51 protein-coding genes (1 of these 51 running past the window's edge) are annotated in these 57,439 nt (G+C 63.7%); 22 read left to right on the top strand and 29 right to left on the bottom strand.

Annotation, left to right across the window (positions count from 1 at the left end; translation table 11 throughout):
- Positions 1-338: the 3' portion of a glutathione S-transferase family protein gene (locus B9Z01_RS22960; protein WP_085487260.1), read on the top strand. It extends 313 nt beyond the left edge of the window; only the last 338 of its 651 coding nucleotides appear in the window; its start codon lies beyond the left edge, outside the window; the stop codon is at positions 336-338.
- Between the two features lie 2 nt (positions 339-340).
- Here B9Z01_RS22960 and B9Z01_RS22955 read toward each other — a convergent pair whose 3' ends face one another.
- Positions 341-1,552 (bottom strand): GGDEF domain-containing protein, encoded by a 1,212-nt coding sequence (locus tag B9Z01_RS22955; protein WP_085487258.1) that lies wholly within the window; start codon positions 1,550-1,552, stop codon positions 341-343.
- Positions 1,509-2,495 carry a hypothetical protein gene (locus tag B9Z01_RS22950; RefSeq protein WP_085487256.1) on the bottom strand — a complete coding sequence of 329 codons (987 nt, stop codon included), beginning with the start codon at positions 2,493-2,495 and terminating at the stop codon, positions 1,509-1,511. The genes B9Z01_RS22955 and B9Z01_RS22950 overlap by 44 nt, the downstream gene beginning before the upstream one ends.
- Positions 2,496-3,034: 539 nt before the next feature.
- On the opposite strand from B9Z01_RS22950, the gene B9Z01_RS36940 reads away from it, so the two are divergent.
- The 5 genes from B9Z01_RS36940 to B9Z01_RS22930 all read left to right on the top strand — a co-directional run bounded on the left by B9Z01_RS36940 (position 3,035) and on the right by B9Z01_RS22930 (position 8,139).
- Positions 3,035-3,226 carry a hypothetical protein gene (locus B9Z01_RS36940; RefSeq protein WP_420814712.1) on the top strand — a complete coding sequence of 64 codons (192 nt, stop codon included), beginning with the start codon at positions 3,035-3,037 and terminating at the stop codon, positions 3,224-3,226.
- A gap of 419 nt (positions 3,227-3,645) precedes the next feature.
- On the top strand, positions 3,646-4,929 hold the full coding sequence (locus tag B9Z01_RS22945; protein WP_085487255.1) for an aromatic ring-hydroxylating oxygenase subunit alpha: 1,284 nt from the start codon (positions 3,646-3,648) through the stop codon (positions 4,927-4,929).
- Positions 4,930-5,424, top strand: a complete 495-nt coding sequence (locus B9Z01_RS22940) for an aromatic-ring-hydroxylating dioxygenase subunit beta (RefSeq protein WP_085487254.1) — start codon at positions 4,930-4,932, stop codon at positions 5,422-5,424.
- 89 nt (positions 5,425-5,513) lie between these two features.
- Positions 5,514-6,680, top strand: coding sequence for an amidase (locus B9Z01_RS22935; protein ID WP_085487253.1), 1,167 nt, complete (start codon positions 5,514-5,516; stop codon positions 6,678-6,680).
- A gap of 148 nt (positions 6,681-6,828) precedes the next feature.
- Entirely contained in the window at positions 6,829-8,139 is a 1,311-nt protein-coding gene (locus tag B9Z01_RS22930; RefSeq protein ID WP_085487252.1) for an MFS transporter, read from the top strand.
- A gap of 115 nt (positions 8,140-8,254) precedes the next feature.
- Here the strand turns inward: B9Z01_RS22930 and B9Z01_RS22925 are convergent, their stop codons facing one another.
- On the bottom strand, positions 8,255-9,169 hold the full coding sequence (locus tag B9Z01_RS22925; protein ID WP_085487251.1) for a LysR family transcriptional regulator: 915 nt from the start codon (positions 9,167-9,169) through the stop codon (positions 8,255-8,257).
- Between the two features lie 35 nt (positions 9,170-9,204).
- Positions 9,205-10,137, bottom strand: a complete 933-nt coding sequence (locus B9Z01_RS22920; protein ID WP_085487250.1) for a LysR family transcriptional regulator — start codon at positions 10,135-10,137, stop codon at positions 9,205-9,207.
- A 672-nt stretch (positions 10,138-10,809) separates the two neighbouring features.
- On the opposite strand from B9Z01_RS22920, the gene B9Z01_RS22910 reads away from it, so the two are divergent.
- Both B9Z01_RS22910 and B9Z01_RS22905 read left to right on the top strand, forming a co-directional pair.
- Positions 10,810-11,421 carry a nuclear transport factor 2 family protein gene (locus B9Z01_RS22910; RefSeq protein ID WP_338047403.1) on the top strand — a complete coding sequence of 204 codons (612 nt, stop codon included), beginning with the start codon at positions 10,810-10,812 and terminating at the stop codon, positions 11,419-11,421.
- 261 nt (positions 11,422-11,682) lie between these two features.
- On the top strand, positions 11,683-12,750 hold the full coding sequence (locus B9Z01_RS22905; protein WP_085487247.1) for an aromatic acid exporter family protein: 1,068 nt from the start codon (positions 11,683-11,685) through the stop codon (positions 12,748-12,750).
- Between the two features lie 24 nt (positions 12,751-12,774).
- Here B9Z01_RS22905 and B9Z01_RS22900 read toward each other — a convergent pair whose 3' ends face one another.
- The 7 genes from B9Z01_RS22900 to B9Z01_RS22870 form a co-directional block, all read right to left on the bottom strand.
- The gene (locus B9Z01_RS22900; RefSeq protein ID WP_167387556.1) at positions 12,775-13,185 is read right to left on the bottom strand and encodes a cupredoxin domain-containing protein; all 411 of its coding nucleotides are present in this window, start codon (positions 13,183-13,185) and stop codon (positions 12,775-12,777) included.
- A gap of 31 nt (positions 13,186-13,216) precedes the next feature.
- On the bottom strand, positions 13,217-14,161 hold the full coding sequence (locus tag B9Z01_RS22895; RefSeq protein WP_085487246.1) for a metallophosphoesterase family protein: 945 nt from the start codon (positions 14,159-14,161) through the stop codon (positions 13,217-13,219).
- Between the two features lie 311 nt (positions 14,162-14,472).
- Complete coding sequence (locus B9Z01_RS22890; RefSeq protein WP_085487245.1) at positions 14,473-14,700, bottom strand: hypothetical protein; 228 nt, start codon at positions 14,698-14,700, stop codon at positions 14,473-14,475.
- Positions 14,701-14,710: 10 nt separating this feature from the next.
- On the bottom strand, positions 14,711-15,349 hold the full coding sequence (locus tag B9Z01_RS22885) for a glutathione S-transferase family protein (protein ID WP_085487244.1): 639 nt from the start codon (positions 15,347-15,349) through the stop codon (positions 14,711-14,713).
- Positions 15,350-15,515: 166 nt separating this feature from the next.
- Positions 15,516-15,965: an SRPBCC family protein gene (locus tag B9Z01_RS22880; RefSeq protein ID WP_085487243.1), complete on the bottom strand. Its 450-nt coding sequence runs from the start codon at positions 15,963-15,965 to the stop codon at positions 15,516-15,518.
- A complete protein-coding gene (locus B9Z01_RS22875) occupies positions 15,965-16,300 on the bottom strand; it encodes an ArsR/SmtB family transcription factor (protein WP_085487242.1) in 336 nt (111 codons plus the stop codon). Before B9Z01_RS22875 ends, B9Z01_RS22880 begins: the two co-directional genes overlap by 1 nt.
- Positions 16,301-16,373: 73 nt before the next feature.
- Entirely contained in the window at positions 16,374-17,582 is a 1,209-nt protein-coding gene (locus B9Z01_RS22870) for an epoxide hydrolase family protein (protein ID WP_085487241.1), read from the bottom strand.
- A 202-nt stretch (positions 17,583-17,784) separates the two neighbouring features.
- On the opposite strand from B9Z01_RS22870, the gene surE reads away from it, so the two are divergent.
- Positions 17,785-18,564, top strand: coding sequence for a 5'/3'-nucleotidase SurE (gene surE / locus B9Z01_RS22865; RefSeq protein WP_085487240.1), 780 nt, complete (start codon positions 17,785-17,787; stop codon positions 18,562-18,564).
- 110 nt (positions 18,565-18,674) lie between these two features.
- Here surE and B9Z01_RS22860 read toward each other — a convergent pair whose 3' ends face one another.
- Positions 18,675-19,577, bottom strand: a complete 903-nt coding sequence (locus tag B9Z01_RS22860) for a DMT family transporter (RefSeq protein WP_085487239.1) — start codon at positions 19,575-19,577, stop codon at positions 18,675-18,677.
- 404 nt (positions 19,578-19,981) lie between these two features.
- On the opposite strand from B9Z01_RS22860, the gene B9Z01_RS22855 reads away from it, so the two are divergent.
- Positions 19,982-22,306 (top strand): PA14 domain-containing protein, encoded by a 2,325-nt coding sequence (locus tag B9Z01_RS22855; protein WP_244196131.1) that lies wholly within the window; start codon positions 19,982-19,984, stop codon positions 22,304-22,306.
- A gap of 230 nt (positions 22,307-22,536) precedes the next feature.
- On the opposite strand, the gene B9Z01_RS22850 is transcribed toward B9Z01_RS22855, so the two are convergent.
- Together B9Z01_RS22850 and B9Z01_RS22845 are read right to left on the bottom strand one after the other, a co-directional pair.
- Entirely contained in the window at positions 22,537-23,172 is a 636-nt protein-coding gene (locus B9Z01_RS22850) for a carbonic anhydrase (protein ID WP_085487238.1), read from the bottom strand.
- Positions 23,173-23,365: 193 nt separating this feature from the next.
- Complete coding sequence (locus tag B9Z01_RS22845; RefSeq protein WP_085487237.1) at positions 23,366-23,632, bottom strand: DUF1488 family protein; 267 nt, start codon at positions 23,630-23,632, stop codon at positions 23,366-23,368.
- Between the two features lie 255 nt (positions 23,633-23,887).
- Between B9Z01_RS22845 and B9Z01_RS22840 the strand changes: the two genes are divergently transcribed.
- A complete protein-coding gene (locus tag B9Z01_RS22840; protein WP_085487236.1) occupies positions 23,888-25,381 on the top strand; it encodes an MDR family MFS transporter in 1,494 nt (497 codons plus the stop codon).
- A gap of 62 nt (positions 25,382-25,443) precedes the next feature.
- Here B9Z01_RS22840 and B9Z01_RS22835 read toward each other — a convergent pair whose 3' ends face one another.
- A complete protein-coding gene (locus B9Z01_RS22835; protein WP_085487235.1) occupies positions 25,444-26,373 on the bottom strand; it encodes a LysR family transcriptional regulator in 930 nt (309 codons plus the stop codon).
- A gap of 132 nt (positions 26,374-26,505) precedes the next feature.
- Here B9Z01_RS22835 and metE point away from each other — a divergent pair, with 132 nt between their 5' ends.
- Complete coding sequence (metE, locus tag B9Z01_RS22830) at positions 26,506-28,869, top strand: 5-methyltetrahydropteroyltriglutamate--homocysteine S-methyltransferase (RefSeq protein WP_085487234.1); 2,364 nt, start codon at positions 26,506-26,508, stop codon at positions 28,867-28,869.
- On the opposite strand, the gene B9Z01_RS22825 is transcribed toward metE, so the two are convergent.
- Both B9Z01_RS22825 and B9Z01_RS22820 read right to left on the bottom strand, forming a co-directional pair.
- Entirely contained in the window at positions 28,803-31,424 is a 2,622-nt protein-coding gene (locus tag B9Z01_RS22825; RefSeq protein ID WP_085487233.1) for an AAA family ATPase, read from the bottom strand. The genes metE and B9Z01_RS22825 overlap by 67 nt on opposite strands.
- Positions 31,421-32,647 carry a metallophosphoesterase family protein gene (locus B9Z01_RS22820; protein ID WP_244196130.1) on the bottom strand — a complete coding sequence of 409 codons (1,227 nt, stop codon included), beginning with the start codon at positions 32,645-32,647 and terminating at the stop codon, positions 31,421-31,423. Before B9Z01_RS22820 ends, B9Z01_RS22825 begins: the two co-directional genes overlap by 4 nt.
- A 217-nt stretch (positions 32,648-32,864) precedes the next feature.
- Between B9Z01_RS22820 and B9Z01_RS22815 the strand changes: the two genes are divergently transcribed.
- The 4 genes from B9Z01_RS22815 (at position 32,865) to B9Z01_RS22800 (ending at position 38,600) form a co-directional block, all read left to right on the top strand.
- Entirely contained in the window at positions 32,865-34,145 is a 1,281-nt protein-coding gene (locus B9Z01_RS22815) for a DUF445 domain-containing protein (protein ID WP_085487232.1), read from the top strand.
- Positions 34,146-34,355: 210 nt separating this feature from the next.
- Positions 34,356-36,326: an AI-2E family transporter gene (locus tag B9Z01_RS22810; protein ID WP_085487231.1), complete on the top strand. Its 1,971-nt coding sequence runs from the start codon at positions 34,356-34,358 to the stop codon at positions 36,324-36,326.
- Positions 36,327-36,602: 276 nt separating this feature from the next.
- Entirely contained in the window at positions 36,603-38,387 is a 1,785-nt protein-coding gene (locus tag B9Z01_RS22805; RefSeq protein ID WP_085487230.1) for an FAD-dependent oxidoreductase, read from the top strand.
- Positions 38,388-38,405: 18 nt separating this feature from the next.
- On the top strand, positions 38,406-38,600 hold the full coding sequence (locus B9Z01_RS22800; protein WP_085487229.1) for a hypothetical protein: 195 nt from the start codon (positions 38,406-38,408) through the stop codon (positions 38,598-38,600).
- Between the two features lie 86 nt (positions 38,601-38,686).
- Here the strand turns inward: B9Z01_RS22800 and B9Z01_RS22795 are convergent, their stop codons facing one another.
- From B9Z01_RS22795 to B9Z01_RS22785, 3 genes are all read right to left on the bottom strand, one after another.
- Positions 38,687-39,670 carry a 2-dehydropantoate 2-reductase gene (locus B9Z01_RS22795; protein WP_085487228.1) on the bottom strand — a complete coding sequence of 328 codons (984 nt, stop codon included), beginning with the start codon at positions 39,668-39,670 and terminating at the stop codon, positions 38,687-38,689.
- 76 nt (positions 39,671-39,746) lie between these two features.
- Positions 39,747-40,538: a class II aldolase/adducin family protein gene (locus B9Z01_RS22790; protein ID WP_085487227.1), complete on the bottom strand. Its 792-nt coding sequence runs from the start codon at positions 40,536-40,538 to the stop codon at positions 39,747-39,749.
- Between the two features lie 120 nt (positions 40,539-40,658).
- Positions 40,659-41,858 (bottom strand): amino acid aminotransferase, encoded by a 1,200-nt coding sequence (locus B9Z01_RS22785; RefSeq protein ID WP_085487226.1) that lies wholly within the window; start codon positions 41,856-41,858, stop codon positions 40,659-40,661.
- A 206-nt stretch (positions 41,859-42,064) separates the two neighbouring features.
- Here B9Z01_RS22785 and B9Z01_RS22780 point away from each other — a divergent pair, with 206 nt between their 5' ends.
- Positions 42,065-43,006 carry a LysR family transcriptional regulator gene (locus B9Z01_RS22780; protein ID WP_085487225.1) on the top strand — a complete coding sequence of 314 codons (942 nt, stop codon included), beginning with the start codon at positions 42,065-42,067 and terminating at the stop codon, positions 43,004-43,006.
- Between the two features lie 18 nt (positions 43,007-43,024).
- Here the strand turns inward: B9Z01_RS22780 and B9Z01_RS22775 are convergent, their stop codons facing one another.
- From B9Z01_RS22775 to B9Z01_RS22765, 3 genes are all read right to left on the bottom strand, one after another.
- Positions 43,025-43,864, bottom strand: a complete 840-nt coding sequence (locus tag B9Z01_RS22775; RefSeq protein WP_085487224.1) for a helix-turn-helix transcriptional regulator — start codon at positions 43,862-43,864, stop codon at positions 43,025-43,027.
- 129 nt (positions 43,865-43,993) lie between these two features.
- Positions 43,994-44,893, bottom strand: coding sequence for a MipA/OmpV family protein (locus tag B9Z01_RS22770; RefSeq protein ID WP_085487223.1), 900 nt, complete (start codon positions 44,891-44,893; stop codon positions 43,994-43,996).
- 333 nt (positions 44,894-45,226) lie between these two features.
- The gene (locus B9Z01_RS22765) at positions 45,227-46,117 is read right to left on the bottom strand and encodes a LysR family transcriptional regulator (RefSeq protein ID WP_085487222.1); all 891 of its coding nucleotides are present in this window, start codon (positions 46,115-46,117) and stop codon (positions 45,227-45,229) included.
- Between the two features lie 147 nt (positions 46,118-46,264).
- Between B9Z01_RS22765 and B9Z01_RS22760 the strand changes: the two genes are divergently transcribed.
- Together B9Z01_RS22760 and B9Z01_RS35905 are read left to right on the top strand one after the other, a co-directional pair.
- On the top strand, positions 46,265-46,990 hold the full coding sequence (locus tag B9Z01_RS22760) for a pirin family protein (protein ID WP_085487221.1): 726 nt from the start codon (positions 46,265-46,267) through the stop codon (positions 46,988-46,990).
- A gap of 505 nt (positions 46,991-47,495) precedes the next feature.
- Positions 47,496-47,744: a hypothetical protein gene (locus B9Z01_RS35905; protein ID WP_208626144.1), complete on the top strand. Its 249-nt coding sequence runs from the start codon at positions 47,496-47,498 to the stop codon at positions 47,742-47,744.
- Positions 47,745-47,756: 12 nt separating this feature from the next.
- Here B9Z01_RS35905 and ahpF read toward each other — a convergent pair whose 3' ends face one another.
- From ahpF to prpR, 3 genes are all read right to left on the bottom strand, one after another.
- On the bottom strand, positions 47,757-49,355 hold the full coding sequence (gene ahpF / locus B9Z01_RS22745) for an alkyl hydroperoxide reductase subunit F (RefSeq protein WP_085487220.1): 1,599 nt from the start codon (positions 49,353-49,355) through the stop codon (positions 47,757-47,759).
- A 172-nt stretch (positions 49,356-49,527) separates the two neighbouring features.
- Positions 49,528-50,091: an alkyl hydroperoxide reductase subunit C gene (ahpC, locus tag B9Z01_RS22740; protein WP_085487219.1), complete on the bottom strand. Its 564-nt coding sequence runs from the start codon at positions 50,089-50,091 to the stop codon at positions 49,528-49,530.
- 159 nt (positions 50,092-50,250) lie between these two features.
- On the bottom strand, positions 50,251-52,317 hold the full coding sequence (gene prpR / locus B9Z01_RS22735; protein WP_085487218.1) for a propionate catabolism operon regulatory protein PrpR: 2,067 nt from the start codon (positions 52,315-52,317) through the stop codon (positions 50,251-50,253).
- Between the two features lie 313 nt (positions 52,318-52,630).
- On the opposite strand from prpR, the gene B9Z01_RS22730 reads away from it, so the two are divergent.
- Together B9Z01_RS22730 and B9Z01_RS35660 are read left to right on the top strand one after the other, a co-directional pair.
- A complete protein-coding gene (locus B9Z01_RS22730) occupies positions 52,631-53,515 on the top strand; it encodes an isocitrate lyase/PEP mutase family protein (RefSeq protein WP_085487217.1) in 885 nt (294 codons plus the stop codon).
- Positions 53,516-53,519: 4 nt separating this feature from the next.
- Positions 53,520-53,687, top strand: a complete 168-nt coding sequence (locus B9Z01_RS35660) for a phage integrase central domain-containing protein (protein WP_167387555.1) — start codon at positions 53,520-53,522, stop codon at positions 53,685-53,687.
- A 76-nt stretch (positions 53,688-53,763) separates the two neighbouring features.
- Here B9Z01_RS35660 and B9Z01_RS22725 read toward each other — a convergent pair whose 3' ends face one another.
- From B9Z01_RS22725 to B9Z01_RS22720, 3 genes are all read right to left on the bottom strand, one after another.
- Complete coding sequence (locus B9Z01_RS22725) at positions 53,764-54,252, bottom strand: lysozyme inhibitor LprI family protein (protein ID WP_085487216.1); 489 nt, start codon at positions 54,250-54,252, stop codon at positions 53,764-53,766.
- Positions 54,236-54,715 (bottom strand): glycoside hydrolase family protein, encoded by a 480-nt coding sequence (locus B9Z01_RS35055; protein ID WP_143809036.1) that lies wholly within the window; start codon positions 54,713-54,715, stop codon positions 54,236-54,238. Before B9Z01_RS35055 ends, B9Z01_RS22725 begins: the two co-directional genes overlap by 17 nt.
- A 113-nt stretch (positions 54,716-54,828) precedes the next feature.
- Positions 54,829-55,215, bottom strand: a complete 387-nt coding sequence (locus tag B9Z01_RS22720) for a hypothetical protein (protein ID WP_085487215.1) — start codon at positions 55,213-55,215, stop codon at positions 54,829-54,831.
- 675 nt (positions 55,216-55,890) lie between these two features.
- On the opposite strand from B9Z01_RS22720, the gene B9Z01_RS22715 reads away from it, so the two are divergent.
- A complete protein-coding gene (locus tag B9Z01_RS22715; RefSeq protein ID WP_085487214.1) occupies positions 55,891-57,324 on the top strand; it encodes an MFS transporter in 1,434 nt (477 codons plus the stop codon).
- The last annotated feature ends 115 nt before the right edge of the window (positions 57,325-57,439 follow it).

Raw genomic sequence — 57,439 nt, 5'->3', positions numbered from 1 at the left:
TGCTGCCCGCGATGCGTGACTGGTTCTACGCGGACAGCGACGGCGATGCCGCAGGCGCGGACGCGGTGCGCGCGCTTGCGCGGCGGCGCATCGAGCAGGCCTGCGAGCGGCTCGATGCGCACTGCTCCGAAGGGCATGCCTATCTCGTGGGCGGCAAGCTCAGCACCGCCGACCTGCTTGCGGTCATGCTGATGCGCTGGACGCGCAACATGCCGCGTCCAGCGACGAACGGCTGGCCGCATCTCGCAAGCTATATACGCAGGCTGCGCGCGCTGCCGTCGTTCATCGAGTTGAATGCGCGCGAAAAGTTGACGGAGTGGGTCAACGAGAAAGAATGAATTCAGGCGGTCCGTTTCGCCGCCGCCCGCTCCATCTGCGTGGCGAACGCAAACCCGTTCTTCCCACTGCGCTTGACCCGATACATCGCCTCATCGGCCACGGCAACAAGGCGGCTGTGATCGTCGACATCATCGGGAAAGCTTGCAATGCCGATGCTCGCGCGCACGAGGCCGATGGCCATCTGCTCGTCGGTGTGCGTGACGCAGCCGATCAGGCGGCGCGCGATGTCGGCCAGCTCCGGTTCGCTCGAGAACGAGCGCACCAGCACCGCGAACTCGTCGCCGCCGATCCGCGCGACGAGATCGGTCCTGCGCACCGACGCGCGAAAGCGTGCCGATACCGCCACAAGGAATTCATCGCCGGTGCGATGCCCGAACGAATCGTTGACCTGCTTGAAGCCGTCGAGATCGATATACAGCACGGCGATCCGATGCGCCACCGACTCGGCGTTCGCACCGAGCGCGGCTTCATCGAGCGCGGCCAGCAGCTTGCGGCGGTTCGGCAGCCCCGTCAGCGAATCGTGCAGCGAAGCGTGCTCGAACTCGTGCGACTGGCCGGCCAGTTGCCGGTCGCGTTTCGCGTACATGCCGAGCGCCGTTATCAGCATGCAGAACAGCAGCGCCGCCAACGCAATCAGCGTGTAGGCGACGCGCGTCACGCGCAGCCGCACGTCGGCGCTATACGCATCGCGCTGCGCGCGCCAATACGCGGAGACGTTGTCGAGCAGCGCGGCGGCTGAGGCTGAGGCTGATGCGGCTGGATGCGCATCCGCACTGGGCGACGCGGCATCAGGAATGTGCGGCGCGGGCGACGGACTCGCGTTCACGAGCGCCGCGAACGACGCGAAGCGCCGCGCGAATTCGGCGCGTGCGGCGTTATAGCCCGCTGTGAGCGCGGCATCGTTCGCCGCCGCGCGAGGCATGCTCTGCCAGACGCCCAGTTGTTCGCGCGCGCTTTCGGCGTGCTCAGCGGCTTCGAGCACGAGGCCCGCATATTCCTGCTTGAGTTGATCGGAAAAGACCGTACGGATCTGCAGCGCCAGATACAGCAGGCCGATCAGCAGACACAGTAGCGCGGCCACGGCGATGGTCGCGGGACCGGGCCTGAAGGGCCGCGCCGGCACGCGCGCGCGAGCGGAGCCGCGAGCCCGTGACCACCCCTCGACGTGCTCAGGGATGGGAATAGGTGTCTTGTTGCTGGCGTCTGCTGCCATGTTGACGATAGCTCACACGTCGAAAGAACGCCCCCACACGCGCAAACAGATTGCCCCTGTGTTTCGCATTCGACGACGAAGCGCGCCGCTCCGGCGGCACGGGCCGCGCGTCTCTCATATCTCTCGCGGGGCTGCCGGCGGCGGACTGCGTTGCGGAATCGGTGGAGTTGGTGGAATCGGCTGAGTCCGCGACGTACTGCGTGGAGCGAGGCGATGAGGCGGGTGCGATGGAAGCGGCCGGAGTGTCGGGTAAGGTGTTGGGTGAGATTTCAGGCGAGGCGTCGGCAAGTCTGGCGGGCGGAGTCACGGGGGCCGGCGGATTGGCGCCGGCCAGCTTCTGTCGAACCTGCCCGGACCATACGGCGTCCTTACTGCCCTCCTCGCCTTGCGCTTCGAGTGTGGCTGACGGGGCAACGGGCGTTGCCGCGGCGGCTAGTGTCGCAGCCGCTGGCGCCGTGCCAGGCGCCGCGACGGTGGGTGGCCTCGCTGACACCACCTGGGTCGCCGTGTTCGTTGCATTCGTTGCGTTCGACGTCGCGGGCGCGGCGGCCGTCACGGCGACAGACTTACCGCCTTGCCGCCCCTGCACAGGCCCCGCCGACGTTGTAGTCCCTGCCAACGCGGCGGGTTGCCCGTGCGAGCGCGCTGCCTGCACCGGCACCACCACCCCGCTTGCTCCTGACACTCCCGGCCCGCCCAGCGCCTTGCGGGCGCCCGCGATCGCCTCCGTATACGTCTGCTGATCGTGGTTGAACCAGACGCCATACGCGACGGTGCCCATCACGCCGAAGGCCAACGCCCCCGCCGCCGCGACGCACAGCGCCAGACGGCCGAAGCGCGGCGGCGCGGCGGCCGTCGCGGGTGGGCCATCCGCGTCGAAACCGCTATCCGGGCCTTCCGCCGCGGATTGACTTAGGTCGGTATCGTCGGAATCGGTAGCCATCGCAATACGCTCCGGAATACGTGCTACTTCTGGCTGACGCGCCGCACGCGCTGCTCGATGAATGTAATCCTCTTGCAGGCGGACGGCAACACGGCGGCGGCGTGTGTCAAACGTCACATGCGGTCACTGCGGTCACCGCTGCCGCCGCTGGCCGTGATGCCAGACTACAAAAAAATCGCGGAAAACAGGTAAAAGCTGCAACGCGGCTCGCCACCGCGAGCCGTGCTGTCCGCCTCTACGCGCGCTGCGACACGGGTTCCGCAAAACGCGCCATATAGGACCGCCGTTTTGCATGCAACAACCGCGCCTACGGATCAGTTTTCGCCCGACTTCAAGGTTGCTGTTTCAAACCCCGCGCGGCACGCGAAACGTCTGACGAAACGGCAATCGTTCCGGTCAATGACCGCTCGCGGGACGAATGCCTTGTCAGATCCTGAACTGAGGCGACGGATCCAGGAAAAACAGCGTCCCGCAAAGGCTGACGGTGAGGCTCGACCTTCACGCGCTCTGCTACAGGCACAGCGTCCTGGATACTCCGTTTGCGGCCAAGCGGAAAACACGAGGAATCGACGCTCGGCCTCTACGCTGATTTGACGCTGTCCGCAGCACGCAAGCTCGCCGTCGAGAAGCACGTCGAAGTCCACAAGAGCAACCACCCGGCGACCGGGAAGCACAAGCATAACGCCCCGGCCAAACTGGACGCTCCGCCGAATCGTTGCCGATTACCGTGAAAAGGTGCTCGCGAATCTGGCAACGAGTACGCAGTGCAGCGACGATCGAAACCTGAAGCGAGCCGGGAATGTACTCGGTGCGATGCATGAATATGCCCTAACCCCACGGGGCTTCGTAGAGTTGGCAGGCTGACGTGAGGTGCTGGTCTTATGTGTAGTTATCCTGACGTGTTGGCGCACCGGGAAAATCCCGCGCTGAGCTTGTCACATCAGAGCCGCGAGCAATCAGCCCCTGCGGAATTCAACCGCTTGATCGTTCACGTCAACGGATCATCTTCTTCGCTTTATAAGTTCAGTTTGGTTTTCGATCAAATTAAGATCGATTTGACTCAGGGAATCGACGACCGGATCATGTTTTCAAGCATCTGATCTCAACCAGCACACAACGGTTTCACTTTCCACAGAGAGAGTTTTCCCCTATGAGTACCTCTGCAACGCAGGTCATCGACTGCAGCGCACTGTATCAGCGCGCCGAAGCCGATCGCATCGCACCATCGATGTACTACGATCCCGCCTTGTTCGAAGCCGAACTCCAGAAAATCTTTTACAAGACATGGGTTTGCATTGCTCACGAAAGCGAGTTGCCGAATCCCGGCGACTTCGTCACGGCCATGATCGGCCGGCAGCCCGTCATCGTCGCACGCGACAAGGATCGCATCGTGCATGTGATGGAAAACCGTTGCCGTCATCGCGGTGCGACAGTATGCGAAGAACACAGGGGCAACGCGAAGGGCTTTGTCTGCCCTTATCACAGTTGGAGTTACGGGCTGGACGGTTCGTTACGCGCGCTGCCGTATGGCGACGGTTATGAGGGCATCGTCGAAAAAAGCGATTTACCACTGGTCAATCTGAAAACCTCGAGCTACCAGGGGCTGATCTTCGCGAGTTTCAATCACGACGTGGAGCCGCTCGAAGACTTCCTGGGGGGAGCCAAGCCGTGGATCGATCTGTTCATGAAACAGGGAGCGGGCTTTCCGATCAAGACGACGGGCGCGCACAAGTTCAGGTTCAAGGGCAACTGGAAGATTCAGGTCGAGAATACGACGGACCTGTATCACTTCCCGGTCGTCCATAAGTCGTGGCTAAAATCGATCGACGAAGAAACGCACAAGATCGTGACGAGTTTCATGGACAACGACAAGGCATTCGTTCGTGGCCTCGGCAACGGCCACAGCATCGCCGTACTGATGCCCGAGTTGATCGATCTCGATCAGGACAACGGTGATCCTCTGCCTACGCGCTTTAACGCACTCATCGAGGAGTTGTTGAAAACGTATAGCCCGGAGCAAACGCGCCGTATCGTACGTTCGCTATTCGGTGTCGGGTTCAATGTGAATCTGTTTCCCAATCTTGCACTCTCGATGGCCTTCATCCGTGTGCTACGTCCTGTCTCCGTCGAGGAGACAGAGGTCAGCCAGATATCCATCGGCATGGACGGCGGTCCCGAAGCCGCGAACCGTGAGCGCATGCGTATTCATGAGCACTTCCAGGGTCCGTTCGGCTTCGGCAGTCCGGACGATACCGAAGCCTGGGAACGCGTGCAGCGCGGCTCGCATGCGGGCCCCGACATACCGATCCTGGTCAACCGCGGCATGAATCGCGAACGCACTTCGGACAATGGAGAAAAGACCGCGCATTCGACTGACGAAACCGGTATGCGTGAACTTTATGCGATGTGGCGAAAAATGATGGAGCAAGAATAAATGACAACGCTCGAAACGACTCCGACCACACATCTGCTGGCCGCTGCGGCGGAACTGATCTGGCGCGAGGCGCGCCTGCTGGACGACAAGGCATACACGGAGTGGCTGACACTGTGGGGCAACGAAGGGTTCTACACCGTGCCGATCGATCCCAAAACGACCGATTTTGCCGCAACGCTCAACTATATCTACGACAACGCCAAGATGCGGCGACTTCGCGTCGAGCGGATGAGTGGCGGGCACTCCGCAGCGGCAAGCGTTGCGGCGCGTACCGTGCGCACGGTATCGCGCTTCACGCTCGAGGCAGTGGAAGAGACAGTCGTCACCGTGCGCTCCGCGCAGGTGATCGTGGCGTGCAAGCGTGGAGTCAATACCGTCTTTGCCACCGATCTCACGCATCGGCTCGACCTCGGTGCGCAACCGCGCATCCTCGACAAGACTGCGCGCCTGGTCAATTCGGTCGATGTACTGGACGCAATAGGCTTTCTACTCTGACACTCAGTTCTCCATGCCCATACTGCAAATCGTTCGTGAACCGCGTGCGGACGCCTGTGTTGAGCAATCCCACGCTCGGAGTACATGACATGAATGAGTTCATCACACGATTCGTACTAGGAGAACCCGGTCGCACGATTGCCATCAAGGATTCCATCGACATTGCCGGCTTTCCGACCACGGCTGCAAGTCACGCATTCGCGAACGCTCCGCCCGCCGGCAAGCATGCGGAAATCGTCGCGCGCCTGCTTTCGGCAGGCTGGCAAATCGTCGGCAAAGCCAACATGCACGAACTCGCCTATGGCATGACGGGGATCAACGACTACACCGGCACGCCGACCAATCCGCAAGCGGCTGAACGCGTGCCCGGCGGGTCGTCGAGCGGATCCGCCGCGCTGGTCGGAGCGGGTTTGGCCGATGCGGCTTTGGGTACGGATACGGGCGGCTCGATTCGAGCGCCCGCGGCATGCTGCGGCGTAATCGGCTTGAAGCCCACCTTCGGACGCGTGAGCCGTGCCGGCGTCTGGCCCACGCAATCCACGCTGGATTGCGTGGGTCCACTCGCCGACAGGATGAGCGTGCTTGTCGAGGTGATGAGCGCAATCGCCCCCGATTTCGATATTGCAGGCTCGCATTCAGGCAATGAAACCGGGAAGCATCGGCCGTATCGAATAGGCCGGCTCAAGGGGCTTGCCGAACCCGCGATCGAAGCTGCAATCACCGAGGCCGTCTCGCGAGCCGGCATTCAATGCGTGGACGTCGAGTTGCCGATGATGCGCGACGCGTTCGACGCCGGCCTGACGATAATCGACCACGAGATGTTCACCTCGTGCAGACACTTGCTAGGACGCGGCGTGCTCGGCACGAATATCGAAACGCGTCTGGTACGAGGCGGCGAAATCACCGGCGAGGCACTTGAACGAGCGGAATCGGTACGTGAGCGCTTCACCTCGCAAGTGGACATGCTGCTCGCTCCTGACGATGGTCTGGACGTGCTCGTCTTGCCGACGATGCCGACGTTTCCGCCTACGATCAGCGCGGTGCGCGCCGGCGCTCCCGCCATCGGCATCACCTCGCTTATTCGACCGTTCAACCTGTCAGGCCATCCCGCCTTGTCCTTGCCGATTCCAGTGGATGATTGGCCGCTGCGCGCCGGACTGCAGATCGTCGGCCGCCGCTACGACGATGAAACCGTCTGCGCCGTTGCCATGCTACTCGAACGTGCCGCGGATTCCTGCCACGCCAGGCTAAGTTGAAGAAGCACCTGAATCAGAAAAACTCGATCATTCAAAGCCATTTTTTCGGATTTGACGTACTCGAACGATACATAGCCACTCGGTATCATGCGCGGCTCTCGGACTCAAGCCCGAGGTCACAATACTTCTCACTTTTGCGATCAATCATATGGCATCCGTGCAACCTTCGGCCGCAGAAAACGCCCCGTCCATGGTCAAAGACAAGACACTCACCCGAATCGTCGTTGCCTCGGTCGTGGGCAACGCAATGGAATGGTACGATTTTTTTGTCTACGGCACGGCAGCCGCATTGGTTTTTGGTCAACTCTTTTTTCCTCCTAATGCCGATCCCCTGGTGGGAACACTCAGTTCATTCGGAGCGTTTGCAATAGGCTTCGTCGCGAGACCACTTGGCGGCGCGCTATTCGGACACATTGGCGACCGCTTCAGTCGCAAGACGTCGCTGGTCTGGACCCTCCTAATCATGGGCATGGCGACATTCGCCATCGGCCTGTTGCCGACTTACGCGCAAGTGGGACTATGGTCACCCGTTCTGCTCGTCGCGTTGCGGTTGCTGCAAGGCATCGCGTCGGGAGGCGAATGGGGCGGCGGCGTACTGATGCTCAGCGAAAACGCTCCCGAGGAAAAACGCGGTTACTACGCGGCATGGAGTCAATTGGGCGTTGGCGGCGGCTTCGTGTTGTCGTCCGGCGCATTCCTCGCGGCGCAAACGATCCCCCATGAACAATTCCTCGCTTGGGGCTGGCGGCTGCCCTTCCTTGCGAGCCTGATCATCTTCGCAGTGGGCGTCTATATCCGTACTCATCTGCCGGAAAGCCGCGAGTTCAAACACATGGAACAACAGGGCAAGACGTCGCATATGCCCGTTCTGGACGCGATCAAACGGCATCCGAAAGAAATCCTGATTTCGATAGGCCTGCGTATCGCCGAAAGCGGCGGAGCCTATATCTTCCTGGCGTTTTCTCTCGTCTACGGCAAGCACATCGGCATTCCCGCCTCGACGATGCTCTTTGGCGTCACGATCGCCATGTTGGTCGAAATGCCGGCAATGCTCATGTGGGGCCGTCTTTCGGACCATTTCGGCCGCCGCCGGATTTATATGATCGGCGCGACCTCTCTTCTTTTACTGGCATTCCCGATCTTCTGGGCAATCAACACACAGTCGACGCCGCTCATCTATCTCGCGCTGGTGTTTGGCACTGCGATAAGCCACGCCGCCATGATCGGAACGCAGCCCGCTCTTGTCAGTGAGTTGTTCAGTACTGAAGTGCGTTATTCGGGCGTAGCTCTCGGGCACGAAATCTCGTCGATATTCGCGGGCGGAATGTCGCCGTTGATCGCCACTGCGCTGCTCATGCATTTCAGTGCATATTGGCCGGTGTCCGTATTTCTTATTCTGATGGCGTTGATTACCCTCATTACGCTGCAGTTCACACGCGAGACTCGCGTGCGCACCTGAATACCCGTGGACCGAAACGGCTGAACCGGGTTCCGGTCCTGTGGTGGCTCACGTTGTTGCGGTTCACGTGAGCCTCACGTGAGCTTTCTGCCGAACCGGCTGAGTCGACAACGGACTAGCCGAACGAATTCACCGTTTCAGCGAGTAGATTTCGCATCCACACCATGCCGTCCTCACCGTCGAAGTGTTCGTGCCAGTGTATGGCGACCGAGGCCAACGGCAACTGTACCGGCAACTCGTAGATCTGGAATGTGTCGGCCTTGTTCAGGATGTACGCAAGACGCTTGGGTACAGTCGCATATAGATCGGTCACCATCAGGACGTTGGGCAACGCAAAGAAGTACGGCACTTCAAGCGCGATATCGCGGCCCACACCGTGTACACGTAGCGCGTCATCCAGCGCGTAATGGCTGTGTTCGAGCGAGTGCACCTTGACGTGCGATGCCTCGACGAACTGCTTCAGGCTTATCTTGCTGCCGGCGGGCAACCCGGGCCGGCGACGAGTCATGCAGACATAATCTTCCTCGAGCAAGACCTGATGCCGCGTGCGTGACATCAGCTCCGGTAGATTGCCGATCGCGAAGTCGAGCGTGCTGGAGCGCAACGCGTCCGCAATTTCGTTGACCGGCAGCGGCTGCACACGCAACTTGATGCGCGGTGCCCGCTCGCTCAGTGCCTTGCAAATAGCCGGCAGAAACGCCACCACACCCGCGTCGGACAACGATAGTCGGAATGTACGTGTACTCACCAGCGGATCGAATGATTCGGCATAATGCAACGCCTCGCGCATGGTATCGAGCGCGCGGCCCACGATCGCCGCGAGTTCGAGTGCGATCGGTGTCGGTTGCATGCCGGCGTGTGTGCGAATGAACAGTTGATCGTCGAACAGCGTTCGCAACCTGCTGAGCGAATAGCTCACCGCAGGCTGCGACAGCGCGAGACGCTCGCTGGCTCGCGTCAGGCTGCGCTCCTCGACGATGGCATGAAAGACTCTCAGAAGATTGAGATCGATATGATCGAGCGAAACCATTTTCTTACCTCTAACTTGTATGCTGATTGACAAGCCTATCCCGGGTTCAATTGCGTATCGCGCTCGATGAGGCCGCACAGCAACGACGATATCCAGGCAATGCCCGGATCAGAGGCGAAACGTTTATGGGTATATACGCCTACATCGATCGACGGCATCTCGATCGGCAGAGGCATCAGCTTGAACGTTCTGTTCCGGTTCATCGCCTGCGCGACAGTACGCGGAATGATGAGCGCGAGATCGGTGCGCAACACGACATGCGGAGCGGCGGTGAAATGCGGCAGCTTGAGCGTTACGTTGCGCCGCACGCCGGCCCTGCGCAGTGCCGCTTCGGCAAGATTGTGCCCGGTCGCGTCGGTTTCCGCGTAGATATACTGAAGCGCGTTCAGATCCGCCACCGTGAGTTCGTTCCCACCGAACGGATGTTCCTCGCGGAGCATGCAGACAAACTCGTCTTCCATGAGCATCGAGCTCACGCACTCGTCGCTCAGTCCCGGGAGATAACCGAACCCGATATCCACTTCGCCGCCTCGCATCGCCGCACCGAGATCGGCGATCGGCATCTGGCGGATTTCGATGCGCACATGGGGTGCGAGACACGTGAGCTTCTCCATCAGGACAGGCAGCACATACTGCTCAGCCACGTCCGACATGGAGAGGTAAAACGTCCTTGTTGCGGCCGAAGGGTCGAAATTGGAGTGCTGTTGCAACGCATCGTGAATCACGCCGAGTGCGTGGTCGATCGGGCCGTGAAGCCGCGCCGCCGCTTCCGTCGGCACCATTTCGATCGATGTGCGCACAAACAGCGGGTCGTCGAAAATCTCGCGCAGGCGTCGCAGCGCATGACTGACGGCGGGTTGGCTCAGGTGCAGCCGGTCAGCCGCTGCGGTCAGGCTGCGCAACTCCCAGATCGCCAGAAACGTCTTGAGGAGATTGAGGTCGACGCTCGCCATGTTGACATGCTTCATGAGCCTCGATACCTCAGGTTCTCGAAGGGGTTCATCGAGTCGTTCCTTTGCCGCTTGTCGAGAAAGCCTCCACCGATTGCGCCAGCATGGATCTTCAATACCGCAAGCGTGCTCGCGACGGCCGCCAGGCTAGTCATTGAACACTCAACCGTTTCACACCGATAACCACGGCGCTGCAATCGAAAAAGTTTCCTTCTCCCTATTAGTGCCATTTATAGTGAGCCGAGCTTTTTTTTCTGATCGACATTCTTCGCATTTATCCGTGCGAAGCGCTTAACGTATTCGGAGCAGAACCTGACGAAAGCGGTGCATCCTGGGTCTCCTTTGCACTCGCCACCCTCTATGGAAATTTGATGGATCTTCTGGCTACGAGTGTAGCATGGGTCGGTCTGACGGCGAGCGTGCCCGCTAATGATTTCGTATTCGGCCTGCTGGAGTTCTCCCGCTTTCTCCATTGCCGCGCGACCATAAGCGCGACGAATACGGCACATTTCATAAATGAATTGGATCGGCTTTGACGACGGTCTTAAAATGAGTACGAACATTCCGCTTTCGGAACAACAACGCCTTCGCAGTACTAGAACCCATTTTAAATGCAGCGCGTGCAGGGTTCGAATAAGGTCTGCTCACTTTAATGAGGCATTTCCGCACGCGGTTCAGTACACCAACTCGATGTTGCCAACCCTTTCAATCGGGTTCGACCCAATAGGGAGCTACCACTTAATGGAAAACGAATCGTTGCTCAAGGAACTGCAGGCACTGAAGGAATCCGTGCGCGAGTTGCGGGCCGAAGCGGATATCCGCCGCATCATGGCGCGTTACATGTTGCTTTGCGACATACCGTTGCCGGAACAGGGACTCGATATGGCCGGCCGGATTAGCGAGATCGTCGGCCTGTTCAGCAAGGATGCGTGCTGGGAAGGCGTGGGTGTGTATTACGACAATCAATTCGGCGCAAGTTTCGGGCACGAGCAGATCGCCCGTCATTTCGAGCGCTTCTTCCAGCCGAAAGATCCGGCCATGATCTTCAATTGCCACTATCTGACGTGTGAACAGATTCACGTGCATGGCGATACCGCTGATGGGCAATGGGTGCATTTCCAGCCGTGGATTTTCGACGATGGCTCGTCGGTGCTCCGCTCCAGCCGGCTCAACAACATGTTCCGGTGCGTGGACGAGGTGTGGAAGATAGCGCGATACCGTTCGGAAAATCTGTTCGCCGCACCTCTGCCGAGCAACTGGGCAACCAACGTTCCCGCGACGTCCGTGCTAATGAAGCCGTAGCGCCGCCACGGCCTTTGATGGAAACCGTCTCGGGAACGCGGACGCACAGCACGGCGGGGCCACACGCGATCAATGCCCAGAACGCGACGTTCATGACGGCCGCCCTTCAGTCGTGGGTCCGGAATTGCCCATACTGACATGCCCTCCAGCGGCTACTATTCAGATTCCTGAAACAGTGCGCGCGTAGTGGTATGGTCATGTCCGCGCATTCGCGAGATGCGGGGCGCACCTGGCTTAACGTCATCGGTCAGTCTGGAAATCATGTCCAACGCGTATCAGCACAAACCACTCACGCCTTTTCGCCGCGCGCTCGCGCGTTTTTCTCTTTCTGAAACCGCCAAGTACACGAAGCTGACGCTCGGTCTGTGGATCGGTTTCGGCATCCCCTATCTGCTCGGTTATCCAGACGCGGCCGTGCCGCTCGCCGGGTCGACGATGCTGACCCTGGCGCTTGGAAGCTCGATTTCAGCGGCCAGAAGCTACTTCTACAAGCGCGTTCTCTCCAACGTGGTGGCAATGCCGATCGGCACGCTCCTGATCTGGCTCACCGCGCCGCATCTGTGGCTCGGCGCGGCGCTGCTGCCGCTCGTGATCTTCAGCATCGTCGCGCTACGGCCGTCGCTGTTCCAGATGACGAGCATCACCGTGCCGATCACGCTCGTGCTCTATACCGGCGAACATATTCCGCTGCTCGAACAACGCCTGATCGGCGTCGTGCTCGGCATGCTCCTCGGCTTCCTGATCCAGCAGATCGCTTTTCCGCCCGATCACGGCTACTGGGCGAACACGCTCGTCAACGACGGCAACGAGCAGGCGAGCGGAATCGTCGCGCAACTGGCTGCGGGCAAGCTGGAAAAGTCGCAGATCAAGCCTGCCACTACGCAGTTGCGCACGGTGAGCACGAACCTCAAGCAGGCGCACCAGTTGCTGAAAGTCGACCTCGAGCAGGCATGGGTCTCGCCTCATCTGAAGCGCAACCAGGCGCGGCTGCCGGTATTCGCGTGCTATCAGGAGACCTTCGATACGCTCGTCAATTTTCTGGAGACCATGGACACGTTCCATGACCAGTTCGCCGCACTCGATGCCGCGTGGCGCGAGGCGTTTCTCGCACGGCTCGGCAAGCTCGCCGCCGTGCACCGGCAACTGGCCGAAGCGGCGGACCTGCGGGTCGAACGTCCGCCACTGGCCGCGCCGCCGCTGCAGATGGAAGATCTGCGTCAGTTGATCGAGGATCTGCCCGCGTTCAGCGTGTTTACGAGCGTGTACCTCGGGCATCTGACCGGCTACGGCATTCTGCTGTGCCGGCTGAGCGAACTGCATACCGCGTGAGCAAAGCGCCGCTCGTTGAGCGGCTCATTGCACGGTGATCGTCTCCCTCATATTCGGATGGATACCGCAAAACACCTTGTACACGCCCGGTTTGTCGAATTTGAACTGATACGTATCGTTCTGATCGAGCGCTGCGGAGCGGAACATGCCGGCGTCGTTGACGACGGTATGCGGCTCGCCGTCGAGGTTCTTCCACGTCACCGTCGAGCCGACCTTGATGGTCAGCGCCATCGGCGTGAACATGAAGTTCTTGATGACCACGGCGTTGGGGGCTTGCGATTGCGCGTGCTCCGGTGCGTGCATCGGCATTTGAGCTTGAACCTGAGCTTGCTCCCGCGCCGGCGTTTGCGCCGCGCTCAGCCCCACCGCTGCCGCGAAAATCACGAGGCCGCCGGGCAGAGTGAGAAGCGCACGAACCACTGAATTCGTTTGCATGATTGATCTCCTGAGCGTGAAAAGGCGGGCGTCACGCCAGCGTCGCGTCGTCGAGCGTCGCCTTGAGCGGATGGCGCGCGATGCTGACGCTCGTGACGCCAAGCATCTTCGGCAACTGGTCGCTCGCGACCTTCAGCGGCCCCGGGCCGTCGCCGTTGCCGGCGCTTGGCTGCGGATACGCGGTCGAGCGCGCGGTGTGGAACGTGACATTGCCCTCGACCTTCGACACGATCTGATGGATGTGCCCGTTGAGCACCGTCACCGAGCCGAAGCGCTTCAGGTAGCTCATGGCCTGCCCCGCATCCCCGGTGCCCCAACCCCAGGGCGCGTAGATCGTCCACATCGGCATGTGCGCGAACACGACGACCGGCGTGCTCGACGAGCGTCCCTTGAGATCGTTTTCGAGCCACTCGAGCTGCTCGTCGCCAAAACCGCCGAGGCCGTTCGGCTTGAAATGCATCACGTTGACGAGGCCGACGAAATGCACGCCCTGATGATCGAAGCTGTAATAGCCGCGGTTGTCCGATGCCTTGCCGAAGCGGTTGAAGTATTCAGCGCCTGGGCCGTCCGTCACGTCGTGTTCGCCCGGCACCGTGTGCAGCTCGGTAATGCTGAGCCCCGACAGCAGTTGCGCCGCGAGATCGAACTCCGCGGGTTTGGACAGATGGGTGATGTCGCCGGTGTGAATCGCGAGCGCGGGCTTCGCGGGCATCGCGTTGACGAAGTCGATCGTCTGCTTCAGCGTGCCCGCGACATCGGGATTGGCCTCCTTGTTGAAGCCGATATGCGTGTCGCTGATCTGCAGAAACAGCGGCACGCCGGCCGTGGATGACGCGGTTTTCGTGCCCGCGGCAAGCGCGAGTTCGACCGGCGTGAGCACGCCGCCCGACAGCATGAAAACGGTGCCGAGTCCGCCGAACGCAAGACACTTCAGCGCGCCGCGACGCGCCGGATCGAATGAAGGATGTGACGACATGATGACCTCACGATAAGGGCTCGCAGCAGCGGCCGCGGGAGCGTCCCGCGGCTCTTGCGGCCCGGTTCATGAGGCATGACTGGCGTTGTGCGGGTTTTATTCCCGCGTTGGGTCGTGTATGTCGCCGTGGCGGGTATATCTCGTCGTGGGGATGGCGACGCCGGGCGCAATGTGTATGCGAATCGAAAGGCGCGTGATTGGCCCGTGTGTCATGGCGTGAGGCGTCGCGCGCGTACGCGATTCACCTGCAGCCCGGAGACTTCGTGCCATGCTGCAGTGCGAATACGATAATCCCCGCGACACACCACGCGCTACCGCAGCAGATGCGCGCAGATCGGCACGCCGCTCAGGCGCGCGGCCCACGACGCGGACCCGGCGTTGGCCTCGGCGAACTGGTCGGCCGCCATCGCGGACGCCCCGGCCGCGCCGATCGCGACAGCCACGAACGCCAAGCGGCGCAGCCGTCCCGCGAACGTCGTCGAGAGGCCGCGCCAGGCGGCCAGCAGGGTCATCGTCAGCACAACGATGGTGCAGCACATGATCCGCTCCTCACGCGTGCGCCGCGGCCGGTTCCAGGCGCGCGGGAAACGGTTCGCGCCACGCCTCGAAAGCGTTCAACTGATCGTGCCAGCGCCGTACCTCCGGGAATTCGTCGAGCGGCATCGCCGAGCTTTGCGCGTACGGCAACGTGACGCCGACCGAGAAATCCGCAACCGACAGATCGTTGCCGAGCAGCCATTTGCGCCCCTTCAGATGCTGATCGAGCACGGCCGCATGCTTGCGGAAGAACCCCTGGGCCTCGGCAACCTTCGCTTGGTCGGGAGCGCCGAGACCGATCCACGGCTTGATCAGGTGTTCGAAGTAAAGCGAGGCCGCGTGCCGGTACAGATGCTGGCTATTCCAGCTCATCCAGCGCACGACCTCGACCTGCCGCTGCGCATCGCGCGGCCAGAGCCCCGATTCCGCGCGCTGCGCGAGATGGCAGACGATCGCGTCGGCCTCCCAGAGCTTGCGCTCGCCGTCGACGAGGCTCGGCACCTTGCCGTTCGGATTGATCGCGAGATAGTCGGGCTTCATCTGCTCGCCTTGACTTAGATCGACGAACACGTAGTCGATCGGCAAATCCAGGTAGCCAGCCACCGCGCACGCTTTGCGGGGAGCGAGGGTTTCAGCGTAATAGAGCTTCATGTTCGACCTTGGTGTGAGTTGATAGGATTCCGAAGTAATGCAGCAGCGATTCCGTTCCGGCTTCGATGACCCGCTCCAGTGCGCCGCTTCAGTGGCCGGGTTCAGTGAGTCACTCCGGTGGCCCACTCCAGTGGGCCACTTCAGTGAGCCACCTCAATGACCTGCTTCAGCGAACCTCGTTCGCCAGCTCGTCCATCAGCCGTTCGAGCTTCTCGAACGAGCCGGTCCAGCCGATCTGGTGGCCGTCGCGTGCGGCTTCGTCGAAGAACTGCGAGTGAGTGAAATTCAGCTCGGTGCCCTCCTCGATCTCCCGCAGCACGATCGTGACGAGCGAGCGCCTCTCGGGCATCGTGACCCACTGCCACGTGAACACCAGCTTGCGATCGGGTTCGACCTCCTGATATTCGCCACGGCAGTCGTGCGTCTCGCCGTTCAACGTCTGGAATACCACGCGAAAGCGCCCGCCCACGCGCGGATCGGCCTCGGCGCTGAGTACCGGGCCGCCGTCGGGCCCCCACCAACGCACCATCAGGTCGGGACGCGTCCATGCCGCGTATACCCTCGCCGGCGGCGCCTTCAGGCGCCGCACGATCGTCAGGCTGGGCTTCTCTTTCATCATTCGGTTTCCCCTTCGACAAAATCGGCAAACCGGTCGAGACTCGCGGACCAGAAACGCTCATAGCGCCTGAGCCACGCCATCGCCTCTTCCATCGGACCGGCAACGAGTTCGACCGACACGGTTCGCCCGCTCTTCGCGCGGGAGATCAGGCCGGCATCGCTGAGCACGTCGAGATGCTTCATGACCGCCGGCAGCTTCAGCGGCAGCGGACGCGCGATTTCCGTGATCGACAGGCCGGGCTCGCGTTCGAGACGTGCGAGGATGGCCCGCCGCGTGGGATCCACGAGCGCGGCAAACGTACGATCGAGTTGACTGACTGGACACTTCACCATGTGGTGAACTATAGACGCTCACGGCGCGGCGTCAAGGTTTTTGTCGAACAGGTTCGCAATGCCGTTCGATCCGTTACCGTCCCGAAGGCCGCGCGGCGAAGGTCTTCTCACGCAACGGCCTGAAAAACCGGCGAATCTCGGCCGCGAGCAAAGCGGGTTTCTCCATCGCCGCGAAATGGCCGCCGCTGGGCATCTCGCTCCATTGCACGACGTTGCATGTCCGCTCGAGCCAGCTACGCGGCGGATGATTGATCTCCTTCGGAAACACCGCAAAACCAACCGGCGGCGTGAGGCGCTGGCCGCCGGAAAAATTCATCGGCTGCAGGCGGTTTTCCCAGTACATCTGCATGGCCGGGCCGATGCACTGCGTGAACCAGTAGAGCGAGATATTGGTGAGCAGCTCGTCTTTCGAAAACACGTTCTCGATGTCGCCGCCGCAATCGCTCCATGCGCGAAACTTTTCGCCGATCCACGCGGCGAGGCCCATCGGTGAATCGTTGAGCGACGCGGCCACGGTCAGCGGCTTCGTGGCGTGTAAATGCGCGTAACCGCCTTCGAGCGCGCCCCATTCGTTCTTCTCGCGCAGATAGTTTTCCTCGGCCTGCGTGAGCGGTTGCGCAGCCGCGCCGATCGCCGGTTCGTATGAACTCGGCAGAAAGTTGAGATGAACGCCGTCGACCGCCTGCGAATGATGCGCGGCCAGCGCGAGCGACACACCCGCGCCGAGATCGCCGCCCTGCGCGCCGAACCGCTCGTAGCCGAGCCCGCGCATCAGCGAGGCCCATAGATCGGCCACCTGAAACGCCGAGGTGCCCGGTTGCGTGGGCGCCGGAGAAAACGCGAAACCGGGCAGCGACGGCGCCACCACATCGAACGCATCGGCGGGATCCGCGCCGAACGCGGCCGGGTCGCACAACTGGTCGATGAGTGCGCGGAACTCGAAGAACGAGCCGGGCCAGCCATGCGTGATGACAAGCGGATAAGGCCGCGGCGCGTGCTCGGACCCGCGCTCGAAACCCACCCCACGCCGATGCACGAAGTGCACGGTCTGTCCGTTCACCTCGGCGAGAAATTGCGGCATCTGGTTCAGCTTGCGTTCGGCCGCGCGCCAGTCGAAGTGTTCGGCCCAATACGTCGCGAGTTCGCGCAGCCATGCCGGGTCGGCGCCCTGCCGCCAAGCAGGCGCGGGCGTGGCCGGCGCCCAGCGGGTCGCGCGGATGCGGCCGCGTAAATCGTCGATGTCCTCGTCAGCAATCGCAATCTCAAACGGTTCTATCTGCATGGCGGTTGTCCTGCATCGGTATGGTGGAAACGCATGCCGCGTGCGCGGCGACGCGCGGGTGATCGTTGGGGTGATAGTCAAGGTAATAGACATCGCCATCGTACGCGCGCCGGACGAAAGCCGGATAATGAGCGTCTTCATCTAACCCAATCACACACGAATCCCACACGATTCATCCACCGATCCAGAGGAGATTGACCCGATGTCCGCTTACGAATCCAAAGTGCCGCGAGTGCTGCTGACGAACGACGACGGTATCGACGCGCCCGGCCTCGCCGTGCTCGAAGCCGTGGCCGCCGAGCTCGCACACGAAGTCTGGGTGGTCGCGCCCGAGCACGATCAAAGCGGTACGTCGCATTCGATCAGCCTGCATTCGCCGTTGCGCGTGAGCCGCCAGGGCGAGCGCCGTTTCGGCGTGACGGGCACGCCCGGCGATTGCGTCGTGATGGGCGTGCGTCATCTGATGCGCGAGGCGCCGCCCACGCTCGTGCTCTCGGGCGTCAATCGCGGCGGCAATCTCGGCGTCGAAACGATGTTCTCGGGCACGGTCGGCGCGGCGATGACCGGCCTGCTGCTCGGGTTGCCGTCGTTCGCGTTGAGCCAGACCTTCCGCGATCGCGAACGCGTGCGCTGGGATACGGCGCGTACGCTCGCGCCCGGCGTGATCCGCCAGTTGCTCGCCATCGAACACAGCACCCCGACCTGCCTGAACATCAATTTCCCCGATGTCGATGCGGCCGATGCCGGTCCGCTCACGCCGACCCGGCAGGGCGTCGGGCTCGTCGAAGATATCGACGTGCTGCCGCAGGTCGACCCGCGCGGCATGGCGTATCACTGGCTGCGCTTTCAGCGCGGCGCGCGCGCGAACGATCCGGACAGCGAAACGGCGGTGGTCGCGGCAGGCCGTGTGTCGGTCACGCCGCTCGCTTTCGATCGCACCGACGAAGCCACGTTCGCACGGCTCGCCGTATCGTTGCGCTGAATTTTTTCAGGGACGCGGCGTGATAGTGAGAGACCGCACGCCGCGCGGCCGATCAACTCACCGGCGAAAGTGCTAACGCAGCGGATGCAATCCGCGAACGACGGCGCCCGCTACACGAGCGGCCCTTCTTCCGGCTTGCGCCGCCGCATCGCGACCACAATCGAGCTGCCGACGATCAACGCGATGCCGAGCAGCGATATCGCGCCGATCGTCTCGCCCCACACGACATAGCCGAACAACGCGGCCCAGACGATGCTCGTGTAGTTGTACGGCGCGAGCGCGCCGGCATCGGCCTCGCGGAACGCCATCGTCATCAGCAGTTGCCCCGCGGTTGCAAACGCGCCGAGCAGCGCCATGATCGCGAGTGCGTCGAACGACGGCGTGCGCCACGCGAAAAGCAGCGAAGCGCCCATCACGATCGTGCCGACCATCGTGAAGTACAGCACGGTCGTGCCCGAATCGTCGCTCGCGCGAATGCGCTTGATCTGGATGATCGAGAGCGCGCCGCACAATGCGCTCGATATCAGCAGCACGGGGCCGATCCAGCTCGAATGCGTGCCATCCGGGCGCACCACGAAAAGCACGCCGGCAAAGCCGACCGCCGCGGCCAACGCATCGCGCGGCTTGAGCGTTTCCTTCAGCAGCAACGGCGCAAGCACGATGACGAGCAAGGTCTCCGAATAGACGATCGCCACCGCTTCGCTGAGCGGCATATACGGCAGACCCGCGAAGAACAGCCCCGACGCGCCGAGCAGCGTAAGCGCGCGCAGCGTCTGCCCGCGCACGTCGAGTTGCCGCAAACGCGCGGCGAGCGGCTTGCCGCGCATGCACATCGCCACCGCCGGAAACAGCCCGAACAGCATGCGGAAAAACGTCACTTCGTTGGCCGGATAAGCGAGCGCGAGCGATTTCGCCAATGCGTCGACGAGCGCAAAGCAGAACATCGAAACGAGGATCAGCGCAACGCTGCGTAGCGGCACGGCGCCCGGACGGACGGCGACAACAGGCGGCATGGGTTTTCCTGTGAGCGGCACGGCAATGCGCCGAGTCGTGTGTCGAGCCATCGCGCGCGAACCTGCCGCGCGCCTGCGACGGAAACCCGATTATGCCCGCCGCCTCCGCAGACACGGTGGCCTCTGTCGCGATAAACCCGATAAGCGACCCGATAAGCAACCTGATACGCAACCCAGTGCGCAATTCAAAGCGCATTGCCGCTTTGCCGCGTCCCCTCGCGCGCTTAACCCGTTGACCCCTAATCTGACAATTAAGGGTATTCACTGATACTAGGTGTCTCAACTAATAATATTATTCATACCTATTTCTGCATCCTTACGGCATCGCTTACAGAGCGATCAACCGTATGCATATTTAATAATAATTATGACCATCAATTAAGCGGGGACCTCAGGAGATAAAGGTGCGCAATTACTTTGTGCTGGCGACGACACTCGCCATGCTGAGCGCGTGCGGTGGCAACGACGGTTCGCCGAGTGCCTCCGCTTCCGCGAACAAACAAGCCGCCGCGGTCAATGCGGTCGACGCCACCGCGGCGTCCTCGGCTTCGGCGGCCGCCGCAGCTTCGGCCGACGCGGCCGATGTGCAAAAAGAATTCAAGGCAGCTAAAACGATTCCGCTCGGGATGAAGACGACCACGCCCCCGCTCGTGATCGCCGACCCGACCCTCAACCTCGTGTCCTACACGCCGCCCGCACCGCCCGCGCCGGTCTCGACGACCACGCTCTCATTCGGCGATTTCACGAGCTACCTCGCGCCGGGATCGACCGACACGTGGCGCGCGGGCGCGAGTCCATCGACGATCACGATCGACGCGCCGCCCACCAACGGCACCGGCGCCGGCGACAAGACCGTCGCGCTCGCCAGCACCTACGCCACGGCCTCGTACGAAGCGGACGTGACGGTCACCGCGCCGGTCGGCACGGGCGCGGCGAACGCGGGCTTCATCGTGCGCACGACGAACCCGAGCGCGGGCGGCCCGGACAGCCTGACCGGCTACTTCATCGGCCTCGACACGGGCAGCCACTCGCTCGTGGTAGGCCGACAGAACAACAGCTGGACCAATTTCATCCAGTATCCGGTCGCCTCGGTCGTCGGCGGCAGCACGCATCACCTGAAGGTCACGACGAGCGGCACCGCGATCACGGTCGACCTCGACGGCCAGCGCATCGTCAGTGTGAACGATGCGACCAACGCGCTGCCCACGGTGTTCCAGTCGGGCAGCTTCGGGCTGCGGCGCTTCGGTGTCGGCGCGACGTTCAGCAACATCACGATCCACACTTATCCGACCGTGACCTCGCCGAGCTACGATTTCTCGAAAGTGGTCGGCGCGGTCTACACCCCGTCGAATGCGGTCAACGCGATCGACTTCTGGGAGAACTACGATCCCGAGATCGTCAACCGCGAATTGACCTACGCGCAAACGTACGGCATGAACACGATCGCGGTGTACCTGCACTACCTCGTGTGGGCCAACGATCGTGTGGCATTCCTGAGCAAGTTCGAGAACCTGCTGAAGATCGCCGCGCGCCACGGCATCAAGGTCTCGCCGATCTTCTACGACGACTGCTGGAACGCGAACCCGCAATACGGCCCGCAGGCCGCGCCGATCTGGGGCGTGCATAACAGCCGGTGGGTGCAGTCGCCGGGCACGCCCGTCGAGCAGGCGTACTTCCAGCCGAGCGCGTCGAACGCCGCGGTCACCTACAAGCAGAACCTCGCGAGCTACATCACCGACTTCGTCGCGCCGCATCGCAACGACCCGCGCATCATCTTCTGGGAGACGATGAACGAGCCCGGCTGTAGCGGCAACGGCGCGCTGCAGAACACGCGCGCGGTGCTGATGAACGACGCGCGCATCGCGATCCTCAACGCGGGCGCGACGCAGCCGATCAACGCGCCGCAGGTGCAGGAAGACGAAGGCAGCTATTTTTCGGACTTCTACGCGTTCCATCCGTACGGCAATCCGTACACGGGCCCGGTCAACGGCAGCAACATCAGCGCGCTCAATTCGGAGACGCTGCAACGCGGCTTCCCGGGTACGACGGGACAGACGATGCCGGGCATCGTCGCGAACTACGGCGGCACGACGGGCTTTATCGTCTGGGAACTGATGATCGGCCGCACCAATACCCGCTTCCACTGGGGGCAGGTGCCCGATGCGCCCGCGACGGTCGAACCGGCGACGCCGTTCCAGGGGACGATCTACCCGGACGGCCATCCGTGGCAGACCTCGGAAACGCAGGCGCTGACAGGAGGCTTCGACGTGAAACTGCCGGTGCTGCAGGTCGCGTACTACAACGACCCGACGTTCGCGAGCGCGCCCGTCAAGACCTCGATCACACCGCTGATCGACTTCGATCTGAACACCGAGCGCGGCACCGATTCACCTGACGCCTCCGCCGGCGTCAACGCAACGAACTACGGCGTGCGCTGGAGCGGTGCGATCAAGGCGACCCAGGACGGCACCTACACGTTCTCGATCGACAGCGACAACGTCGCGCGCCTGTGGATCAACGGCGTGAAGGTGATCGACAAGAAGAGCGCGACGCAGGGCACCGCAAGCGGCAAGATCTGGCTCGCCGCGAAGCAGCGCGCGTCGATCAAGGTCGAGTATGTGCACGGCACGGGGGCGGCGAGCATGCATCTGCTGTGGTCGAACCCGAGTGCGAGCAACCCGGGCGTGCTGAAGATCGTGCCGTCGGATTCGCTCGTGACGTCGAGCTGAGGGGATGTGATGGCAACCGGCCGGTTGCGGTGAGATTGAACTCGCTGCACCGGCACAAAAAAACGCGGCGCACGGAAAATCCGCTGCGCCGCGTTTTTCATGCGGGGCTTCGTGCCACCGCGTCAATCGCCCGTATTACCTGACTTACCTGACCGTGAGAATCGACGCATCAAGAAACAACGCTAAAAGGCACGCAAAAAAATCCACTCAAGACCACATCCAAAGTCGCATTAACTCGCATAAATTTCCGGGTTATCCGCAAGCGACAGAAACTCACCGCTCTTGCCGTCGAGCGCGAGCATTTCCGCGCTTTCGATGTTGAAGATCCAGCCGTGCAGCCGCAGCGTTTTATTCGCGAGTCCGACCGCCACCGGCGGATGCGTGCGGATGTTGGCAAGCTGCGCGATCACGTTGTCCTTGACGAGCGCCTCGAGGCGCTCGGTGTCCGAGCAGTAATGGCGCGAGGCATTGATCGCCTTGGCCGCATCCGCGTGACGCAGCCAGTTCGCGACCGCCGGCATATGTTCGAGGTTCGTGCAGGTCGAGATCGCCGTCATCGCGCCGCAGTTCGAGTGCCCGCAGATCACGATGTCGCGCACGCCGAGCACCGCCACCGCATACTCGACCGTGGCCGATACGCCGCCCGGCTCCGGGCCGTACGACGGCACGATATTGCCTGCGTTGCGGATCACGAAGAGCGAGCCCGGTTCGGTCTGCGTGAGCAGTTCCGGCACGACGCGGCTATCCGAACAGGTCACGAAAAGCGTGCTGGGATTCTGCGCTGTCGACAAACGCTTGAACAGCGCACTCTGCTGCGGAAAGACCTCGCGTTGAAAGCGGATCAAACCTTCGATGATTTCCTGCACGATTTTCTCCAGAGTCTCGAAGAGACAGATGACTGATTGCCGCGACCGCGACTATACCGCAGCCGCCCGTCAGCCGCGCGAACCGCCGTGCTAATCGGCGCGCTACCGGCGTACCTTCACGCGGCCCTGAGCGGCACACGCGATGCGCCTCGATGCGTCATTCGCCGTCGCGGCTCCGGTTAAAACCGGCGTTTCAAACCTTGTCGAAATCTCCGCTCTCGAGTTCCACGGACCGGCCGCCGTTCCTTTCGAGCACGCGCCGCGTGGCATTTTCGATGCGCGCGCGATTCGCCTCGAAGGTCCCCACCAGATCATGGGCCGACGGGCCGCCGTTGCCGAAATGGTCGTTCAGCGCGTCCAGCGATACGCTGCACCATACGTCCGCCCCATCCACATTGGCCTCGAAGGCGACGCGCGCGGCAGCTATCACTTCCCGGCGTCCGGTGAATTCGATCCTCATAATCGTCCTCCATGTGTCGAAAGGGAATCCTGAACGCGCAACGCCCGTGTCAACCAGTCAAACCGGCCAAACCGCCACGCCCCGGACGGGCCGTCCGGGGCGAACCGGCGTGGCGCGCCTGCGGCCGGATTGCGGGCACGCATTCTCCGCAAGGTGCATACTCCACAGCGGCTGCCTCACGCGGCCGCGCCGATGCGCCGCGGCAAACCTCCTTCGAACCGCCGCGCGCGCCCAACATACCGATACTACGCCTTCATGTCCCGCAGCCTTCAATCTTCACGTCCTCTTGTCATCGCCGCCGTGATGGCCTCGATGGCGATGGTCGCCATCGAGGCCACCATCGTCTCCACCGCGATGCCGCAGATCGTCTCGCAACTCGGCGACCTGCATCTCTATAGCTGGGTATTCTCGTCGTTCCTGCTCACGCAGACCGCGATGACCGTGATTTTCGGCAAGCTCGCCGACCTCTACGGACGCAAGCCCGTGATACTCGTCGGCATCGCGATCTTCCTCGCCGGCTCGGTGCTCGCGGGCTTTGCCTGGTCGATGCCAGCGATGATCGTGTTCCGCCTGATCCAGGGTGTCGGCGCGGGCGCGATCCAACCGGTCACGCTGACCATCGTCGCCGATCTCTACCCCGCGCGCGAACGCGGCAAGGTGCAAGGCTATCTCGCGAGCGTGTGGGCGATTTCGGCGGTGGTCGGGCCGATGGTCGGCGGCTTCATCATTCACAACCTGTCGTGGGCGTGGATCTTCTGGATGAACGTGCCGATCGGCCTCGCGTCGGCGGCGGGCTTCATCGCGTTCCTGCGTGAAGCGGAGCGGCATGCGCGCCCGTCGATCGACTTCAGCGGCGCCGCGCTCTTCATGGCCGCGATCGCCGCGCTGATGATGGCGCTGACCTACGCGGGCGACAACGCCCTCACGCAGGCCTCGCTCGCGGGCGGCGCCTTCGTGCTGTGCGTGTTCCTCTTCGTACTGCAGGAGCGCCGCGCGGCCGAGCCGATGATTTCGTTCGCACTGTGGAGCCGCCGGCCGATCGCCGCGTGCAATAGCTCGACCGTGCTCGCCGGCATGATCCTGATGGGCGCGACCACGTTCCTGCCGATGTACGTGCAGGGCGTGCTGCATCGTTCGCCGGTCGTGGCCGGCCTCGCGCTCACGATGATGATGGTCGGCTGGCCCACCGGCGCGACGCTCGCGGCGAAGTCGTTCCATCGCATCGGCCTGCGGCGCATCCTGATCGGCGGCAGCGCGTTCGTGCCGCTCGGCGCGGTGCTGCTGCTGTTTCTCTCGCCGGGCGCTTCGCCGCTCGTCGCCGCGTTCGCCTCGCTGGTGATGGGCTTCGGCATGGGCACGTCGAGCGTCAGCTCGCTCGTGCTGATCCAGGAGATCGTCGGGATGGAAGAGCGCGGCAGCGCCACCGCATCGAACCTGTTCTCGCGCAACCTCGGCAGCACGCTCGGTGCGACGCTGTTCGGCGCGGTGCTCAACTTCGGGCTCAGTCATTCGACGGGTGTCGCCGTGGTCACGTCGGACCAGTTGAAGGCGCTGCTGCAGAACCAGGCGGCCGATCTCGGCAACAGCGACCTGATCCGCCTCGTGCTGCATCAGTCGCTGCATCTGACGTTCGTGTCGATCTTCGTGATCGCGCTCTTCGTGGTCGCGCTGCTCTCGCTCGTGCCGGCGATCAGGATCGGCGGCGAAAAGCCAGTGCCGCTCGAGGCATTGTCGCCGCTGGAGGATTGAGTCGGCGGCTGTCGGGGCGTCGAGCACCTTGCCCATGCAGGCGGCCAGCGCCCCGCTGCCGCTCACCCCGCGCCCTGCTCCATCAACAACTCGATGCCATCGAGCCGCGCCGCGCAGGTATCGCGCACGATCCTCACGAAATCGTCGAAGTAAGGCCGGCTCGCGAAACCTTTCGCGACCACCGCATAAAGCTCGCTCCACAAGCCATGCGGGCCGACACGCTTGGCCTGCACGTAATCGTGATCGACGTAGTTTTTCACGCCCCAGTTCGGCAGCGCCGCGATGCCGCGGCGGCTCGCCACCAGTTGCATGATCGCGATGGTCAGCTCGGCCGTGCGCCGCTCGAGCCTGATGCCGGCCGGTTCGAGCACTTCACGGATCAGATCGATGCGCGCCTCGGGCACCGGATAGGTAATCAGCGTCTCGCCGCGCAGATCCTCGGGCCCGATGCGGCGCCTGTTGCGCAGCCGATGCTCGTTGGCGAGCACGACCAGAATCTCGAAGCGGAACAGCGGCGCGATATGCAGGTTGCGCCGCGTGACCGGCTTCGAGCCGATCACCATGTCGGCCTTGCCGTCGCTCAGCAAACGCAGCGGGTCCGCATGAAAGCCCGCGACGAGATCGACCTCGACCTCGGGCCAGCGGCGGCGGAATTCGTCCATGACCGGCATCAGCCAGTCGAAACAGGTGTGGCATTCGAGCACGATGCGCAATTCGCCGCGCGTGTCGCCCTTCAGACGCACGAGATCGCGCTCCGCCGTGCTCAGCGCGGCGGTCATCTCACGCGCGAGCGCGAGCAGCCGCTCGCCCGCCGCGGTGAACCGCAAGCCCTGGCGCGTGCGCTCGAACAGCGACACCTCGTAATGCGCTTCGATATCTCGAATCTGATGCGAGAGCGCCGACTGGCTCAGATGAACGCGCTCGGCGGCCGCGACGAGCTTGCCCGAATCGGCGATGGCGATAAGCGAGCGCAAATGGCGCAGCTCAAGCATGAGGGCGCCTCTGCACGGAAAGATTTTGGATATGAATATGGCTCATACATTGTTGAAAACATGTCGCTTGATGAATCATAGCCTGACTTCCACACTGTCGCCAATTGACCAGGACCGACCACAGGACTTCAGATGGCCCGTACGCATGTCTCCGGCTTTCCGCGCATCGGCGCGCAACGGGAACTGAAATTCGCCCAGGAATCGTTCTGGCGCGGCGAAACCGACGAACAGCATCTGCGCGGCGTCGCGCGTGAATTGCGTGCGCGTCACTGGCGCGAACAGCGCGACGCAGGGCTCGATTTCATCACCGTCGGCGATTTCGCCTACTACGACCAGATGCTCGGGCAAAGCGCGCTGCTCGGCGCCTTGCCCGAGCGCTTCGGCTTCGAGCCGATGGCGCTGCAGCTCGGCCAGTACTATGAACTGGCGCGCGGCAACGCGGAGCAGCCGGCGATGGAAATGACCAAGTGGTTCGACACGAACTACCACTACCTGGTCCCGGAACTCGCGCCGGACACGACGTTCAACGGCGGCGTGAACTGGCTGTTCGACGAGATCGACGAAGCGCTCGCGTTGAACGCTCCTGTGAAGCCCGTACTGATCGGGCCGATCACGTACCTGTGGCTCTCGAAGAGCCACGTCGCCGGTTTCGACCGTCTGTCGCTGCTGCCGAAGCTCGTGATCCGCTACAGCCGCCTGCTCGACAAGCTCAAACAACGCGGCATCGAATGGGTGCAGCTCGACGAGCCCGCGTTGTGCGCCGATCTGCCCGAGCCGTGGCTCGACGCGTTTTGCGCCGCGTACGACGTGCTCGGCACAGTGGACGTGAAAATCCTGCTCGCCACCTACTTCGACAGCGCCGCGCAACACGCGCCGCGCGTCGCTCGCCTGCCGCTCGCGGGTGTGCACGTCGACCTCGTGCGTGCGCCGCAGCAGCTCGACGCGTGGCGCACCGCACTGCCCGCGCATGCGGTGCTGTCGGCGGGTGTGATCGACGGCCGCAATATCTGGCGCGCGAATCTGCCTGCTATCGTCGATTCGTTGCAGGAGCTGCACGCGCAATTCGGTGAACGTCTGTGGATCGCGCCGTCGTGCTCATTGCTGCACGTGCCGGTCTCGCTCGCCGCGGAGAAAAAACTGAACGCCGATCTGAAGTCGTGGCTCGCGTTCGCCACCGAAAAACTCGGCGAACTCAGGACGATCGCCACCGCGCTGCGCGACCCGGCCGCAGCCGCCGCGCAACTCGACGCCGCGCGTGCCGCTCTGGACGCGCGCCGCCGCTCGGGCGCGGTCGTCAACGCGTTCGTGCAAAAGCGCGTGGCCGCGGTGAGCAATGCGATGGCCGAACGCCGCAGCCCGTTCGCCGAACGCAACCGCGTGCAGCGCGCGGCGCTCGACCTGCCGCTGCTGCCCACCACGACGATCGGCTCGTTCCCGCAGACGGCCGCGATCCGCGAGGCGCGCGCAGCGTACAGGCGCGGCGAGATGCGCGCGCTCGACTACTTGCAGCGCATGCGCGCCGAAATCGAATTCGCCGTGCGCAAGCAGGAAGCGCTAGGGCTCGACGTGCTCGTGCATGGCGAAGCCGAACGCAACGACATGGTCGAATATTTCGGCGAGCAGTTGTGGGGCTATGCGTTCACGGAAAACGGCTGGGTGCCGAGCTACGGCTCGCGCTGCGTGAAGCCGCCGGTCATCTACGGCGACATCTACCGTCCCGAGCCGATCACGGTCGAAACGGCGCGTTACGCGCAGGCGCTCACGCAGCGTCCGATGAAAGGCATGCTGACGGGCCCGGTGACGATGCTGCAATGGTCGTTCGTGCGCGACGATCAGCCGCGCTCGACCACCGCGCTGCAACTCGCGCTCGCGATCCGCGACGAAGTGGTGGACCTGGAGAAGGCGGGCATCGGCATCATCCAGATCGACGAGCCGGCGTTCCGCGAAGGGCTGCCGCTGCGTCGAAAAGACTGGGCCGACTATCTCGAATGGGCAACGCGCGCGTTCCGGATTTCGGCGTCCGGCGTCGCGGACCAAACGCAGATTCACACGCACATGTGCTACTCGGAGTTCAACGACATCCTGCCGTCGATCGCCGCGATGGACGCCGACGTCATCACGATCGAGACGTCACGCTCGGCGATGGAACTGCTCGACGGCTTCGGCGCGTTCGCGTATCCGAACGAAATCGGCCCCGGGGTCTACGACATCCACTCGCCGCGCGTGCCCGGCACGGATGCGATGCTGCGGCTGCTCGAACGCGCCTGCGAAGTGATTCCGGCCGCGCGGCTGTGGGTCAATCCGGATTGCGGGTTGAAGACGCGCGGCTGGCCTGAAACCGAGGCGGCGTTATCGAACATGGTGCGGGCGGCGAAGGTCCTGCGCGAGAAGCTGACGGTACGTCTGCCCGCGCACGCTCACGCTCACGCTCACGCCACCTTCAAATCTTCGAGCGCCCGCAGCCTCACTCCGAGGTCGTCCCACAGTTCCGGGTGACACGTGAACACCAGAATCTGGTGCCGCGTGGCCGCATCGATCAACGCGCGCTTGAGCGCGTCGCGTCGCGCTGCGTCGGTATGCACAGCCGCGTCGTCGAGCATCAGCAGAGTCGGCCGGCCCGATGTCTTGAGCAGGTCCGCGTAGGCGAGCCGCGTCAGGATACCCAACTGTTCGCGCGTGCCGAAACTCAGCGCGTCGAGCAGATCCGCGCGGCCTTCACGTTCGAGCGTCGCGGGACTCAGATCGTCGCCGAGCGCGATGCCCGATTGCGGAAAAAGCCGCTTCAGGTAGTGCCCGAGACGCTCGGTCAACGGTGCGCGCAGTTGCACAACCGCCGCATCGCGTTCGTCGACCAGCACTTCGTCGAGCAGACTCAAGGCGCTCGCGCGCAGGCTCAGTTCGTCCTTGCGGCGCGTGGCCTGCTCGATCTGCGCGTCGAGTGCCGCGAGCCGTTCGCCGAGCCCCGACGCGCCCATCGTCTCCAGTTGACTGCGCAGTTGCGCGATCCGCACCTGGCGCTCGTGCTGCTCCTGGCGCGCCAGCTCTGCCGACGCGCGATAGCGCTTCGCTTCCGCAGCCGGATCGTCGAGACGCACCGCTTCCAGTTCACGCTCGCGTCCTTCGCGCTGCGTGCGCAACGCGTCGACCTTCACGCGCTGCTCGATGATGTTCGCTTGCCACTGCGAACGGTTGCGGCGAAATGCGTCGTCGGCGAGTTGCGCTTCCTTGCGCTGTAGCTGCGCGGCGAGCGACTCGGCCGTGGCGACGCCGGTCGAGCGTGTTTCGGCCGCCTGCGCGAGCACCTTGCGCGCGGCCTCCAGGGCGTCGCGCGCGATGTCGGCGTTGCGGCGCGCGTCGTCGAGCGGCGGCGCGGCGGACACGTCGGGCAGGCTCGCGAGCCGCTCGCTCGCAGTCCGCAAGCGCGCCGCCGTCGATGCCAGCGCCGTGCGCAACGCGTCGATACCCTGCGGCGCGTGCACGCCGAGAATCTTCGCCTGGCTCTTCTGCTGCGCGACCAGGGTCTTCCACTGCTCGTGCCGCGCCTGCGCGTCGCCCACCGACCCAACACCGAGCGCCTGCAACGACTGCGCATGCCGCGCTTCGAGCGACGCGAGCGCCGACAATTGCGCGGACAGATCGGACACGCCCGGAATCACGCGCAATTCGCCGAGTTCGCCGAGGCCGATGCGCTTTTCCTCATCGACGCGCAGCACGCCCGTGCCGCTGATGCGCGCATCGCCGACGCTCAACTCGCCGCTCAGCCGGTACTCGATGCGCGTCATCGCGGCTTCGGTACGCGCGCGCAGCACCGTCAGTTCGCCGTCGAGCGCGACGAGCCGCTTCAGTTGCGCCTCGTCGATTTCGAGCGCCGCTGCCTCGCGCGTCGCTTGCAGTACCGCTTCGTTCGCCTTGTCCGCCTCGGCGATCGACGCTTCGAGACGCGCGCTCTCCGCGCGGTAAAACTCGATCTGGCTGCGCAGATCAGCAGCGGTCACGGCCGCGTTCGCGAGTTCGAGCGCGCGGCTCGCACCGGCCGATGCCTGCTCGAATTGCGCGACGCTGCTCGCGGCCTGCGCATGCGCGGTCTGCGCGGCGGCGACCTCGGCGCGCGCCGCGTCGAACTGCTCGCGTTCGCGCGCGACAGCCGCTTCGAGTTCGACCGCGCCCTGTTCCTGCTGCACCGACAGCGCCAGTTCGGCCTCGCTCACCTGGAGCGACTGCGCGAGCCCCTGCACGCTGCGCTCGAGCTCCGCGAGCGCGGCGGCGCGCTGCTGCGCGAGCGCGGCCTTCTGCTCGTGAAGCTCCCACGGACGCCGGCGCCCGGCGTCGTCGAATGCTTCCTGCTGCGCGGCGAGCCGCGCGATGTTGTCGTCGAACTGCTGGCGCTGCTGTTGCAGCTCAGCGCGGCTCGCGACGAGCGCGGCGAGCTTCTGTTCGGCTTCGGCGAGCGGCCCGGTCGGCTTCTGCGTGCGCGCGGTCAGCAGTTGCCGCAATTCGCGCTGCACGGCGGCGATCAGCGCGTCTTCGCCGGCCGATTCACTGCCGCCCGACAATTGCGTGAGCGCATCGCGCAGATACTGCGCGGCGTGCCCGGTCGAATCGCGCATCTCCTGGGTGCTGCCCTGCTGCACCCATAGCAGACCGGGCACGCCCGCGTTCTCGGCCTTCATCGGCCCGCGCGCGGCGCGCGAGAAACCGAGCAGCGCGGCGAGCTTGTCTTCGGCTTCGTCCTCGGTGAATACGGCCTGGCCGATCCTCAGTTCGCAGCGCTGGCGCGTGACGAACTGCTTCGACAAACGGCACGCGACACCATCGAGATCGAAGCTCACTTCCACCGACGGCTGTCCGCTCGCGAGTCCCCACGGCAGCAGATCCTTCAGATGCGACGCCTTGTAGCGTTCGAGAAACACCGCCCGCACCGCTTCGGCGATCGTGCTTTTGCCGGCTTCGTTCGGGCCGGTGAACAGATTGAGGCCGGGCTGCAAGTCGTCGATCACGAGCCGCCCGCTGAACTGCCTGAATTCCTGAATCGCAATACGCTGCAGCTTCATGCGGACCTCGCCCCGCGCGGCTGCGCGGCTGATGAATCATGCGGCTGCGCGGCTTGTGGATCATGCGGCTGCCCGGCTTGTGAATCACGTTGCTGCGCGGGCCGCTGTTCGCGTTGAAAGCGCGCGAGCAGCAACAACGCCTCGGCCGCGCGCCGCGCCTGCTGCGGATCCGCTTGCGCCTCTTCCTGCAAGCCGCGCAACCGCGCGACCACCTTCGCGAGATAGCCGCTTTGCGCGCCGAGTTCGGCGAGGTCGTCGGCGGTAGGCAACACGTGCAGGCCGCTCAGATCGGCACGCAATGCGCGCACGCGCGCGCGGGTTTCCTCGATCGCGACGCGCAACGCTTCGGCATCGGCCAGTGCCGCGGTGCCGCCGGCCTCGACACGCAGCACGTCGTGAGCGCCGAGCGCGGCGAGCCGTGCTTCAAGCGTATCGACGTCGGTCGGCACCGAAATCGTCTCGTCCCAGCGATGCCACTGATATTGACCGACCCGCACCGCCTCGACCCGCGGCGGCGCGCCCGGCTCGCTCAACGTCACGTCGAGCGCGAAGCCCGGCTCGTTCGCGCGAAAACGATCCTGCTCGTGCGTGCCCGCGTACCACGTGCGTTCGTCGACACGCAGATGGCCGTGCCAGTCGCCGAGCGCAAGATAATCGAGCCGCGCGCTCGCCGCGCGCGTCGGTGCGATCGGATTCGACGAATCGATGCTCTCCTGCAGAATGCCGCCGACGCTGCCATGCGCGAGCCCGACCCGGTGATAGCCGGGTGGCGTCTCGGTGGTATCGAAGAACGCGGTGGTGTCGTCGTAGGTGATGCGCTGCGTGAGCGGCGCGCACAGCAGCGCGCAGCGGCACGCGTCGAGCAGCACGACGCCGGGTTCGAGCACGACGCGCACGTTCGGCGTAATGCAATTGAGCCGCTGCGCGCGGGTCCACACGCTTTCGACGAGCGCGGCGTCGTGATTGCCCGGCAGCATGATCCACGGCCCGGAGAACGGTTGCAGCGCGGCGAAGAGGCGCCGGATCACCGTGTCCGAGACCGTTTGCAGATCGAATACGTCGCCCGCGACGAGCACCGCGTCGGCGTTACGCGCGGCCGCCTCCGCGGCGATGCGGCGCACGGTGTCGAAGCGCGCCTGCGCGAGATGCGCGGCCTCGTCTGGCTCGAACTGGCCGAATTGCGTGCCGATCTGCCAGTCCGCGGTGTGTAGAAACCTGATCACTGTGCCCCCATTGCCGTAGCCTTGCGTTGTGCTTCGTTGCGACGTGCCAAGCGCGAATGTTACCGTGCCGAAGCCGCACCGCGTGCGCAAGCTGGACGCGCGCGCCGGCCGTACCGCATCATTGCAGCCGGACCGGCCTCGCCGCCCCCCGGCGGCCCCGTCAGCCGTTTCCGTCAGTCGTTTCCTTCAGCCGCCGCCAGACAGGACCACCTTGCCGATGGACAAGACCACAGAACTGAAGCAGGCCAAGCGCACGCCGCTATTGCTGCTGCTCGCGGCAGCCTGCGTTTTCGTCGTCACGGCCTTCATGCCGCGCGGCGTGTGGATCGACGGCATCAAGGCGATTGCCGAGGCCGCGATGGTCGGCGCGCTCGCGGACTGGTTCGCGGTCGCCGCGCTGTTCAGGCGCGTGCCGATTCCGCTCGTCGCGAGGCACACCGCGATCATCCCGCGCAACAAGCACAAGATCGCGGACAACCTCGCGGTCTTCGTGCAGGACAAGTTTCTCGACGTGCCGTCGCTCGTCGGTCTGATCCGCCGGCACGACCCGGCGCAAAGCATCACGGTGTGGCTGACCGAGCCGGCCAATACCGCGCGTCTGGGCGATTACGTCGTGCGCCTCACGAGCGGCATTCTCGAACTGACCGACGACGTGCGCATCCAGAACTTCATCAGGGACGCGCTGCGCAACGTGCTCGCGAAGGTCGATCTGTCGCAATCGATGGGCGCGATTCTCGACACGCTCACGCGCGACGGCCGTCATCAGGAACTGCTCGACGCGGGTATCGGCCAGGTCATCGCGATGCTGCGCGAGCCGGAGGCGCGCGAATTCATCGCCGCGCGCATCGTCGACTGGGTGAAAAGCGAGTATCCGATGATGGAGAAGGTCCTGCCGTCGGCGTGGCTCGGCGAGAAAGGCGCCGACGTGATTGCGAGCGCGGCGAACCGCATGCTCGAACAGATCGCGGAAAATCCCGCGCACGAGCTGCGCGACAAGTTCGACGAAGCCGTGCAGAAGCTGATCGCGAAGCTCAAGACCGATCCCGCGTTCTTGCAGCGGGGCGAAGCGCTCAAGCGCTACCTCGTCGAAGGCGAAGCGTTCAGTGCTTATGTGAAGGACATGTGGGGCGAACTGCGCGCATGGCTCAAGCGCGATCTGCACAGCGCCGATTCGGCGCTGCATGCGCGCGTGACGGCAATGGGCCAGTGGATCGGCCGCGAACTCGCGCGCGACCCGGCGCTGCGGCAATCGCTGAACGACCATCTGGAAGAAGCGGCGCGCGCGATGGCCCCCGACTTCGCGCAGTTCCTCACGCGCCATATCAGCGATACCGTGAAAAACTGGGACGCAGGCGAGATGTCGCGGCAGATCGAACTGAACATCGGCAAAGACCTGCAATACATCCGTATCAACGGGACGATCGTCGGCGGTTTTGTCGGCCTGCTGCTGTATGCGAGTTCGCAACTGCTGGAACTGCTGCGTATGCATGTCGGCTGAGACCGGCCGGGTTCCGGCTGCACCCCGCTGCTTTCGCTGCTCGCGCGGCTTCCTCGGCCCTCGCCGCTTCCGGCTGGTGTCCGCCCGTAACGGCGCCTGGCTCGCCATTCGGCTCCCGCTCCACCAAAACGCCTACAATTCGGGCATATGTCTTGCTGACGCGCATTGCCGCCGAACGGCCGGCAGCGCGTCCCTACCGGAAGTGTGTTCATGAAAATATCGTTACCGCCACCCCAAGGGCGGCCGAACCGCGTTTACCCGCCCGGCACGCCGGGCCTGCATGGTCTCGTGTCACTCATTACCGGCGTGGTGGTCGTGTGCGGGCTCTACTTCGGCCGCGAGGTGCTGATGCCGATCACGTTGTCGGTGCTGCTGAGCTTTCTGCTCGCGCCGCTCGTGCAGATGCTGCGGCGCCTGCACATGGGCCAGTTGCCGTCGATCTTCATCGCCGTGCTGTTCGCGCTCGCGTCGCTGCTCGCAATCGGCGCGCTGATCGGCGCGCAGCTCGTGCAACTGGCCGGCGACCTGCCGCAGTATCAGGAAGCGATCGAACAAAAGATCGAAACGGTGCAGGAAAAAACCGTGGGCCGCGCCGATTCGCTGATGAGCAGCGCCGCCGCCACGCTGCAGCGAATGGCGCCGTCGCGCCCCGCCCCGCCGCGTCCGACTGGCCGCGCCGCGCGCAACGCGCCCGCGGTGCCGCAGCCGGTCGAGGTGCACGAGCCCGCGCCCACGCCGATCCAGCTCGCGCAGCGCGCGCTGTCGCCGGCCATCGCGCCGATCGAGACGACCTTCATCGTGCTCGTCGTGACGATCTTCATTCTTTTGCAGCGCGAGGATTTGCGCGATCGTCTGATCAGCCTGTTCGGCTCGCGCGACCTGCACCGCACGACCACCGCGATCAACGACGCCGCCGGCCGCCTCTCCCGCTATTTCGTCGCGCAACTCGGCGTGAACCTGAGCGCGGGCAGCGTTATCGCGATCGGGCTCGCGATCATCGGCGTGCCGGGCGCGTTGCTGTTCGGCGTGATCGCCGCGCTGCTGCGCTTCGTGCCGTACATCGGCATCTGGATCGCGGCGATTCTCGCGGTGTTTCTCGCGGCCGCGATCCAGCCGCAATGGACGATGGCGGTCTACACGCTGATTCTTTTCATCGTCGTCGACGTGGTGGCCGGGCAGATCGCCGAGCCGCTGCTGTATGGTCATCGCTCGGGGCTCTCGCCGCTCGCGGTGGTGGTCGCGGCGATCTTCTGGAGCTGGCTGTGGGGGCCGATCGGTCTCGTGCTGTCGACACCGCTCACGCTATGCGTCGTCACGCTCGGGCGCTACGCGGACCGGCTGAACTTCCTCACCGTGCTGCTCGGCGATCAGCCCGCGCTCACGCCCGCGCAGAATTTCTATCAGCGGCTGCTCGCCGACGATCCGCACGAGGCGATCGTGCAAGCCGAACGGCTGCTGCGCGAGATGTCGCTGATCGACTACTACGACCAGGTTGCGCTCGAAGGCCTGCGGCTCGCGCGCAACGACGCGCTGCGCGGCGTGCTGATGCCGGAGCAGTTGCAGCGGGTCAACGACGCGCTCGTCGATATCGTCGAGAACCTCGAGATCACGAATGGGCTGCCGGATGCGTTCTCGCGAGTGGAAACCGCCGACGGCGACGGCGCCAGCGCGCTGCTGGCAACCGCTCAGGGCGATTCCGTGGAGCGCCGCGACGGCCATGTGATCGCGCATTCGCAGGAATCTCACGAAGCCGGAAAAACGGCGGTGCTGTGCGTGCCCGGACGCGGCGCGTTCGACGAGGTCACGACCGCGATTGCGGTGCAACTGCTGGGCCGCCAGGGCTTCAAGCCGATGATGGCGACGCACTCGGGCTATCGTAGCGCGCGCGCCGACGAGCCGAGCTTCAAGGACGCGCCGATCATCTGCATCGTCTCGCTCGATGCGCCCGAGTCGCCGCCCTATCTGCGCAACATGCTGCGGCGCACGCGCGAATGGCGGCCGAGCGCGACGCTCGTGGTCGGTGTCGGTGTCGGCGAGACGACGGAGCGTAATGGCGCGGAACTGGATGCGGCCGGCGCACTGCAGACGTCGCCGACGTTTCGTACGATGATCGAGGAGTGCCGGGCCGCGACCGGAGCATTGTCTGCGCGGCAGCCGACGCATACCGCCGGGGCGCAGTGAGGCACGCGGACTGAAAACGGGTTCGCGCGCAGGAAACCGCGAGGATGCGTAAGCGCCTCGCGGTTTTTTTTGCGCCGCGCGCCATGTCGTACCCAAATTGAGGACAGCGGCGCGCACGCGCTCCTGCATACTGCGTTGATCGATTTGCAGCGGGTTGCCGGAGCCGCGTGTCTTGCCAGCAGGTGACCAGCACGCGTAAGTGGGAACGCATAAGCGGGCACACATAAGCGGCACGCAACAGCACTCGCAAGCACCCCAAAGACTCAGGAGACACGCATGAGCCGCCCCTTCAAACCCTATCCGTTCGAACCGCGCCGTTATCCGGCCGAGCCGCCGCCACTCGTCGACGGACGCGACCCGACTGCGCGCGCCGTCGCGATCGTCGGCGGCGGGCCGGTCGGCATGACGCTAGCACTTGCGCTCGCGCGCCAGGGCGTTCGTTCGGTGCTCATCGAAGCCGACGACAGCGTCTGCACCGGCAGCCGCGCGATCTGCATTTCGCGGCGCAGCCTCGAGATCTTCAAGCGTCTCGGCGTGGTCGACGGCTTCCTGCAAAAAGGCCTCGCGTGGACCGGCGGCCGCAGCTTCTATCGCGACGCCGAAGTGTTCCGCTTCGCGATGCATCAGGACGACGAACAATCGTTGCCGCCGATGATCAACATCGCGCAATACCAGATCGAGCAGTTGCTGCTCGACGAGATCGAACGGCACGCGGATCTGATCGAGGTGCGCTGGCAAACGCGCGTGAGCGGCATCGAGCAACGGCCCGCGGGCGGCGCGACTCTGACGTTGCGCACCGGCGATGCCACCGATGCCGCGGGCGTCACGGGCATGAGCTGGACAATGGACGCCGCGTGGGTCGTCGCGTGCGACGGCGGCCGCAGCACGATTCGCGATCTGCTCGGCCTGAAGCTCACCGGCACGACCTACGAAGGCCGCTATGTGATCGTCGATATCGAACTGGACAGCAAGCGCGCCACCGAACGCCTCGCCTATTTCGATCCGCCGTCGAATCCCGGCTCGACCGTGCTCGTGCACAAGCAGCCCGACAACGTCTGGCGCATCGACTACCAGCTACGCGACGACGAAGACCCCGACGCCGCGATCGAGCCCGGCAACGTGATGCCGCGCGTGCAGAGCCTGCTCGATTCGATGGGCGAAACGGGCGCGTGGTCGCCGATCTGGATCACGATCTACAAGGCCAACGCGCTCACACTCGAACGCTATCGCCACGGCGCGGTGCTGTTCGCGGGCGACGCCGCGCATCTGGTGCCGATCTTCGGCGTGCGCGGCGCCAATTCGGGCATCGACGACGCCGACAATCTCGGCTGGAAACTCGGCTGCGTCATCAACGGCATCGCGTCGCCGGATCTGCTCGACAGCTACAGCGACGAGCGCGTGTACGCGGCGCGCGAGAATCTGAGCTACGGCATGAAGAGCACTGAATTCATGGCGCCGCCGACCTTCGCGTTCGATCTGATGCGCACGGCGGTGCTGGGTCTCGCCGAACGGCACGCGGCGGTGCGGCCGCTCATCAATCCGCGCCAGACGCATGCGATTGCGTACCGGCAATCGCCGCTCAATCATGCCGGCGGCGAGACCGACGCGTTCAGGCACGGCCCCGCGCCGGGCACGGTGCTGCCGGAATGCCGGCTGCTCAAGCTGACCGATGACGGCGCGAGCATCGACATTCATCTGACCGATCTGCTCGGGCCGTGCTTCACCGCGCTGCGTTTTGTTGCGGAGCGCGCAGGCGACGATGCAAGCGAAAGTACAAACGAAAGTACAAGCGAAAGTGCGAACGACGCCACCTGGCAACAACTGCAACACACGCTGGCCGGCAAACGCATTCCGTTCAACACGGTGAGCATCGTCGCGAACGACGCGCGCCGTACCGGCCGCCCAGATGCGATCGATCGCAGCGGCCGCCTGCACGAGATGCTCGACGCGCAACCCGGCACCGTCTACCTGATCCGCCCCGACGGCCACGTACTCGCGCGCTGGCGCGACGGCAACGCGGCTGCGGTGCAACGCGCGCTGCTGGCAACGCTGAAGATCTAACGTGAGGATTCCATCATCATGACCGATAGCGATCTCGACCGCGTCTATACGACGCTGTGCAACACGCTCACGAACGCAGGCGAAGCGCAGGCGGCGTTGTATCTGGCCCGCCTCGCGCTGCTGTGCCTGACCGAACTCGACGACCCGCAGCGCGCGCTATCGCTGATCGACGCGGCGCGGCTTCCTTCATCAACGGCGACGGTCGCGGCATAGCGCGCAAAAAAAACGCCGCGCGATTGAACGCGCGGCGTTTCGTTCCGCAAGCCTTCGAGACCGGAAAGCTCGCAGGCCTCACAGCCTCACTGCTTCGGATACAAGCCCAACGTGCTCGCATGCAGACGCGCGAGCCCGAGCAACGCATCGGTATAAGGCGTGGGCACGCGCGTCAGTTGCCCGAGTTCGCGCACCGCACCGACCAGCGCGTCGAGTTCGACCGCCTTGCCGGCCTGCACGTCCTGCAGCATCGAGGTTTTCATCGCACCGAGCTTCAGCGTGACCGCGTGACGGTCTTCGGGCGCCTGGTCGATCGGAATGCCGAAGCGCGCACCAATCTCCTTCGCTTCGAGCATGATGTGCGTGACGAAGCCGCGCACGAGTTCGTCGCTGAGAATCCGGTCCGTCGTCGCGCCGGTGATCGCGCTGACCGGGTTCATCGTCATGTTGCCCCACAGCTTGTACCAGACGTCTCGCTGGATCTGCGCCGACATCGACGCGTTGAAGCCCGCCGCCCTGAGCAGCGCGGCGAGCTGTTCGACGCGCTCGCTCGGCTGCCCCGACGCCTCGCCGACGATCAGCCCGTTGCCCTGGTGATGCCGGATCACGCCTGGCGCATCGACGAGGCAGCTCGCATGCACGACGCAGCCGACGGTCTGCTCGCTCGGGATCGCGGCGGCAATCGCGCCGTCCGGGTCGATCGACTTCAGGCGCTGACCGGCGAAGTCGCCGCCGAGCCCGTCGCAGAACCACCACGGCACGCCGTTCATCGCCGTCAGCACGATCGTGTCCGGGCCGAGCAGCGGCGCGACTTGCGCGGCCACCGACGCCATTGCCGGACCCTTCACCGCGATCACGACGAGTTCCTGCACGCCGAGGTCCGCGGGCTTGTCGCTCGCCTTGACCTGCTCGGCGAAAACGACACCGCCTTCGATCAGACGCAGGCCATGCTGCCGCAACGCGTCGAGCGTCGCGCCGCGCGCCACCACGCTCACTTCGTGGCCGGCCTGCGCGAGCTTCACCCCCATCCAGCCGCCGATCGCGCCGGCGCCGTAGATCGCTACTTTCATCGCTTCAATCCTTGCATTGATTCCTGAGTTGTTTCCCTGAACCGGCTCATCTACTCATTGCCCGCTCATTGCCCACTCATTGCCGATAGCTCGCGTCGATGCGGTCCACGCGCCGCACGAGCGCGTCGAACACGTCCTGCCCGGCGCCGTGGCGCGGATCGAACTGCAACGAATCGCGCGAGCAGCGGATCGCCACGTCTTCCGGCACCGGCCGCGCGCGGCCCATCGAAAACGTCGCCATCTGGATTTCGCACGCGCGATTGAGCGTCCACAGAAACGCGAAGGTCTGCGGCAACGTGCGGCCCCACGCGAGCAAACCGTGGTTGCGCAGGATCACCGCCTGTTTGTCGCCGATATGTTCGAGCAGACGCGGGCCTTCCTCCGCATGCACCGTGATGCCCTCGAAATCGTGATACGCGATACGCTCGTGCAACTGCGCGCTATAGAAGTTGGTCTGCTGCAGCCCGTCTTCGAGACAGGCCACCGCGATGCCCGCCGTCGTATGCGTGTGCATCACGCAGTGCGCGTCGGGAATGCCCTCGTGAATCGCCGCATGCACGACGAAGCCGGCGGGATTGACCGGATACGGCGAGCCGTCGAGCACGCGCCCCTGCGCATCGATCTTCACGAGATTGCTCGCGGTCACTTCGCTGTAGTGCAGCCCGAACGGATTGATCAGGAAGTGCCGTTCGTCGCCGGCAACGCTCGCGGGCACGCGCAGCGTGATGTGGTTGTAGATCATCTCGGTCCAGCCGAGCATGTCGAAGATGCGATAGCACGCGGCAAGCTCCACGCGCGCGCGCCATTCGTCGGGATGCATGACGGCGGATGGCGGCGCGCTTGCCGGTTGCGTTTCGAGGGTCATCATCAGTGTCTCCTTGATTGTCGTTGCGGCGCCGCTTCATATCACGTTATGACATGCCGCGGCGCGCCGCCCGTCCATGCCCGTCGCCGTCATGCGCGGCGGCTGGGCCGCCTCGCGTGTTGCTCAGTCGCCCGACACCACCGCCGCGATCGACGACGCCACATACTCCGCGTTGCGCGCATTGAGGCCCGCGACGCACATGCGTCCCGAGCGCAGCACGTACACCGCGTATTCGTTGCGCAAACGCTCGACCTGGCTTTCGGAGAGGCCCGTATACGTGAACATGCCGCGCTGCGCGACATAACGCGTGCGCATCACATCGTTGACGCGGCCCTCGAGCCCCGCGTAAATCGTGTTGCGCATCGCCAGAATCCGCTCGCGCATCGTGCCGAGTTCGGCTTCCCACGACGCGCGCAGCGTCGCATCGGCGAGCACGTTGGCGACGAGGCGCGCGCCGTGCGTCGGCGGATTGCTGTAGTTCGCGCGCACCGCCGACATCAGCTGGCCGAGCACGCGCGCCGCTTCCTCGGCGCTCCTGCACACGACGCTCAACGCGCCGACGCGCTCGCCATAAAGCGAGAAGTTCTTCGAGAACGAATTCGCGACGATCAACGGCACGTCGGCGTCGGCGAGCAGGCGCACGCACGCGGAGTCTTCTTCGAGGCCCGCGCCGAAACCCTGGTAGGCCATGTCGACGAACGCGATCAGCTTGCGGCGTTGCAGGACCGGCACCAGTTCCGCCCATTGCGCCGGACTCAGGTCGACGCCGGTCGGGTTGTGGCAGCAAGCATGCAGCAGCACGACGCTCTTTTCGGGCAGGGCGTCGATCGCGGCGAGCATCTCGGCAAAACGCAGGCCGCCCGTTTGCGGGTCGTAATACGGATAGGTGTTGACCGTGAGTCCCGCGGCTTCGAACACGACGCGATGGTTCTCCCAGCTCGGATCGCTGATCCACATCTGCGAGCCCGGGAAATAGCGCTTCAGGAAATCGGCGCCCACCTTGAGCGCGCCCGAGCCGCCGAGCGTTTGCAGCGTCGCGATGCGGCCGGCGGCGCGCGCCGCGTGGTTCGCGCCGAAGACGAGCGCCTGCGCGGTGTCGCGATAGAGCGGCAGGCCCGCCATCGGCAGATAGGAGCGCGGGCCGATCGCGTCGAGCAGCGCGGTTTCGGCGCGGCGCACTGCGTCGATCACGGGCAGCTTGCCGGCGTCGTCGAAATAGATGCCGATGCTCAGATTGACCTTGTTCGGCCGGGGGTCCACCTGAAAGTCTTCGTTCAGGCTCAGAATCGGGTCGCCGGGGTAGGCGGGAATGTGGTCGAACATGGCGGGTCCTTGAAAACGGCCTCGAAAGGCCTGTTGTAGCAGCCGTGGCGCCCTTGCCACGCGGCGCGTGGCGCGGACTGCCGGCAAACCTCAAGTCTAAGCGGGTTTGCCGGGCTGCGTCGACCCGCATGAGTGTCGGCCCTCGGCGCTGCGCGCACAATCAATCGATTTTTCACGATTCGTAAGTTTTTCTTTAGAATCGACGCATGCCCCTCACCCGCGTCACGATCCGCCAGTTCGAAACGTTTCTCGCCATCGCCGATCTGCACAGCATCGGCGCGGCGGCGCAGCGGCTCGGGCTCACGTCCTCGGCAGTCAGCCAGTTGCTCGCCGAACTCGAGACGGAACTCGGCTTCCGGCTGTTCGACCGCACGACGCGGCGCGTCGCGCTGTCGAGCGCGGGGCAGGATTTCCTCGCGTCGGCCGAATCGGTGCTGCGCCACGTGCGCGCGGCCGCCCAATCCGCAGACGATATCCGCAACCGCGCGGCCGGCATCGTGCGTGTGGGTGCGCCGCTCGTGCTCGCGGCCACCGCGCTGCCCGCGGCGATCGCCGACTATGCGCGCGGCAAGCCGAAAGTGGTCGTGCGCATCTGCGACACCGTGGTCGAGCAACTGGTGGAGCGCGTCGAAAGTGGCGACGTCGATCTCGCGATCGGACCGGACCGGCAAAGCGGCGCGCGCGTGCGCTGCGATCCGGCGTTTGCGAGCCCGTGGGTGATGTGGTGCTCGGCCACGCATCCATTGAGCGCGCACCGCCGCGTGCAGTGGCAGCATCTGCGCGACGTGCCGATCGTCGCGACCGGGCGCGACCACGAACGCGCGGTCGATCAGATGCTCGCGAACCTGCCGGCCGAGGCGCGCATCATTCCGGTCGACGTGGTCGACAACGTCACGAGCGCATTCGGCCTCGCCTCGCAGGGGCTCGCGGTCACGCTCGCGCCGGCCTACGTCGCGCCGCTCGCGCGCACGTTCGGGCTCGTGATGAAGCGCATCGTCGATCCCGAAACGATTCGCGAAGTCTGCGTGTATCGCTCGACCGAGCGCGCGCTGTCGCCGTCCGCGGATGGTTTCGCGGATTTCCTGATGCCGTGGTTGAAGCGCTGGGATCGTGAGACGCAGACCGAGGCGCGCGCGAAGCGGGCTTGAGTCCGCTTCGGGGCCCGGCTAAGGCTGCATGCACAACGCGAACAGTTGCCGCTGATTCGAAATGCCGAGCCGCGCATAGGCGCGCTTCTGATAGGTGACGACGCTCGCGGGCTTCACGCCCATCTGCCCGGCGATTTCGGCGGCGCTCGCGCCTTCGAGCGTGCCGCGCAGCACATCCAGTTCGCGCGGCGTAAGCGCCGGGCAAACGCGCCGCGCACGCGCGAGCATCGCCGCGGCCGGCCCCTGCTGATGCTGTCCGTTCAGCGCGTAATGGCCGCTCGCCGCATGCGCGAACAGCGGCGCGATGCTTTCGATCCGCTCCAGTTCGCCCGGCGCGAATACGCCGTAGGCGCTGTCGCGATACAGGTTGATCGACAGCCAGACGCTCTCCATGGGTTGCACGAGCAAAGAAAGCCGGTCGGACACGTTCGGCTGCGCGTAACAGGCCGCGCGATACGCTTCGTTCTCGATTTCGTCGCTGCGCTGCTGATGCAGCACGAGCGCGTCGCGGGCCGGCGTGCGCCCAAGCCCCGGCTTCTGTGCCCGCCTTTGCCCCGTCGCGCCGATGATCGCGCGATTGCCATCGAGCGCGTAGAAATGCGCGGCGTAGCGCTCGGCGACGTCGCGCAGGAAACGGCCGCCGCGATGATCGGCCGCCGATACCGTGCGCGGCCGCGCGTCGAATTCATAGGCGAAGATGGTGCACTGCGAAACCGGCAGCGACTCGCCGACGGTCTTCAGGATGCTTGCGGCGAGCGCGTCGGCGTCCGGGTGCGAGATCGCCATGACGAGGTCGGTTGCGCGCGCGGTGCTGATCTGCCCGCTGCGCTGCGGTGAAGCGAGGCGCCAGGAACGCATGATGGAATTCGGCTTGCGCTGCGTGGATTCGGTTCCGGCAAGCGTAGCACAGCGAGGATGCGGCACCGCTCGCCGGCTTTGCGCATCCCGGTTCTGCCCGGGTCAGCCGGGTCCGTGGAACCAGTCGCATCAGAAGCGATAGTTGATCGACACATCGGCCACACCGGTCGCGCGGCTGCGTGTGATCGGACTATTGCCCGCGCTACCGACCAGTTGCTCGAACGCGCCGTCAGCCGTCGCGAACCAGTGCTTGCTGAACAGCCAGACCGCGCTGACACCGAAGCCCACCGACTTGAAGCCCGCGCTCGCGTGGTACTGCGAATACTGCGAGTGCGCGGCCTGCTCCTGATTGACGCCGAACCAGCTGTTCATATAGTTGGAGTCCGCGAGCGATACGTTCGGGCCGGCGAACCAGAAGAATTTCTTCGTGCTGCCAGGCATCGGCAGATAGGCGCTGATATCGCCGATCCAGCCGTTCGAGCCGCCGAAATAGCGGCGGATGTCGGCGCGCACCACGAGCGGAAACTCCTTCGACACGACGTATTCGCCGGACAGCTTCAGACCCGGCGCGGCGTTGATGTTGCCGAGTCCGTCGAGTTCCTGCGGATCGTCGCGCGCGCGCCGACCCAGATCGTAGACGGCGGCAAGACTCATGCGCCAGTTCTGGCCCTGCGCGAAGTTCACACCGAAGCCTTCGCCGCTCGATAGAAAGAGCAGATCCTTGTAACGCACGTCGATGCTCGGGCCGGCCACGAGGTGATAACGGTCCGAGCCTTCGAATCGCGGCTGGAACGACGTTGCCGCGCCGAGACGCACCTGCCAGTCGGGAATGTCCGGCTGCCACATCTTCTGCAGCGGAATGCCGACCGAATATTGCCATTCGCCGAGCGGCGACGGCGTCTGGGCGAACGCCGCGCCCGGCGAAAAGGCCATCCCGCCAAGGGTCGCGGCGATGAGCGAGGTTGCCGCGATGCCGGTTTGTTTCTTGCGGAGCTTGCCGCCCCGCTTTTTTCTGTGGCTGTTCAACACCAGAAGCCTCCGATCTCGCTTGTCGCGAAGAGGTTATGTCCTCGCCCGGGATCCATGACGGACCGAAAAGCTCGGGCGACCGCCGCGCTGCTACTTGCGGCATGTAATTCTTCCAGTAAACGACGCGCGCTGCACAACACGCGCTGGCACGGCAAGGTCGCAGGGGCGAAGCGCCCCAATAAGGCCGACCGGTGGGTTTCGTCTCCATGGCTGCGTCGCGGAACATGGCCCACACATGGCCCACACAAGGCCCCTCGCAAAATATGCGCCAAGTCCGTGGTGAATCGATGAATCGGGGATGGGATACGTAGTGGTAGTGGAGCGAGCCCTCCGTCACCCCGCCAACCTCTTCTTCAAATGCTTGCGCAAAAACTCGACGAACGCCCGGATCGTGACCGAGCTTTGCCGGTGCTGCGGATAAACCGCGTAGACGCCCGTCGCCTTCGGCAGAAACGCCTCGAGCACGGACACCAACTGCCCGCTTTTCAGCGCATCGGCGACGATAAAGTCGGGAAGCCGCACGAGCCCGAGCCCCGCGACGGCCGCGTCGCGAATCAGGTCGCCGTTGTTGGCCCGCAATGGGCCGCGCACCTCGACGCTCTTCGCCGCACCGTCGACCATGAACTCCCAGCTCACCACGCCGCCGTGGCCGTATAGCAGGCACGCGTGACGCGCAAGGTCCACGGGCGTGGCCGGCTTACCGCGACGCTTCAGGTAAGCCGGGCTGGCGCACACCAGCATCCTCACATCGATCAGCTTCTGCGCGATCAGCGTCGAATCGGACAGCGTGCCGATGCGGATCGCCATGTCGAAACCCTCGCCGATCACGTCGACGGTGCGGTCGCTCAGCTCCATGTCGAAGCGTACGTCGCCATGCTCGCGCAGAAACGCCGACACGAGCGGCGACAAATGCATCATGCCGAACGACATCGGCGCACTCACACGGAGCAGCCCGCGCGGGCCGGCGCGCCGCAGCGACATCGCCTGCTCGGCGTCTTCCACCTCGTTGAGAATGCGCCGCGCCCGCTCGTAAAACTCCTGGCCGAGATCGGTCACGGCCAGCTTGCGCGTATTGCGGATCAACAACTGCACACCCAGCGCTTCTTCGAGCGCCATCACGCGACGGCTCACGAACTGCTTCGACAGCGACAGACGATTTGCCGCGGCAGTGAAGTGATGAGCGTCGACGGTGGCGACGAAAATCCGCATGTCTTCGAGTTGCATCGTATTGTCCACTCCATAGCGACAGTGTTTCCGTTTTCATGCCGATTATACCCATCTGGATTGACCTAAACTGTCGTTCATGGATCGCGGCCAAACCATTGGCCCGAGCGCATGACAGGTTGCACGACCAACTCAAGGAGAAACAGCATGCTCGAAATCAGACACGCCAATCAACGCGGCCGTGCGGAACACGGCTGGCTCAGCTCGCGTCACACGTTTTCGTTCGCGAACTATCACGATCCGAAGCAGAACGGCTTCTCCGACCTGCTCGTCATCAACGACGACCGCGTGGCGCCAGCCCAGGGCTTCGGCAAGCATCCGCATCGCGACATGGAAATCTTTTCGTACGTGCTCGAAGGCGCGCTCGAACACAAGGACACGATGGGCACCGGTTCGGTGATCGTGCCGGGCGACATCCAGTTGATGAGCGCGGGCACCGGCGTCGCGCACAGTGAATACAACCATTCGAAGAGCGAGCCGGTGCACTTCCTGCAAATCTGGATCGCCCCGGCCAAACAGGGCACGGCGCCGCATTATCAGCAGCAGCATTTCAGCGCGGACGACAAGCGCGGCGTACTGCGGCTCGTGCTGTCGCCGGATGGCGCGAACAACTCGCTGGTGCTGCAACAGGATGCGCGCGTCTATGCGGGGCTCTTCGACGGTGCTGAAACGGCGCGCCTCGAACTCGCGAGCGACCGTTACGCGTATGTTCACGTGGCGCGCGGTGGCGTCACGGTGAACGGGGTTGAACTCGGTGAAGGTGATGGCGTACGGGTGCGCGGTGAGGAGGCGTTGACGTTCACGCAAGGTCATGATGCGGAAGTGCTCGTGTTTGATCTGCGCAATATCGAGAGTTCGGCGTTGTGGGGGTGATGGTGTGCGGGGTGGGGCTTGCTTTCTTTGTTCCTGCGGTGTTGGCCTTTCCTTGTTTTCTTATTGGTCTATTAGCGTTGCCCCTGTGCGGGGCGGCACCTACTTTCTTTGCGGCTGCAAAGAAAGTAGGCAAAGAAAGCAGCTTCACACCGCCAATTCTTAAGCGGGGCCCCTGGCTTGGAGGGGATAGTGGTGCATCTGGAGTCTGTGCTCCCGCACATTGCGCGCTGGTGACAAAGCCATCATCCGCTCCCACTCCGCACTACGTGCGTCGCGGACGGGTCTGCAGGCGAAAGCAGTGAGGCGAGCCTTGCTCCGTGGGGGCCATCGGCTTCGCCTCGGCGATGCGCCGAAAAAAACCGATGGTTTTTGAACAGGGGTTCGGGGCGCGCAGCGCCGCCGGAAGAATGACTGCCTTGTCACTTACGGCAAATGTGCGAGGGCACAGATTCCAGATGCACCACTGCCCCCTCCAAGCCAGGAGACCCGCTTAAGAGCTGGCGGTGTGAAGCTGCTTTCTTTGCCTACTTTCTTTGCAGCCGCAAAGAAAGTAGGTGCCGCCCCGCACAGGGGCAACGCCAATAGACCGACAAGAAAGCAAGGAAAGGCCAACACCGCAGAAACAAAGAAAGCAAGCGCCCGCCCCGCAAAGGAACAAACCCCAACAGACCAACAAAAAAACAAGAAAAGACCAACACCGCAGGCACAAATAAAAAACGGCAGCCCGCAAGCCGCCGTCCCTCATCGAAGCTAACGCATCAAAACATCAAGCCACCGCTTCGACTTCCGCGTCAACTTCCGCCTCGCTTTCCACTTCCGCGCTACTGCGAATCAGGTAATCGAACGCCGAGAGCGACGCCTTCGCACCTTCGCCCACCGCGATCACGATCTGCTTGTACGGCACCGTGGTCACGTCGCCCGCGGCGAATACGCCCGGCACCGAAGTCGCGCCGCGTGCGTCCACGACGATCTCGCCGTGCTTCGACAACTCGACCGTGCCCTTCAGCCATTCGGTGTTCGGCACGAGACCGATCTGCACGAACACGCCTTCGAGCTCGACCTTCTTCACGTCGCCCGACTGCAGATCCTTGTAGATGAGACCGTTGACCTTCTTGCCGTCGCCGGTGATTTCCGTGGTCTGCGCCTCGGTGACGACCGTCACGTTCGGCAGGCTGCGCAGCTTGCGTTGCAGCACTTCATCGGCACGCAGCGTCACGCCGAATTCGAGCAGCGTCACTTCGCGCACGATACCCGCGAGGTCGATCGCCGCCTCGACGCCCGAGTTGCCGCCGCCGATCACCGCGACGCGCTTGCCCTTGAAGAGCGGACCATCGCAGTGCGGGCAATATGCCACGCCGTGATTGCGATACTCGCGCTCGCCCGGCACGTTGATTTCGCGCCAGCGCGCACCGGTTGCAAGGACGATCGTCTTCGCCTTCAGCACCGCGCCATTGGCGAGACGCACTTCGTTGACGCGCCCCGGGATCAGCGCTTCGGCGCGCTGCACGTCCATGATGTCGACGTCATAGGCCTTCACGTGCTGTTCGAGCGCGGCCGCGAATTTCGGCCCTTCGGTTTCTGTCACGGAAACGAAGTTTTCGATCGCAAGCGTATCGAGCACCTGGCCGCCGAAACGCTCGGCCACGACACCGGTCGCAATGCCCTTGCGCGCGGAGTAGATGGCCGCGGCCGCACCCGCCGGGCCGCCGCCGACGATCAGCGTGTCGAACACCGGCTTCTTCTCGAGCTCCTTCGCGGCACGCGCGCCGGCGTTGGTGTCGAGCTTCGCGAGGATTTCCTTCACGCCGCTGCGGCCCTGGCCGAACACGTCGCCGTTCAGGAACATCGTCGGTACCGCCATGATCTGGCGCGCGTCGACCTCGTTCTGGAACAGCGCGCCGTCGATCGCGACGTGACGGATGCGCGGATTGATCAGCGCCATCACGTTCAGCGCCTGCACGACTTCCGGGCAGTTCTGGCACGACAGCGAGAAATACGTTTCGAATTGATAGTCGCCGTCGAGATTGCGGATCTGTTCGATCACCGCATCGTCGAGTTTGACCGGATGGCCGCCGACCTGCAGCAATGCGAGGACGAGCGACGTGAATTCATGCCCCATCGGAATACCGGCGAAACGGATGCCGGTGTCCTTGCCCACTTCGCCAATCGAAAACGACGGCTTGCGCTCGCCATCGTCGCGACGCTCGACCACCGTGACGCGCTCCGACAACGTCGCGATATCGTTCAACAAGGCCAGCAGCTCCTGCGACTTCGCGCTGTCGTCGACCGACGCGACGAGTTCAATAGGCCTGCTAACTTTTTCGAGGTACGTTTTCAGCTGAGTCTTGAGATTGGCGTCAAGCATGGCTTTGCGTTTTCCGTGACGAGGGGTATGGGATTCCCGGCGCCGCACGCGTCCGGATAGAACACGTGCGGCCCGGGCACGCGCAAAGCGCCGTATTGGATGGTTTGCGCGGCGATGCGCCGGAAAATACCGGGAAATGCTGACTACGGATGCAGCCGAAGCTGCGCGACCCTTAGATCTTGCCGATCAGGTCGAGCGACGGGGTCAGCGTTTCTGCGCCCGGCGTCCACTTGGCGGGGCACACTTCACCCGGGTGAGCCGCGATGTATTGCGCGGCCTGGACCTTGCGCAGCAGTTCGCCAGCGTCACGGCCGATGCCGTTGTCGTGGATTTCGCACAGTTTGATCTCGCCTTCCGGGTTGACCACGAACGTGCCGCGCAGCGCGAGGCCTTCTTCTTCGATCAGCACGTCGAAGTTGCGCGAGATGGCGAGCGTCGGGTCAGCCAGCATCGGGTACTTGATCTTCCGGATCGTGTCCGACGTGTCGTGCCATGCCTTGTGCGTGAAGTGCGTATCGGTCGACACGCTGTAGATTTCCACGCCGAGCTTCTTGAAATCTTCGTAACGATCGGCCAGGTCACCCAGTTCGGTCGGGCACACGAACGTGAAGTCGGCCGGGTAGAACACGAAAACCGACCACTTGCCCTTCAGGCTTTCTTCAGTGACGGTCTTGAAATCGCCGTTGTGATAAGCCTGTGCCTTGAACGGTTTGACTTGACTGTTGATGATCGGCATTTACTGAGTCCTCTTTCTGGGTGGTTGGAAAGTGGAACCAGTATGTCAGATTACGCTTAATAGGTAAAGTGGATTGTCTTAAATATATTGATAGTAATTTGCTATTTATTTTTTTGGTGCTGACTATCAGTGCCGCTTTCGCGTTTGCCCAAGCCCCTTTCAGTCCTTCAGAAGCCGCCACAGCGTGGTCCGGCCGATCCCCAGCGCGCGGCTGGCGGCGGCACGGTTGCCGCCGGAGCGTTCGAGCGCGAGTAGCGCATCTTCGCGGGTGGGCGTGGCGCGCGGCGGCGTATTCACGGAAACGGCGGCGCTTGCTGGCGCCTCGATGGCCGCTGCCGGCCTAAGCCGTCCGAACTCGGGGAACACCGCCCGCCAGTCGTCCGACGCGTCGCTCGCGGTGCCGCCGGCCGAGTCTTCAGGTAGTGCGCCGGCATAGATGGCGGCGCGCACCAGCAGATTTTCCAGCTCGCGGACATTGCCCGGCCATGCGTAATGCTCGAAAAGCGGAGCGAGAAACGCGAGCACCCGTTCGAGTGCCACCGCCGACAAGCCGTACTGCAACGCGCTGCGTTCCAGCAGGTGCCGCGCGAGCGGCGCAATATCGCCGCGCCGCTCGCGCAGCGGTGGCAATTCTATCTGAAGCAGATTCAACCGGAAATACAGATCCGCGCGAAACGCGCCCTGCTCGACGAGCGCATGCAGGTTGCGATGCGTGGCCGCGATCACCCGCACGTCGACCGGCGTCGCGCGGCCTGCGCCGAGCTTCATGACCTCGCGCTCCTGCAGCACGCGCAGCAGCCGGCTTTGCAACGCGGCCGGCATTTCGCCGATTTCATCGAGAAAAATCGTGCCGGTATGAGCAATTTCAAAGAGCCCCGGCTTGCCGCCGCGCCGCGCGCCCGTGAACGCCCCCTCCTCGTGGCCGAACAACTCGCTTTCGATCAAGCCCTCGGGCAGCGCCGCGCAATTGAACGCGACGAACGGATTGCCGCGCCGCCGGCTCGCATTGTGGATGCCCTGCGCGACCAGCTCCTTGCCGGTGCCGCTTTCGCCGGTCAGCAGCACGGTCGCGTCATGCGCGGCGCCCGCGCGCGCAAGCCGGCGCACGCGTTCGAGCGCCGCCGAAGCGCCGATCAGATCGGCGAGCTGATGCCGCGCGACCAGATGCTTTGGCCGCTGGCTCGTACGCAGCGACCGGTCGATCCGCTGCGCAACGAGCGCATCCTGCGCAGTCACGACGAACCCCGTGCGCGCGCCTTGCTCGACGATCGGCACGCAGTTGACGATCAGCGCACGGCCGCCGATCTGCTCGATGTGCTCGTCGACGGGCTGGTCGTGAGCGAGGGTTGCGCGCAGCAGCGGCGCGAGCGTGCGAGTGACCTGCGCGGGCAGGTTCGCGATGTCCGCCGGTATGTCCTCCAGGGCCTCCTTGGGCACGTCCTTCAGGGCGTCGCCCAACGGGACTTCCTTCGAGGCGTCCAACCCGAGCAGTTCGAGCATCGCCGGGTTGACGGCTTCGAGCTGGCCGGCTTCGTCGAACGCGGCGACGCCGTCACGCAGATGCGCGACGATCGTGTTCAGGCGCACGCGCTTCGATTCCTTCTGCCGGCTCACGCGAGCCAGTTCGACGGAGCGCTCGAACGCCTCTTCGACCGCGGCAAGCGAATACAGGAACACGCTCTCCAGCCCGGCTTGCTGCGCGAAGTCGCAGGCCATGCCGGCCCCGATGACGACGCTGCATCCGTCAGCGCCGAGCTGCTCGACCGCGAGCCGTACTTCGTCGATCGACCGGTAGGCGCACTGCCGCAGGTCGACGTTGAGCAGCGGGCTCAAATCGGTGAGTTCGTGCGCGATCGCCTCATGCAGCACGAGCCCGATGCGCGCGCCTGGCCACGTGGCGGTGGCGCGCGTGATCGCGCTCAACACGTCGAAGCCGTTCACCTTGACCATCACGACCGGCACGTTCAGGTGCTCGCGCAGATACGCGCCGTTCGAGCCGGCGGACAGCACGACGTCGACCGAACCCGCGTCGACGTAGGCTTGCAGCGTGGCAACGGCCGCGCCGTAGCCCTCGCGCACCGTGAAGAATTTCGCGCGCCCTGCGTAGCGCGGCGCGACCGCTTCGCAAAGCGATTGCAGCCGGCTGATACTGACGAGTGCGACCCCGGGGCGGCCGGAATCGGCATGAGGATTCGGGTTCGCGAGGAACGGGGTGAAGGTGGACACCGCGGCTCTCCTGGTTGATAGTCAGGGCGGATCGAAGAACTCATGGGCCTTGCCAAGGTTCTCGGGGTTTCGGGTTCTCAAGCGCACGCGCATGAAACCCGAAGACGCAAAATGCCCCGGCTCAGCCCCGCGGAACGTTCCACGAAACGTTTCATGAAACGTTCCGCTTATTGTGCCACGAACCCTCAAGCCCGGGCAAAGTCTCGCAAGCCCTTGATTCGCTGATGTAAGCCGCGAAACGCATCCAATGGCACGCTTCCTGCACAATGACGCCCGCATTCCACTACCGATTCCCCTTCTGGAGACCCGCATCATGACCACCACTTCCGCTACCCGCCGCGCCGCGTTCCGCGCCAAGGTCAACCAGCGCCAGGGCCTGCTCGTGCCCGGCGCGTTCAACGCGATGAGCGCGCGCGTGATCGAGGATGCGGGTTTCGAGGCGATCTACATCACCGGCGCGGGCGTCACCAATATGTCGCTCGGCCTGCCCGACCTCGGTTTCATCGGCCTTGCCGAGGTCGCCGAGCACACGGCGCGCATCCGCGACGCGGTCGCGCTGCCGCTGATCGTCGATGCCGACACCGGCTTCGGCAACGCGTTGAACGTGCGCCAGACCGTGCGCGTGCTCGAGCGCAGTGGTGCCGATGTGATCCAGTTCGAAGACCAGGTGATGCCGAAGAAATGCGGCCACTTCTCGGGCAAGGAGGTGGTTGCCACGAGCGAGATGGTCGGCAAAATCCGCGCGGCCGTCGATGCGCGCGAAGACGCAAACCTGCAGATCATGGCGCGCACGGACGCGGCGGCGGTGCACGGCATCGAGGACGCGATCGAGCGCGGTCACCGTTTCATCGAGGCGGGCGCCGACATCCTGTTCATCGAGGCGACCGAATCGCTCGCCGACATCGAACGTCTGCCGTCGCTGTTCGAGGCGCCGCAGCTCATCAACATCGTGATCGGCGGCAAGACGCCGGTGCAGTCACGCGACGCGCTCGCCAAACTCGGCTACGGCATCGTGTTGTACGCGAACGCGGCGCTGCAAGGCGCGGTGCTCGGCATGCAGCGCGCGCTCGGCACGCTCAGGAACAACGGCCGGCTCGACGAAGATGCAACGCTCGTCGCGCCGTTCAGCGAGCGCCAGCGGCTCGTCAACAAGCCGCTGTATGACCGGCTCGACAAGGAGTATGCGGCGAAGGAATGAGGGGGTGTCTGCCGACGTGTTGCCTGCAATCGGCGTGGAGAAGCTTGAGGCGATCACACTGGGCGAATGCGCTGATGTGCTGCGCCCTATCGGGCTTGAGCAACCTGAGACGGCGCGCCGTACGCGTCAGCGCATGTTTTATGCGACCGCGCGATACTTTTATCTTGGCTGAACCTCTCGGCACAACCTTTGTGCCTGACTGGCCATGATCTTCGCAATCTCGCGGTCTATAGTGGTTCCTCCTTCTGTCATTCATCGGAGTTGGGCTTAGCCAGTTCGTCAAGCCTGTTCTTTGTCATTCTGGTCATGCAGTCCCAAAAATCGATAAACCGCAGCGATGCCGGACCTACCTCATAGACATTTGAATAGCAATCATTGTCTCTATAAAGTTGCCAGTGCATTTGAGCTTTTTTGAAGTAAGGCAATGCCGCAGGTTCCCCATATACACCGTTTGCCTTATCGTCAACCGCGATAGTTTTTTCTACCTCCAGGACCTTTCTGTTAAGAGCATCGATAGCGCCTTCATAACGGAATTGCGCGCAGGCCGATAAATCCATTGTTCCAAGCCTTTCATTTTTGCAGTAGGACGCAATTTCCTTTCTGCTTTTTCCTGAAAAATACGTGCTCGTAGGCTTTGCTTTTTTATAGTCGAATTCTGATCCATAGATCGATGTTGATGAATAAGCTGCCTGCGCTGTCAAAAAGAGCAGTGCGAATACGCTAATGACGCGCATCATAAATCCCCGTTATGAAGAGCCGTGCTTCGAGACGACGACGCCAAGGCACTCGTTGTGCAATAAATGAATGAATTACATCTCCCATTCTATTGTATTCACCGTGATTCAAAAAACTGGCCAAATATTTTGAACGAGTCCCAGACCAGGGATCGCTAGACTTGCGGTTTGGACCAGTATTAAACAGAACAGAAACGAGCGCATCGTACTCGTATTGATATAGTAGAACCCACACGTCCGAATTTATAGCATCTTCAATCGGCTGCAAATTAATTTCAAAAAAAGACCTTGCGCGCTCGGCCGATATTATTTCGCCTATCCTGAGATCATCCTTAGGCAAAATCTTATGTCCGAACCCAACCGTCGGGATGCCATAACCGTCGTCATAGACTTGCACAATAAACCCATCTACAACTCGTTTTCCCTGGTAAGTCCCATTTACTATCCCGCTTTCGAGAACTGCCATAAACGTGTATCCGTCTGTCGAAAGACGCCAAGGCTTGCAGAGCCTACCTGATTGAACGGTTACGCATGAATTCGGGTCTGTGTTTGTTACCGCTGTTCCAAGTGCATCAGGCACTACGCCCCCTGTTTATGACCAAGATAAAGGTGAATGGATCGCGCGCCGTTAGTCCGATATCGACGGGTTCGCCCTTCCGCGTCGGTCACGCCGTGCATGAAACGATTGTCGGAAAATCGAACCGTGTAGTACGTATCGCGTAGTACGTTCCCTCGCGAATCGCACAGCACGAACTGCTGATCGAACCAGTCTTCGCTGCACTGGCACGCCCATGCAACGCCCAAGGCTTCGACCATGTCGCGACCAGATGAATACGAGCGAAGCGTGGCAAGTGGAAAGAAATTGCCGGTTTCGACGTTTATCACCATTCCGGAGGGCACGTCCGGAAAGCGCTCGAATATCGAATAGGTCACACGACAAAGCAGACAATCCTCCTTGTCCGTCATAAGCGCTCCCCGTAGCCGGGATACACGCGAAGCGGTTGTGCTTCGCTGGTTGCGCTATTCACTGGTTTGACGCGTGAGGCACTGTCGCCCCAACCCCTGTCGACGTGCATGAATAGCCCGGTAAGTGCTCCAACCGTGATGAGGCAGAACGGGCCTTTACGTTGCCACTCCCCCAACATTTGCAGTTTTCCTTAATAAAGAATCGAAAACGGTATCTAACGGCGAAACAGCAACAGAAACCACGCCAACGTCGAATCGACGTTACGGTGAATTCGCCTCCCATACGATCGGATAACTCTGAAATCTGTCTGCAACTCACACGAAGCGACAAATCCAGCCAAAAATTGGCATTCGACAAAAACTGCCGATGCGGAGCCCGTGATTACACGATGCACCCCAAACCCTGCACGCCACCACGGTGCCGCCCCCTTTCTTGCGTTACGATTCAGGGTTGGTAATCGGACAAGCCGAGAGGCAAACCGATGTCGTCCCAACCCGCAGCCACTCCGTCACCGTTCGGCAGCCAGCCTCCGATCCGCTCGCACGAACGCCGGCAAAACGCAATCGAAAGGTAGTCGCGAACACCATGAAGTCAACACCCACGCGCGCAACGCGCCGGCTCGCCAACGGTCTTCACGCGCATGCGCTCATGCGCCCGGCAGCGGGGATCGCACGATGAGCGGCACTCGCAACGCGTACGTCGGGTGGCTGCCGTATATCGTCGCGGCCACCTTCTTCATGGAGTATCTCGACACCACGGTGATCGCCACCGCGCTGCCGCAGATGGCGCGCTCGTTCGGCGTCGGCCCGAACAGCCTGAGCCTCGGCATGACCGCGTACATGCTCGCGCTCGCGATCTTCATTCCTGCGAGCGGCTGGGTCGCCGACCGCTGCGGCGCGCGCACGGTCTTCGTCAGTGCGATTGGCGTGTTCACGGTCGCGTCGGTGCTCTGCGGGCTGTCGCAGAACGTGCCCGAGTTCACCGCGGCGCGTCTGCTGCAAGGCATCGGCGGCGCGATGATGGTGCCGGTCGGCCGGCTCATCGTGGTACGCAGCACCGAGAAGAGCCGCATGATGCAGGCCATCTCGACGATCACGTGGCCGGCCATCGCGGCGCCGGTGGTCGGGCCGCCGGTCGGCGGCTTCATCACGACCTACGCGTCGTGGCGCTGGATTTTCCTGCTCAACGTGCCGTTCGGTATCGCGGCGATCGCGGTCGCGCTGATGCTCGTGCCGAACCTGCGCGAATCCGGACGCAAGCCGCTCGACGTGACCGGCCTCGTGCTGAGCGGCATCGCGCTGACCGCGATCCTGTACGGCGCTGAACTCGCGAGCCAGCCGGCCACCAATCCGTGGCTTGCGTGCGCGATCGTGACGGGCGGGCTCGTGGTCGGCGCGATTGCATTCCAGCACGCGAAGCGTCATCCGCATCCGCTCGTCGACGTCTCGACGCTGAAGGTGCCCACGTTCTCGGTGACGGTCGTCACGGGGTCGCTCACGCGCATCGGCATCGGCGCGGTGCCTTATCTGATGCCGTTGCTGTTCCAGGTCGGCTTCGGGTTGTCGGCGTTCCGCTCGGGGCTGCTGCTGCTTGCGAGCGCGCTCGGCAATCTCGGCATGAAGGCGCTGACCACGCGCATCCTGCAACGCTATGGCTTTCGCATGGTGTCGATCGTCGACGTGACGGTGGCGGGTCTGTTCATCATTGCGTGCGGGCTGCTGACGCCGAACGTGCCGCTCGCGCTCGTGCTGATCGTCGTCTTCGTGTACGGCGTCGCGCGTTCGATGCAGTTCTCGACGCTCGCCACCCTCGCCTACGCCGACATCGCGCAACCGCAGATGAGCGCGGCCAGCACGCTCTGGAGCGCGGCCGCGCAGATGACGATCGGCCTCGGCATCGCGTTCGGCGCGGTGTCGCTGCGCGTCGCGGCGCTCATCAACGGCGAAACGAGCGGCCACGTGTTCACGCTCGACGATTTCCGCCTCGCGTTCCTGTTCGCCGGCGTGTTGACGCTGCTGTCGGTGCTCGGCTACATGGGGCTCGCGCGCAACGCCGGACAGAGCATCGGCGGAGGCTCGCGCGGCGGGGAAAACACGGCGAAGAGCTGAGCGAAGCGGGGCCTGGCGGGAAAACCGGTTGGAAAACCCGGCTGGGAAACCGGGCAGAACAGTGGACGGGCGGAACAGCGGACCGGCATGACCAGGCCGGACCGCGGAGCGGCAT

The sequence above is a fragment of the Paraburkholderia susongensis genome (genome assembly GCF_900177725.1).
GTDB classification, from domain to species: Bacteria; Pseudomonadota; Gammaproteobacteria; order Burkholderiales; family Burkholderiaceae; genus Paraburkholderia; species Paraburkholderia susongensis.
The sequence above is the reverse complement of the archived record's forward strand: the minus strand, read 5'-3'. Positions and strand labels throughout refer to the sequence as shown.

Excerpts from the sequence above, each read along its gene's own strand:
- B9Z01_RS22720 (WP_085487215.1), bottom strand. The coding sequence starts at position 55,215 with ATGACGGACAAGGAGGATTGTCTGCTTTGTCGTGTGACCTATTCGATA.
- B9Z01_RS22860 (WP_085487239.1), bottom strand. The coding sequence starts at position 19,577 with ATGCCGCCTGTTGTCGCCGTCCGTCCGGGCGCCGTGCCGCTACGCAGC.
- B9Z01_RS22880 (WP_085487243.1), bottom strand. The coding sequence starts at position 15,965 with ATGAAAGAGAAGCCCAGCCTGACGATCGTGCGGCGCCTGAAGGCGCCG.
- B9Z01_RS22935 (WP_085487253.1), top strand. The coding sequence starts at position 5,514 with ATGAATGAGTTCATCACACGATTCGTACTAGGAGAACCCGGTCGCACG.
- B9Z01_RS22800 (WP_085487229.1), top strand. The coding sequence starts at position 38,406 with ATGACCGATAGCGATCTCGACCGCGTCTATACGACGCTGTGCAACACG.
- B9Z01_RS22875 (WP_085487242.1), bottom strand. The coding sequence starts at position 16,300 with ATGGTGAAGTGTCCAGTCAGTCAACTCGATCGTACGTTTGCCGCGCTC.
- B9Z01_RS22885 (WP_085487244.1), bottom strand. The coding sequence starts at position 15,349 with ATGAAGCTCTATTACGCTGAAACCCTCGCTCCCCGCAAAGCGTGCGCG.
- B9Z01_RS22795 (WP_085487228.1), bottom strand. The coding sequence starts at position 39,670 with ATGAAAGTAGCGATCTACGGCGCCGGCGCGATCGGCGGCTGGATGGGG.
- B9Z01_RS22845 (WP_085487237.1), bottom strand. The coding sequence starts at position 23,632 with ATGAGGATCGAATTCACCGGACGCCGGGAAGTGATAGCTGCCGCGCGC.
- ahpC (WP_085487219.1), bottom strand. The coding sequence starts at position 50,091 with ATGCCGATCATCAACAGTCAAGTCAAACCGTTCAAGGCACAGGCTTAT.
- B9Z01_RS22890 (WP_085487245.1), bottom strand. The coding sequence starts at position 14,700 with ATGTGCTGCACCATCGTTGTGCTGACGATGACCCTGCTGGCCGCCTGG.
- ahpF (WP_085487220.1), bottom strand. The coding sequence starts at position 49,355 with ATGCTTGACGCCAATCTCAAGACTCAGCTGAAAACGTACCTCGAAAAA.
- B9Z01_RS22825 (WP_085487233.1), bottom strand. The coding sequence starts at position 31,424 with ATGAAGCTGCAGCGTATTGCGATTCAGGAATTCAGGCAGTTCAGCGGG.
- B9Z01_RS35055 (WP_143809036.1), bottom strand. The coding sequence starts at position 54,715 with ATGGCAGTTCTCGAAAGCGGGATAGTAAATGGGACTTACCAGGGAAAA.
- B9Z01_RS22945 (WP_085487255.1), top strand. The coding sequence starts at position 3,646 with ATGAGTACCTCTGCAACGCAGGTCATCGACTGCAGCGCACTGTATCAG.
- B9Z01_RS22785 (WP_085487226.1), bottom strand. The coding sequence starts at position 41,858 with ATGTTCGACCACATTCCCGCCTACCCCGGCGACCCGATTCTGAGCCTG.
- B9Z01_RS22870 (WP_085487241.1), bottom strand. The coding sequence starts at position 17,582 with ATGCAGATAGAACCGTTTGAGATTGCGATTGCTGACGAGGACATCGAC.
- B9Z01_RS22905 (WP_085487247.1), top strand. The coding sequence starts at position 11,683 with ATGTCCAACGCGTATCAGCACAAACCACTCACGCCTTTTCGCCGCGCG.
- B9Z01_RS22925 (WP_085487251.1), bottom strand. The coding sequence starts at position 9,169 with ATGGTTTCGCTCGATCATATCGATCTCAATCTTCTGAGAGTCTTTCAT.
- B9Z01_RS22955 (WP_085487258.1), bottom strand. The coding sequence starts at position 1,552 with ATGGCAGCAGACGCCAGCAACAAGACACCTATTCCCATCCCTGAGCAC.
- B9Z01_RS22920 (WP_085487250.1), bottom strand. The coding sequence starts at position 10,137 with ATGAAGCATGTCAACATGGCGAGCGTCGACCTCAATCTCCTCAAGACG.
- B9Z01_RS22730 (WP_085487217.1), top strand. The coding sequence starts at position 52,631 with ATGACCACCACTTCCGCTACCCGCCGCGCCGCGTTCCGCGCCAAGGTC.
- metE (WP_085487234.1), top strand. The coding sequence starts at position 26,506 with ATGGCCCGTACGCATGTCTCCGGCTTTCCGCGCATCGGCGCGCAACGG.
- B9Z01_RS22760 (WP_085487221.1), top strand. The coding sequence starts at position 46,265 with ATGCTCGAAATCAGACACGCCAATCAACGCGGCCGTGCGGAACACGGC.
- B9Z01_RS22810 (WP_085487231.1), top strand. The coding sequence starts at position 34,356 with ATGAAAATATCGTTACCGCCACCCCAAGGGCGGCCGAACCGCGTTTAC.
- surE (WP_085487240.1), top strand. The coding sequence starts at position 17,785 with ATGTCCGCTTACGAATCCAAAGTGCCGCGAGTGCTGCTGACGAACGAC.
- B9Z01_RS22815 (WP_085487232.1), top strand. The coding sequence starts at position 32,865 with ATGGACAAGACCACAGAACTGAAGCAGGCCAAGCGCACGCCGCTATTG.
- B9Z01_RS22765 (WP_085487222.1), bottom strand. The coding sequence starts at position 46,117 with ATGCAACTCGAAGACATGCGGATTTTCGTCGCCACCGTCGACGCTCAT.
- B9Z01_RS22775 (WP_085487224.1), bottom strand. The coding sequence starts at position 43,864 with ATGCGTTCCTGGCGCCTCGCTTCACCGCAGCGCAGCGGGCAGATCAGC.
- B9Z01_RS22895 (WP_085487246.1), bottom strand. The coding sequence starts at position 14,161 with ATGTCGTCACATCCTTCATTCGATCCGGCGCGTCGCGGCGCGCTGAAG.
- B9Z01_RS22940 (WP_085487254.1), top strand. The coding sequence starts at position 4,930 with ATGACAACGCTCGAAACGACTCCGACCACACATCTGCTGGCCGCTGCG.
- B9Z01_RS22930 (WP_085487252.1), top strand. The coding sequence starts at position 6,829 with ATGGCATCCGTGCAACCTTCGGCCGCAGAAAACGCCCCGTCCATGGTC.
- B9Z01_RS22805 (WP_085487230.1), top strand. The coding sequence starts at position 36,603 with ATGAGCCGCCCCTTCAAACCCTATCCGTTCGAACCGCGCCGTTATCCG.
- B9Z01_RS22840 (WP_085487236.1), top strand. The coding sequence starts at position 23,888 with ATGTCCCGCAGCCTTCAATCTTCACGTCCTCTTGTCATCGCCGCCGTG.
- B9Z01_RS22780 (WP_085487225.1), top strand. The coding sequence starts at position 42,065 with ATGCCCCTCACCCGCGTCACGATCCGCCAGTTCGAAACGTTTCTCGCC.
- B9Z01_RS22910 (WP_338047403.1), top strand. The coding sequence starts at position 10,810 with ATGTTGCCAACCCTTTCAATCGGGTTCGACCCAATAGGGAGCTACCAC.
- B9Z01_RS22725 (WP_085487216.1), bottom strand. The coding sequence starts at position 54,252 with ATGATGCGCGTCATTAGCGTATTCGCACTGCTCTTTTTGACAGCGCAG.
- B9Z01_RS22790 (WP_085487227.1), bottom strand. The coding sequence starts at position 40,538 with ATGATGACCCTCGAAACGCAACCGGCAAGCGCGCCGCCATCCGCCGTC.
- B9Z01_RS22715 (WP_085487214.1), top strand. The coding sequence starts at position 55,891 with ATGAGCGGCACTCGCAACGCGTACGTCGGGTGGCTGCCGTATATCGTC.
- B9Z01_RS22900 (WP_167387556.1), bottom strand. The coding sequence starts at position 13,185 with ATGCAAACGAATTCAGTGGTTCGTGCGCTTCTCACTCTGCCCGGCGGC.
- B9Z01_RS22950 (WP_085487256.1), bottom strand. The coding sequence starts at position 2,495 with ATGGCTACCGATTCCGACGATACCGACCTAAGTCAATCCGCGGCGGAA.
- B9Z01_RS22835 (WP_085487235.1), bottom strand. The coding sequence starts at position 26,373 with ATGCTTGAGCTGCGCCATTTGCGCTCGCTTATCGCCATCGCCGATTCG.